Below are 56,977 nucleotides of genomic sequence, written 5' to 3'. Positions count from 1 at the left end.
GTCATCGCCGTGAGCTCGTAGAAAAAATCCATGTTGAGGCGCAGGAAAGCGCGCTGGTCGGGATTGAGTATATCGGAATCGCAGCGCGCGATGAGCGCCCGTATCCGGTCGAGGTCGTCCGCCGTGCGCGGGATCGGCGAAAGCTTGCCGACGAGGAGCGCCAGCTCCAGGCGCAGATGATAGACCTGCTGCAATTCCTCGATGTCGACGTCGGTGACGATCGTGCCGACGCCGTGGACGGATTGAACCAGACCCTCGGATTCAAGGCGCGCCAGCACGCGCCGGACCGGCGTGCGGCTGATCTCGAATTCCTGGGCAAGTTCTTCCTCGGAAAGGTGGCTTCCCGGCGCATAATCGAGCAGGCAGATGCGGTCGCGCAATATCCGGTAGATGCGCTCGAACCGCTCCCGCGCGGAGAGCGGGCGCGGCGGCGCGGCGGTCACCGTCGTGGGCGGCTTGGCCTCTGTCTCGATCGTCACCCAGCCTCCAGGACAGCGTGCAGGAATTGCCGTGTCCGCTCGTTCTTGGGAGCACCAAACAGTTCGCTTGGCGGCCCCTGCTCGCAGATCTTGCCTTGATAGAAGAAACAAACGCGGTCGGAAAACTCCTTGGCGAAGCCCATCTGGTGGGTGACCATAAGCATGGTTAGATCATGCTCGCGCCCGATTTGCCTTATCACCTGCAGCACTTCGCCGACAAGCTCCGGGTCGAGCGCCGACGTCACCTCGTCGAACAGCATGATCTTGGGCCGCATTGCCAGCGCCCTGGCGATGGCGACGCGCTGCTGTTGGCCACCAGAAAGCTGTGACGGATAGTGGTCCTTCTTCTGGGCCAGACCGACCAGCTCCAGCAGCTCGGCCGCTCGTGCCTCGGCGTCCGCCCGCTTCATTCCGAGCACCGTTATCGGCGCCTCGATGCAGTTCTGCATCGCTGTCATATGCGGAAACAGGTTGAACGACTGGAACACCATGCCGATCTTGGCGCGTATCTTGCGGATGTGGGCGAGATCGGCGGGAACAAGCTTGCCGTTCCTCTCCATATGGGTCAGCGGCTCGCCTTCGACCCAGATGACGCCGTCATTGATCGTCTCCAGCGTCATCAGCATGCGCAGCACCGTCGTCTTGCCCGAACCCGACGGACCGATGACCGAGACTTTTTCGCCGCGCGCTATTTCGAGATTGAGCCCGTCGAGAACGGTTAACGTGCCGTAGCGTTTCGATACATTGTCGAAGCGGACCATCGGTTGTTCAGTCATCGCGTGGTCCTCCGGTTGAGCAGCCCTTCGAGGGAGCGGATGAGCGCCGCCGAAACCAGGCTCATGGCAAGGAAAAACAGGCCGACCAGCGTGATCGGCTCGGTGTAGCGGAACGTTTCGGAGCCTATGATCTTGGCGGTCTGCATCAGTTCCATCACGGCGATTGCGGAAAGCAACGGCGTTTCCTTGAACAAGGCCACCAGATAATTGCCGAGCGCCGGAACGATCGGCGGGATCGCCTGCGGAATGATGATGTCGCGGAACGTCGTCCAGGACGAGAGATTGAGCGCGATCGAAGCTTCCCACTGGCCGCGATGGATGTTGTCGAAACCGGCGCGATAGACCTCGGAGCAATAGGCGGCGTAGTGGATGCCGATGGCCAGCACCCCGGCGGTGAAAGCGTCGAGCACGACACCGAATTTCGGAAAGACGAAATAGAGAAAGAATATCTGGATGAGCAGCGGGGTCGAGCGGATCAGCTCGACCAGCACCGAAATCGTCCAGCTGGTCCATGGCACGGCAATGCGGACAACGGCCAGCACCAGGCCGAGCGAGGCGGCAAGCGCAAAGCCGATCAGCGTCGCTTCGATGGAAATGACAGCGGCGCGGGCAAGCACCGGCAGGATTTCCAGGGCAAATCCCCAATCCCAGATCATGCCGCCTTCCCCCGCGCCAGTCCGAGCGACGCCCGCCTTTCGAGAAGCCGCATGCCGATGGTCACAACCAGCGACATTGCCAGGTACATCAGAAGGACGAGGGTGAAGATCGGAATGGTCTTGAACGTGTTCTGGTTCATTTGCTGCGCCTTGAAGGCGAGGTCCGAAAGCGTGATCAGCGAGACCAGCGCTGTCGATTTCAGAAGCTCGATGAACAGATTACCCCAGGGCGGGATCATCGCGACAAAGGCCTGCGGCAGGATGATCCGGCGCAGCATCTGCGGGCGGCTCATGTTCAATGCCGTACACGCTTCCCACTGGCCGCGGGCAACGGACTGGATCGCGCCGCGCACGCACTCCGATCCGTAAGCGCCGACATTCAGGCCGAGCGCGAGCACCGCCACCACGAACGCGTTGATCGTGACGCCGAATTGCGGGAGCACGAAAAACAGCCAGAACAATTGCACCAGTGCCGACGTTCCGCGGAAGATCTCGACGTAAACCGTGGCCAGCCATCTGAGCGGCGTCGGGCCGTACATCCTTGCAAGTGCTGCAAGCACGCCCATGATAATTGCGAGCAGGCTGCCGAGGACGGCGATCTCGACCGTCAGGACCGCGCCTTGCAGCAGGCCCGGCATGAACACTCTATAGCTTTCCTGTGTTGCCAACGCGCCGATCACGACGAGCGCGATGACCAGCATGGCAATGAGCGTACGGATTCCCATGCGATTCCCCCGGGAAAAAAGGGCGGCGCTTTCGCGCCGCCAGCAGTTGGGAACCTATTTGCCAGCGCAGAGCTCTGCGGTGGTCTTGTTGGGCAGATAATCCTTGCCGAAGCCGAGTGGCTCGACCAGCGCGATATGCTCCGGCGAACCGAGGAACTTCTTCAGCTCGGCATTGAACGCCTGCTGCAGGTCGGTGTCTTCCTTGCGGAAGCCGAAGCCGCCATGACCTTTCACCGATTTGCCGGCGACCTCGCCGAAGGGCTTGGTCGATTCGACGCCGTCGGCTTTCTTGGCCATATCGGCGATCGAAAGAGCGGTCAGCGCGGCTGCATCGGCGCGGCCCGACTGGACAGCGGCGACCAGGCTTGACTGGTCGGGCAAGGAGACGATCTGCCCGCCGGCAACGCCCGCGTCCTTGGCGAAGCCGCCTTCGACAGCGCCGGCCATCACGGCAAGCTTGAGATCCGGATTGTCCTTGATGCTGGAAAAATCCTTGATGCCTTTCGGATTGCCTTTTGCCACCAGCATAGCCTCGCCGATGCCGTAGGACGGCTCGGAGTAGTTGATCTCGGCGCAGCGCTTCGGAGTGATGAACATGCCGGCGGCGATGATGTCGAAGCGGCCGGCCTTGAGACCTGGAATGAGCGAGCCGAATTCGGTCAAAACACCGTCGACCTGCGGTATGCCCATCTTGGCGAGCACCGCCTTGGCGACTTCAGGGGCCTCGCCGGTCAGCTTGCCGTCTGGCGTGGCGTAACCGAACGGCGCCTCGTTGGCGAAACCGACGCGGATGTAGCCGTCCTTCTTGGCCCGTTCGAGGGTGGTTTCCGCGTGAGCGGACAACGACGTCAATGACGTCGCGGCGAGCGCGATGCAGGCAGCTGCTTTCACGACCATGCGGCGCGATATCGATGAATTGAACATGCTTTTCTCCCATTGGACAACTGTGGATGGTTCCCAGGGCGCGGCCTTCTTCGAGGTCGACGCCTGCTTGATCAGACGTATACAACTGCCCTAGACATTTCGCAAGCAGAGATATAGAAACCATGGAAATTCGGCGATAATTCGCAGTTAGCCAACAAATTGACGTCGAGTTGTGCACAATTTGGGCCTGCTTGCCCATATTTTATCAAAGGGCAAGCGGCGTACCTGGAAGGCAGGATTTCGGTGGCGACCGCGAAGGGCTTCGGGACATTCACGCAAGCGGAGTATCGGCAGCGCCTCGCCGGCGTGAAGACACGCATGCAACAAGCCGGCTTCGATCTCATCGTCTGTCAGGATCCAGCCAACATGTGCTGGCTGACCGGCTATGACGGATGGTCGTTCTACGTTCCGCAGTGCGTGCTCGTCCATCTGGAGGAGGACCGGCCGATCTGGTTCGGCAGGGCGCAGGATGCCAAGAGCGCACGCCTGACCACCGGCCTGCCCGAGACAAACATCGTGCCGTTCTCGGAACGGCTGGTGCAGCAGCCCGTCGAACACCCTTATGACGAACTCGCCCAACTGATCCGGTCGCGTGGTTGGGGAAAAGCCCGCATCGGCGTCGAGATGGACGCGCATTATTATACGGCGCGCTGCCACGCCCATCTGGTCCAAGGGCTGCCCGACGCGCACTTCGCCAACAACCACGATCTCGTGAACTGGGCGCGGCTGGTCAAATCCGAGGCCGAGCTGGTGCTGATCCGCGAGGCGGGTGCGATCTGCACGCATGCCATGAACCGCGCCATCGAGAAAATGCGGCCCGGTGTGCCTCAGAACCATGTCATTGCGGAAATCTATCACGCACAGATCATAGGCGTGCCCGGAGCGGGCGGCGACTATGCCGCGATCTGTCCGCTGATGCCCGTTGGCGAGGGCACGAGCACGCCGCATCTGACGTGGTCCGACGCGCCGCTGCCGAATAGCGGCCCCGCCATTCTGGAGATTGCCGGCGTGCGGCGCCGCTATCACGCGGCGCTGACGCGGACCGTACATTTCGGCAAGCCGCCGCTAGCCATCCTCGACATGGCCAAGGCAATCGTCGAGGGTGTCGACGCTGGCCTCGAGAAGGCGCGCCCCGGCTACACCGCCGAGGAGGTGGAAGCCGCCTGGCAGGCAGTGTTGAGGAAGAACGGGCTGAAGAAGGAAAGCCGGGTCGGCTATCCGGTCGGGCTCGCCTACCCGCCCGATTGGGGTGAACGCACCGCAAGCCTTCGTCCCGGCGATACTACCGAGATGCAGTCCGGGATGTGCTTCCATTTCATGGCCGGCGTCTGGCTCGACGATTTCGGCATCGCCATCTCGGAATCGTTCGTCGTCACGGAACGCGGCGGCGAACGCCTCTGCGACGTGGCGCGCGAACTCATCGTCATCGACTGACATGGCGGCCGGGAAACCGGCTGCCGAAAAGAACCATGCCCGCCAGCAAGCCGGCAACAAGCACGAGGACGCCCGATGGACCGCAATCCGTTTTCCGAAGCCGAAATCGCCGGCCGCCTGGCAAAGGTCCGTACTGCACTGGTTGAGCGCGAGCTCGACGCGGCGGTCTTCGCCTCGCCGGAGAACGTCTTCTATCTCACCGGGCTCGATCACTGGGGGTATTTTGCCCCTCACCTGCTGATCGTCCCGCTCCGGGGAAAACCTGTTCTGGTCACCCGCTCGATGGAGAAGGTGACGATCGAGAAGCAGGTGAAGGCAGCGGAATTCCGTGGCCATTCCGACAGCGAAACGGCGGCCGACCTTGCCGCGCGGGTACTTATGGAGCTCGGCCTGTCCGGCAAGCGGATCGGCCTCGAATACTGGACGGCTGGCCTCAGCCATGGGCTTGCCGTTGCGCTCCAGACGCAGACGGACGCCAAATGGAGCGATGTCTCCGGTCTGATCGACAAGATGCGGCGGGTGAAGAGCGCCGACGAACAAGTGCTGATGCGGCGCGCCGCCAAGGTGACGGACGCCGCCGCCGGTGCCGCGATCGCCGCGATCTCGGATGGCGCTTCCGAACAGGAGGTCGCCGCCCAATGTGTTGCGGCAATGATCCGCGCCGGCGGTCATGCGCCGGGCTTCGGACCGTTCATCCGCCCGGCCGCGCGCCTGGGTGAAGAACACACGACCTGGGGCGACGGGATCTACCGCAAGGGTGAGCCGGTCTTCGTCGAATTGTCCGGGTGCATCTCACGCTACCACGCCCCGCTCGGCCGGCTCGTTCGCATCGGCCACATCAGCGACGAAGACGCTGCAATGGCGGAAGTGACCGCCAAGGCGTTCAACGCTGTCGTCGAGGCGCTGCGGCCCGGCGCCAAGGCGCGCGATGTCTACGCCGCCTGGCAGGCTGTCGCCGACGCGGCCGGTCTTTCCCACTATCGCCGCCATCACTGCGGCTACCTTGTCGGTGCCGGCCAGCCACCATCATGGACCGGCGGCAATTCGGTGACGGGCTTGAGGCACGATTCCGACCTCGAGATCGAGACCGGGATGAGCTTCCACATCCTGTCGTGGCTGATGGGCACCGGTCGCGGCGATGACTTCGTTTCCAACACGGTGCTGTTGACCGATGCGGGCGCCGAAGTGCTTACCCGCACGCCGGCCGGCCCGATCGTTCGATAGGCCTGCACACATGGCGCGCTACTCGGCATTTTCGATCTTACGCAACGCGCTGTCCGGCCAGAAGAATTGGCAGCGCGCCTGGCGTGCGGCGGAGCCAAAACCGTCCTATGATGTGATCGTCATCGGCGGCGGCGGACACGGCCTCGCCACCGCCTTCTACCTCGCCGAGAACCACGGCATCCGTAACGTCGCCGTGCTCGAAAAGGGCTATGTCGGCGGCGGCAATGTCGGCCGCAACACCACCGTCATCCGCTCCAACTACCTGCTCGACGGCAACACCCAGTTCTACGAATTCTCGATGAAGCTCTGGGAGGGCATGTCGCGGGCGCTGAACTTCAACGTCATGTTCTCGCAGCGCGGCCAGCTCGTCACGGCGCATTCGGCCGATCAGCTCGACGGCTTCAGCCACCGCGCCAATGTCATGCGGCTGAATGGCATTGATGCCGATATCCTCGACCGCGACGAGGTGCGCCGTCTCGTGCCCTATCTCGATTTTTCCGACACCGCCCGCTTTCCGATCCATGGCGCTATCTTCCAGGGCCGGGCGGGCACGGCGCGCCACGACGCCGTCGCCTGGGGCTATGCGCGCGCCGCCGACGGCCATGGCGTCGACATCATCCAGAACTGCGAAGTGACCGGCTTCCTCCGCGACCGCGACAGTATCGTCGGCGTCGAAACGACGAAAGGCCGGATCGGCGCCGGCAAGGTCGGCCTCGCTGTTGCCGGTCACACATCCGTGCTCGGTGCCAAGGCCGGCCTTGAACTGCCGATCGAAAGCCACGTCCTGCAAGCCTTTGTCACCGAACCGCTGAAGCCGCTGGTAGATCACGTCGTCGCTTACGGCGCCGACCATTTCTACGTCAGCCAGTCCGACAAGGGCGGGTTGGTCTTCGGCGGCAATCTCGACGGCTACAATTCATACGCCCAGCGCGGCAATCTCGGCGTCGTTCGCGAGGTGGCGGAGGCGGCGATTGCATTGATGCCGTGTATTTCGCGCGTCCGCCTGCTGCGCCACTGGGGCGGCGTCATGGACATGACTCCCGATGCCAGCCCGATCATCTGCCCGACGCCGATCGACGGCCTCTATCTCAATGGCGGCTGGTGCTATGGGGGCTTCAAGGCGACGCCGGCTTCCGGCTGGTGCTTCGCCCACACGATCGCCACCGGCAAGCCGCATCCCTTGATCGCGGCCTACGGGCTCGATCGTTTCCGCACCGGCCACACGCTCGATGAGGCCGGTGTCGGCCCTTCCGCCTGGCTGCAATAGGAGGCGGGACAAAATGCTGCGCATCGAATGCCCCTGCTGCGGCCCGTGCGACCATGACGAGTTCCGCTACGGCGGCGATGCCTCGGTCACGCGTCCGGCCCATGACGATCCCGATCCAGAGGCCTGGTATCGTTACGTCTATATCAGGACAAACCCGGCCGGCCAGCACCGCGAATTCTGGCAGCACGTGACCGGCTGCCGCCAATGGATGGTGGTCGAACGCGACACACGCAACCACGCAATCGCATCCGTCGACTTCGCCAGGAAATCGACTGTCAGGAAACAACCGGCATGAGTTCGAACCGCAAACGCCTGCCAGTGGGTGGCCGCATCAGTCGCGAGGTGCCGGTAGATTTCACCTTCGACGGCCGCAAGCTGATTGGGTATCGCGGCGACACGCTTGCCTCGGCGCTGCTCGCCAACGGCGTTACCCTGGTCGGTCGCAGCTTCAAATATCATCGTCCACGCGGCATCTTTTCAGCCGGACCCGAGGAGCCGAATGCGCTGGTTACGCTCGGGAGCGCCGGCAGGCGCGAGCCGAACCTGCCGGCGGCGACACTGGAACTCGCCGACGGCATGGTCGTGGAGAGTCAGAACCGCTGGCCATCGCTTGCCTTCGACGTGCAAAGCGTCAACGGGCTGTTGGCACCGCTTCTGTCCGCCGGCTTCTACTACAAGACCTTCATGGGCCCGACGCGCCGCGCCTGGATGTTCTACGAACATTTCATCCGCAAGGCGGCCGGCCTGGGTAGAGCCGGCACCGGCCCGGATCCCGACCGCTATGAGGTTCGTCATGCCTTCGCCGATGTCGCCATTGTCGGCGGCGGCCCGGCGGGATTGTCGGCGGCGCGGGCAGCGGCCGCGGCCGGCGCGCGGGTCGCGCTGATCGAGCAAGATTTTCTGCTTGGCGGCCAGCTTTTGGCGGAACCGTCCGACAGCGCAGCGGCCGCATGGCTGAGGCAGGCCGAGGCCGAGTTGGAGGACTTCGAAACCGTCGCGCTGATGAAGCGGACGACCGCTTTCGGCAGCTATGACGGCAATGTCCTTGGACTGGTCAAACAGCGCGATCCAACCGATCAGAAGCCGAATGGCGAGGCCCGGCAAACGGTCACTATGCTGCGCGCCCGCTCGATTGTTTTCGCCACCGGCGCCATCGAGCGGCCGATGGTGTTCTCGAACAATGACCGGCCCGGCGTGATGCTTGCCTCGGCCGCCCGGACCTATCTCAACCGTTTCGCCGTCCTGCCGGGCAAGAAAATCATTGTCGCCACCACCAATGACGGTGCCTGGCGCACCGCCTTCGACTATGCCGCAGCCGGCGCGGAGGTGACGGTTGCCGATCTGCGCGCCGTCCCGCCCGCAGCACTTGCCGCGGAAGCCGCACGGCTCGGCGTGGTGGTACGGGCCGCAACGCGCATCGTCGACCTTAACGGCGGCCATGCTGTCAGACGTGTAACGCTCAACGGGCCGGAGGGACAATCCTCGGCCGCCTGTGACCTGGTCTGCATCTCCGGCGGCTGGTCGCCAACCGTGCATCTCACCTCACACCTCGGTGTCAGACCTGTGTATCGCGACGACATTGACGGCTTCGTGCCGGGCGCCTTTTCAGCCAGCCAGTTCGGCGCCGGCGCAATGATAGGAGCCTATGCGACCGCCGCCGCCGCCGAGGACGGCCATCGCGCCGGCATCGAAGCGGCAGCCTCCTGCGGCAAGTCGGCGCCGGTGCCCGCTCCGTCCAAACTCGATCTCGGCGAGACCGCTACGACGCTACTTCGCCAAGCCCCTTCGGTCGGACGTGGAAAAGCCTTCGTCGATTTCCAGATGGACGTGACGACCGGGGATATCGAGCTCGCCCATCGTGAGGGCTATGAATCGGTCGAGCACCTGAAGCGCTACACCACGCTCGGCATGGGCACCGATCAGGGCAAGACCAGCAATTTTCCCGCACTTGCCGCCATGGCAGCGCTGCGCAAGGCAACGATTCCCGAGACCGGCACCACGACCTTCCGCCCGCCCTATACGCCGGTGGCGATCGGCGCGCTTGCCGGACGCGCCGTCGGCCATCATTTCAAGCCGATCCGCCGCACGCCGATGCACGACGGGCACATGGCGAACGGCGCCGAGATGCTCGAGGTCGGGCTCTGGATGCGGCCCTATTTCTACCGGCAGTCGGGCCGCGACGTGAACGAGGCCTATGTTGCCGAAATGCGTACCGTGCGTCAGGCCGCGGGGCTGATGGACATCTCCACGCTCGGCAAGATCGATGTCCAGGGCCCGGATGCGGCAATCTTCCTCGACCGCGTCTATGCCAACGGCTTTGCCAAACTGGCGATAGGCCGCGCCCGCTACGGCGTCATGCTGCGCGACGACGGCATCGTCTTCGACGACGGCACCACGACGCGGCTAGCGGAAAACCGGTTCTTCATGACCACTTCGACCGCCAAGGCCGCCGATGTGCTGTCGCGTCTCGAATTCCTGCTCGACACGGCCTGGCCGGATTTGCGCGTGGCCGTTACCTCGGTCAGCGACGAGTGGGCGGCGATGTCGGTTGCCGGGCCTAACAGCCGCGCGATTCTGAATGCAGCGTTTCCCGCTCTCGACGTTTCCGAGGAGGCGCTTTCGCATATGGGACTACTCGAAAGCGAATGGGAGGGCCGTGCGCTCCGCATCCTGCGTCTCAGTTATTCCGGCGAGCGCGCTTACGAAGTCTATGTCGGCGCCACTGCCGGTGAACAGCTCTGGAGCCGCTTGCTCGAAGCCGGCAGACCCTTCGACCTGAAGCCTTACGGTGTCGAGGCGCTTGGCGCGCTGCGGGTCGAAAAGGGCCATGTCGCCGGACCGGAGATCGATGGGCGCACGACGCTCGACGATCTCGGCCTCGGCCGCATGGCCGGCAAGCGCAGCGGCTTCGTCGGCGACGTCCTGCGACGGCGCCCTGCCCTCCGGGCGCCCAACCGGCAGCGTCTGGTCGGGCTGGAATGCATCGAAGAGGGAAAACGCCTGCGCGGCGGCGCCATCCTGTTCCTGCCGGATGAGAAACCCCATGGCCATGGGCGCGGTCGTGTCACCTCCGTCACTTTCAGCCCCGAACGCGGCCATTATGTCGGGCTGGCCCTGCTTGCCGGTGATGTCGCGGCAGAAGGAAGCGAGGTCGTGGCGGTCTATCCGATGAAGGCCGAAACGGTTCGCGCCCGCGTTGTCTCGCCGGTATTCATCGATCCGCAGGGAGAACGGCTGCATGGCTAGCTTGACCTCTTCTCGGGATTTCAGCCTGTCCGTGGCGGATTGTCCGCTTATCCAGATCGAGGGCTGGGACGCGACACTGAGACAATTCGAAAAGAGCGTCTCGGCGTCGCTCAACACGAAACTTCCCGCTTCGGTCGGAGAGACGGTTCGCCACAAGGGCTTTTTAACCATCCGCGTTGCACCTCGCCGCCTTTGGCTAGCTCTCGACGAAGGCACAGAAGCGCCAGCCCTTGTCGTCGACCCCGATCTCGGCTGTTCCGTGCCCCTCGGGGAAGGTCGTGTTCGTTTGAAAATGGCCGGCCCTGGTATCGCAAGGCTTCTGTCCGGCTGCATTGCCGTCGACTGGCACGCGCCGACCGCCGCTCCGGGCCGCGCCGTGCAAACATCCTTCCATCACGTGCCCGTGCTCTTCCTGCGCACCGGCGAGACCGCGTGCGAACTCATCGTGCCGCGAAGTTTTGCCCGCAGCCTCTCGGATTGGATTGCCGGCGGCTAGCCAATACCGGTTCCTCGGGCAAGGGCCGGCTTTAGCGGCGATCCAAGCCGCCATCACGAAGCCATCTACTCTCTTGCCGGCCAGTCCTGCAGAAGCGTAATCCCAAACTTCGGCGCGGCTACTTTGAGCCGCTCGATATCGGCAGGCGTCGGCGACCCGACCACCTCTCCCTTGCTGCGTTCATGGCCACCTTCGGCGAGAAACTGCTCGAACACACTTGGCGTGTCTATCAGGATATAGCGAACGAGCTGATTGCCGGGATTCATAAGCTGGTGCGGGATGCCCCGCTTCAAAAACATGCTCCCGCCGGGCGAGAGCGTTCGGACCACACCGTCCACAATTGCGGTCAAGTGCCCTTCGATGACGTAGACCGTCTCGTCGTCATTCGCATGAACATGGATTGGCGTTTTCGTGTGCCCGTCGCTTCTGTTTTCGAAGAGACTCAACAGGCCTCCCGTCTGTTCGCCGGAGACCAGTCGCTTCATGACGATGCCTGCGAGCACGAATTCTTTTGGTTCAACATCCGTCATTGATCCAATCCTGCCAGGCACATTTGGTGGGCCATCAAGCAGACGAGCTGCGCAGCGACATCCGGCAAACGTCGAACGGGCTCACGGGTTCCCGGTCGCCGGAGTTCCCTCTTCCCAAGCTCCGTTTGGACGAAAAGCTGGCTTCGTTGTCACCGGACATGCTGGCCGACATTCGCCAATTCGAGGGCGCCGCCGGAGTCCGCCTAGCTGACGGCGAAGCTGCAACGGGCTGCCAGGGCCTCGCCAGGCCCAAGCACCGACAGTCCATTCCATTTGTCGATCGAACCACGATTGGGAGCATCGACAGCATGACTGACCGGTTCAAAACAGAAGAAGTCGCTCTCGTCCGATGGCGAATAGACCAGGTAGAAATTCAAGGGCGATGAAGCTTCAATCCGCAGGCTGCAACTGTGCTCCGGCCACGATATGTTGGCGACGCCGTTCCAACCGGCAAACAGATTGTTTATCCATCCACTCGGCAATACGACTGGGGCGCCGAAATTCCAATCGGGACGGGTTTTGACATCCACAAACCGTTCAGGGAGGTGGTTGGCCAGTTCGAGACAAACCTGCGAGGCCGGCGCATGAAGCGCGGTTCGTGCCGTTCTCGGGAACCATGGATGGATGCCAAGCCCGAACGGCAATCTCATCGAGGCCCGATTGACGACGCGAAGGTTCAGCTCGAGCCCCTGTCCGGCCAGCGCGTAGCTCACCTCGGCGCGATATCGGTATGGGCCGGGCCCGTTGCTGATGAGCGACAGCTTTGCGTTGTCCTGCGTTACGCTGTCGACGTCCCACTCGCTCGAAAATCCATTGCCATGAATGGGAAATGGCTCGCCTGCAACATTGGCAGGCAGTTCGTGGAATTTGGAGTCGAATGTGAACCCGCCGCCCGAGATGCGATTTGACCATGGCAAAAGCAGGTTGCAGGCAAGGTCGAACGGGTTGCTGCTCCCGCCGTTTGGCCAAGGCCTGAAGAGCGGCACGCGTCCATGGTCCAGTCTCGCAAGACCTGCCCCAAGCGATGGGACGATTTCAGCAGACAGGTCTCCGCTTCTGATCTTGATCGTCCCGACCATCCGCTTCAGGCGGTATCGGCCTTGGCAGCGGCGATCGGCTGTTGATGGCGGCCTTTGCGAGCCACTGCAAGAAGGTCGTTCGACGCGATCCCGATGAGCGCCTTCATCTGATCGTGTGCATCGTCGGCCCTGCGCATCCTGATTGCCTCCAGCACGTCGCCATGCGCGCTCAGCGTCTGCTGGTAATTAGCGGTGGCCGATGTGGTCAAGCGGAAGGAGAAGCTGAGGGCGGCCGCAAGCATATTGCCGAGATTGGCGAACACCGGGTTGCGGCTGGCACGCAGGATGGCGGTATGAAACCTGACGTCGGCATCGAGACACGCAGCGAGATCGTCCTGCGGAGCAATGCGCATGGCTTCATAGGCCGCTTCGATGACTGCGAGATCGCCTGACGTCGCCATCTTGGCCGCAAGTTGGGCGGCAGCGGGTTCAATGACCAGCCGCGCCTCGATCAATCCGCGGACGAAATCGAGATCGGGCTCGATATCGCGCATCCATTCCAGAACCTGTGCATCCAGCCTGTTCCATTCGCTCGACACGCGCACACGCGTCCCGGCCCGCTTGCGTGCCTCGATCAATCCTTTCGCCGAAAGCGTCAGAAGAGCATCGCGAAGCGCGGTGCGGCTCGCCCCGTAGATAACGCAAAGTTCGGCTTCCGTCGGCAGGACGGAGTGCTGGGCGTAGGAGCCGGCGAGGATGCGCTGTCCGAGATCGCGGGCGATGCGATCCTTGAGCGATGACGTGGTGCCATCTGCGGCAGGAATGTCCTGCTTGCCTTGGCCAGTCGAAGCGATCGCCGCGTCCATCGTCATGTCCTGTTCAAGTGGTACTCGGCAATTACCACAGCAAGTATCAGCAGCGAGCCCTTGGCAAGCAACTGATAGAAGGTTGGCACGGACGTCAGTATCATTCCGTTGTTGAGGACGCCAATGATGGCGACGCCCAGCAGTGCGCCGACGATCGTGCCCTTGCCGCCCTGCAAGGCGCAGCCACCAAGAACGGCCGCTGTGATGGCCTCGAGTTCCAGGCCTTGGGATCCGGATACGGGCTGCCCGGAGCCGGTACGGGCAGCAACAGAATCCCGGCCAATCCGGCCGCCACTCCACTCATGATGTAGATGCCGACGCGGTAGCGGTTGATGTTGATGCCGGAGAAGCGTGCGACAACGGGATTGCCGCCCAGGGCATAGATGTTGCGGCCAACGATCGAGCGGGCAAGGAAGAGATGGAACACGATCGCGGTCAGCAAGAGAATCCAGATCAGCAGAGGCAGGCCGAGGATTCGTCCGATCCCGATGAAGCGGAAAGTGTCGCTGAAAATCGCGATCGATTGCCCATCGGACATGATGAACGCGATGCCGCGGAAGATCGCCATCGTACCGAGAGTCGCGATGACAGCGTTGACCCGCCCATAGGTGATGATGATGCCGTTCACGAGGCCGGCAAGACCGCCCAGGACCAGGCCGGCAAGAATGCCCGCGGCAGGTGATCCGGTGGCCTGGATGGCCATTGCCGTCGATACTGTGGTCAAACCGACAATTGCGCCGACGGCAATATCGAGCCCTCCGGCGACAATAACCACGGTCTGGCTCATCGCCAGAACGCCCAGGATGGTAATGCCTAGACCGATGTTCAGCAGGTTTCGGCTGGAGAAGAACACGTCGCCTCTCAGGGTGCCGAAAATGAGCACGAGAATGGCGAGAGCAATAAGAAGGCTTATGTTGTGAATGCCGATGCGCTCTGCGATGCGCAAGGAAGCGCGCCTTTTGCCGGTTTGCGTTGTTGCTGTCCTGAGCTCAAGGCTGTTCACTGAATTTGTCCTCCAAGCGATGCTGCAGATTGAGGCATGGCATGTCTCAGGATCGTGGCCTCGTCGATGTCAGGGCGGGAAAGTTCGGCCGTGATCCGGCCTCCAGCCATAACAAGCACCCTGTCGGCCAGCCCGATCAGTTCCGGCATTTCCGAGGAAATCAGGATTATGCCGATGCCGCTGGCGGCGAGTTCGTCGATCAGGCGATAGATTTCCGCCTTGGCGCCGATGTCGATGCCGCGGGTCGGCTCGTCGAGGATGAGAAGCATCGGCTGCCGGGCAAGCCAGCGCGCGAGAACGACCTTCTGTTGGTTGCCACCCGATAATTTCGAAACCTGTTCGTCTAGGTTAGGCGCCTTGATCGACATCTTTGCTGCAAGCGGTGAGACGATCTCCAGTGCCTTGCGCCGGTTGAAGAAGCCGAAGGTCGACGTTCTGTCGGGCACGCAAAGCGAGGCGTTATCAAGAATGCTTCGGAACAACAGCAGCGCCTCGTGCTTGCGGTCTTCCGGGGCAAAGCCGATGCCCGCCACGATCGCTGCATGCGGGCTGTTAGGGCCAACGGGCACACCATTCATCGTTATGGTTCCGTCGACGCGCCTATCATAGCCGACAATCGCCTTTGCCAGTTCGGATCGACCCGCACCCATAAGGCCGGCAATGCCGAGCACCTCGCCACGGCGGACCTTGAGGCTCACATCGGTGACGTGGTCGGTGGTCAGGCCCGTCACCTCCAGCAACGGTTGCCCCGATTGCCACGTCTCGCGCGTAAACAGATCGGCTATGTCGCGGCCCACCATGAGCTTGGCTATGGTCTGCTCGCTGGCACCGGCAGCGGGGGAATCATCGACCAGCCGGCCGTCCCGCAAGACGACAATGCGATCCGCAAGGTCGATGACCTCATTCAGCCTGTGAGAGATGTAGACGATCGAAGTGCCCTCGCCGCGCAGCCGGCGAATTACTGAAAACAGACGGCGCGCTTCGTCGTCGGTCAGTGACGAGGTCGGCTCATCGAATGCGATCAGCCGGCCGCCAGCACGTATGGCGCGCATGATTTCGATCATCTGGCGCTGTGCCGGACCGAGTGTGCTGCAGAGTTGACGCGGCAGCATATCCTGCTGCATGCCGAAGGTCGCAAGCACCTTATCGGTCTGGTCCTCGAGCCTGTGCCAGTCGAGCAGGACGCCTGCCAGCCGCGGCAGTTCGCCGACGAAAATGTTCTCGGCCACGGTCAGGTTCGGAACGATCTCCGGCTCCTGATGGATGACGCGTATTCCGGCTCTGTGGCTGTCGCGCGGTTCGCTGAAAACGATCGGCGTGGAGCCATGCAGCACGGTGCCGGTGTCCGGTGCGAACACGCCCTCGAGAATTCGCATCATTGTCGACTTGCCGGCGCCATTCTCGCCAACCAGGGCAAGCACCTCTCCTGGCCGAAAGGCAATCGAGACATTGTCGAGCGCCTGCACGACGCCGAAGCGCTTCGATATCCTGTCGAGCGAGAAGAAATCCGATTGCATCAAAAGCTCACTCCCGAGGATCGATCCCGTGTGCCCGCCGACGAACTGCCGGCGAGCGTCATGCGCACTGCGGCGCATGACGCATATCTGGTTCAGTGGCAGAGCTTGGCTTTGTAGTCCGACGCAAAATTGTCGGCGGTGATGTATTCCGGGTCGGTGAAGGATTGAACGGGAAGCTTCGTTCCGTCCTTGATGGAGGCCAAGAGAATCTTCACCGCCAGCGCGCCATGATTTTCCGAATTGAGCCACATCGTACCACGGAACGCCGAGGGCTTTCCGGATCCGAAGGCATCGCAGGCGCGGCTCCCGTCGATGCCGATCCCCATGCCCTGGTCTGCGGAATAGCCGGCATTCTCCAGTGCTCGCGCACCACCCAGCACGCCGTCATCGTTGCATGAATAGAATATCCAGTTCGTGACGCTGGGATTGGCCGTCAATGTGGTGGTCATCACATCGATGGCGTTGACCATCGTATTGTCGTAGGGGACGCGAACGATGCTGCCCGGCTTGAAATCGGGCACCGCCTTCAGGAACGCTTCTTCCGCGCCCTTGTTGCGCTGCATGCAGGTATCGGCCTTGCGGTCCTCGATCGAGGCGATGCGCACCTCTTTGCCCGCCCAGCCTTCAGCCTTGTAGAGCTTGGCAAGCTCTTCGCCCACCCGCGCACCGATATTGTAAGCATTCATGCCGACATAGGGGACCTGGGTGCCATCCTGGTAGTAGATGTCGTCGTCCACCGCCACCAAGGGAATTTTTGCGGCCTTTGCTTTCTCGGCAATGACTGGTCCCAGCGCCTTGTCGGGGACAACGATGGCGATGCCTTTCACGCCATCGCCGACCATCGTATCGAAGGTCGTGATCGTCAAATTGGCGTCGAACTGAACGTCCTGCGACACGAACGCGGCCCCTGCCGCCTCAGCCGCTTTCTTGGCGCCGCCGACTTCGGCGACGAACCATGGGTGGTCTCCCATCTTGTTGATGTAGCCGATCTTGATGTCGTCTGCGCTTGCTGTGCCACTCATCAGTCCGGCAGCCAATACCGCAAATGTCGCCAAAGCCTTTGTTGTGGTTTTCATGAATATCCTCCCTGAGAGCTCTATGGTGGTTGCTAGTCGTGGTAGAGAACCGAGCGCCCACCATCGATGGTGATCGTCTCGGCATTTATGAACGGCGCTTCGTCCGAAGCGAGGAAAACCGCCGTCATTGCAACCTCGTCCGGCCGGCCAATTCGCTTGGGCGGATGGAGGTCGTAGGCTCGCCGCTTCTCCTCGGCGGGGTTCGGGAATGTGTTCCAGTAGGCTTCCGCGATTGGCGTCTCGATATAGCCGGGGGCGATCGCGTTCACCCGGATACCGCGTGCGGCATATTCGATCGCCAGCGAACGGGTCAGGCCCAAAAGTGCATGCTTGGCGACCGGATACGGAAACGTATGGGGAATGATCTGGAAGGCGTGACAGCTCGCTATGTTGACGATGGACCCCGAGCCCTTCGCCAGCATCGTCGGCAAAACCGCCTTGGCGCAGAACCACGCGGCCTGGAGGTCGAGCTTGAGGCAGCGCTCCCATTCCTCATCCGGCATCATCAATGGTTCGTAGAAGACGTTGGCACCGGCATTGTTGACCAGAATGTCGACGCCGCCATAGGCCGTGATCGTCCGCGCGATCATGTCCGCGACTGCGGATGCGTCGGTGACGTCCGTCTCGATGAACAGGGCGTCCGCGCCCTGGGCACGCAATTCGTCGGCGACCGCTTTCCCGCTTGCCGCATTCAGTTCAGCAATGACGGTCTTTGCCCTATGTGTTGCAAAGGCGCGGGCGGTGGCGGCACCGATACCTTGGCCGGCGCCCGTGACGATTGCGATCTTTCCTTGCAGCCGGCCTGCCATTGCATTCACCAGTCAACCACGGTGCCGTCCGGCATGACGGCATTGCGGGCATGCAGCACTTCCTGCTTAAAGGGGTGACGCGCGATGACGTCCTCATTGACGGTGACGCCAAGGCCCGGCAGTTCGGGCAGGTCCCAGCGGCCTGGTTTACGCTGAATTGGCCAGGTGACGACGTCGTCGTACCAGGCGACGGCACCGGACATCTCCTCCTGAATGACGACGTTTGGCGTCGATATGCCGAAATGAAGAGCAGCCACACCGGCGATCGGACCAAGCGGGTTGTGCGGCGCAAGGCCGATACCTGCCGTTTCCGCCATGGCCGCGATCTTCTTTGTCTCGAGCAGACCGCCAGTGTGGCAGATATCAGGCTGGGCAATGTTGAAGGCGCGGGCTGCGATCGAGTGCGTGAATTCGCGGCGCCCGATCAGCCGTTCGCCAGACGCGATCGGCACGGCCGATCGCGCCGCAATATGCGCCAGTCCGGCAATATCTTCGGGTGGAACGGGCTCTTCCGCGAACATGATGCGGGCCGGCTCGATTGCCTTGAGGTAATCCATCGCTGCGTTAACGGATGCAGGGCGTCCGTGGAAATCGACCATGATGTCGATATCCGGGCCTACCGCCTCGCGAAGTGAGCCAACCATATTGGCAACGGAGTCGACTGCCTTGGCGGGCGATACGTAGTGGGTGTAGGGAATGCAGACGACCTTGACCGCATCGTAGCCTGCCTGCGTCACGATGCGTCCGCGTTCCACGATGGCATCCGCGGATCCGGTCTCATAGACCGCTTTCATGTCCCCGAGGCCGAGATGCGTATAGGTGCGCAGATAGTCGCGGACCTGACCGCCCAAAAGGCGCCAGACGGGGACGCCCAATGACTTGCCCAGGATGTCCCAGAGCGCGATCTCGATGCCGCTGACGGCGGACATTCCCTCGACGCCGAGACGCCAAAATCCGTGGCGCGTAAGTATCTGGTAGCACTGCTCCACGTTGCGCGGATCTTGCCCGATGAGCAGGGCCTCAAGGTCCTGAAGCGCCCCAACGACGGCTCTGGTCTTCCATTCCAGCGTTGCCTCACCCCAGCCAAACAGGCCTGGCTCGTCGGTTTCGACCCGGACGAAGACCCAGTTGCGCATTTCCGCATTGCAGACGCGCGCCTTGATGGCCGTGATTTTCATTGGTCCTCCCAGACCTGCCGTCTTTTTTCATGGCAATATGTATGATTTATTATAGGAAATGTGGACAAGTCAAGCGCAACGTCAATGTGGACCAGCGCCGTCAGCGGAACTGGCCCCTTGGAGCGTCGCGCCGATCCCGGGGCATTTTTCGACCAATCCTTGCCAACCAAAGGAAGGGTTCTCAGCCGCCGATCCGCCAACATCGAGACAAACGCGCGGCTAAATCACCGCGCAGACCGTTTTCGTCTCGAGATAGTTCCCCAGGCCCGGTGCGCCGTTCTCATAGCCCCAACCGGATTGCTTGTGGCCGCCCTTCGGCAATTCCGGCGAGAAGTAGGAATGGCAATTGATCCAGACGGTGCCCGACCGCATACGTGCGGCAAGGCGATGCGCAGTGGAAAGGTCGCGGGTCCAGACGCTTGCGGCGAGGCCGTAGGGCGAGTCGTTCGCAAGGTTTATCGCCTCCGCGACATCGTCGAACGGTGTCACGGCAACGACCGGGCCGAAGATTTCCTCGCGCATCATGCGCATGTCCGGGCGCACGCCGGTAACCACGGTCGGCTCGAAGAAGTTATCGAAGCGCCGGCCGCCGGCGATGATCTCGGCGCCGCTGGAAGCACCATCGCCGACGTAGAAGGCGACGCGCGCAGCCTGGGTTCCGTTGACCAGCGGACCAAGGTCGGTATCCGGGTCAAGCCCGTGTCCGAGACGCAGCTTTCGCGCCTCCCCTGCCAGGCCCTCCACCAGACGGTCGTAGATCGAGCGATGCGCATAGACACGCGAGCCGGCGACACAGACCTGGCCCGCATTGGCGAAGATCCCCCGCGCCACTCCGGGGATTGCGAGCCCCATGTCCGCATCGGGCATGATGATGGCCGGCGACTTGCCGCCCAGCTCGAGCGTCAGCTTCTTCAGATTGCCGCGCGCTGCGGAGACGATCATCTTTCCGACTTCCGTCGAGCCGGTGAAGGCGACCTTATCGACATCGGGATCTGCAGCCAATGCTGCGCCCACGGTTTCACCGAGACCGGTCACGATGTTGACGACGCCGTCCGGCAAGCCGGCTTCGATCATCAGTTCACCAAGCCGCAGCGCGCTGAGCGACGTTTCCTCAGCCGGCTTGAGCACGATCGCACAGCCGGCCGCAAGCGCCGGGGCGAGCTTCATCGAGGCCATGAGCAGCGGCGAATTCCATGGCGTTATGGCCGCCACAACACCGATCGGCTCGCGCACCGTATAGGCGAAAATCTTCCTGCCTGCCGGCTGATGGCCGATGGAGGTGGGAATTGTCGTACCGAGGATTTTCGTGGCAAAACCGGCAAAATAGCGGAACTGCTCAGCCGAAGCCGGAACCTCCGCGAAGCGCGAAGTCTTCAGCGACTTTCCCTGGTCGAGCGTCTCGATCTCCGCAAGCTCATCGGCATGGCGCTCGATCAGGTCGGCGATGCGCCATAGCAGCTTGCCGCGTGCCGACGGTGTCATGTCGCGCCAGCTCGCGCCTTCGAAAGCAGCACGCGCCGCAGCAACGGCGCGCCCGGCGTCATCGGCTGTGCCTTGCGCCAGCAGCGCGAGCGTGTCGCCATTCGCAGGATCGGTCGCGGGCAAGGTTGCGCCATCGCTGGCGTCGCACCAGCCGCCGCCGATCAGGTGCCGCATTCTGGGTTTGGCCAGGAACGCCTTGACGCCTGCATGCCTGGCTGCACCGTTTCGAATGATGACCGTCATGTCCGTACCCCGCAAGCGAGCGCCTCGACCGCCGCGAGAGCACCGCGGATGATGGAATGATAGCCGGTACAGCGGCAGATATTGCCTTCGAGCGCGGCGCGGATCTGAGACTCGTCTGGAGCCGGATTCTCCAGCAGCAGAGCGGTCAGCGCAACAGTGATGCCGGGTGCGCAGTAGCCGCACTGGAAGGCGTTTTCCGTCGCCAGAGCCTCGCGCAGGACAATGGCTTCGGGAAGGTCGTCGAAACCTTCCGGCGTGATGATGGTGGCCCCGTCGAGCTGCCACGACATGAGCAGACAACTATTGACCGCGCGATCGTCCATCAGCACGAAACAAGCGCCGCAGCGGCCGATGCCGCAAGCCATCTTGGCGGCAGTCATGCCGAAATGGTCGCGCAGCAGGTCGATCAGGCGTAACTCGGAAGGCACGGCCAGCGCCCGGCGGCAGCCGTTGAGGTTAAAGGTAATCTCGATCTCGGCACTCACGCTGCACTCCTCCGCAGGGCGTCGAGTACCCATTCAGGATCGACCGGGATGCGCTCGGGCCAAGCTCCTGTGGCGTCCGCAATCGCGTTGACGATGGCTGGCGTCACGGCGCCAATGCCAAGCTCACCAACTCCGCGCGGACCGAACGGGTCGTCCTCGTCCAGATCCTCCAACGCGAAGGTCGCGAGGCTTTCCGGCGTGTCGGCAATGCCTGGCAGCATGTAGAAATCGAGGTTGCCGGCAAGATACCGGCCATCCCGCATCGCCGCGTCCTCAGTGAGGGTGAAGCCCAGCCCCTGGACGCCGCCGCCTTCGATCTGGCCGAGATAGGCGGCGGCATCGAGCATCGGTCCGGCCGCGGTGTGCTGATGGAGGTCGAGCACACGTACCTGCCCAGTGATGCGGCTCACGGCAACGCGCGCCAGTGTCGCGCCGAAGGCGAAGATCAGGCGTGCATTGCCTTCCAGATAGTCCGATTTCGGAAACTCGAAGCTGACGGCAGCAGCTGGCAGCCGGTCGGGAGGCAACGCCTCGGCAAGCTCGGCGAAACTCATGAGCAGTGAGCCGCTGTTGGAATGTCGCTCGACGATACCGCCGGGTGCCAGCGCCAGCGTCCCGGCTTCGCGGCAAAGCAGCTGGCCCGCTGCTGCCAGCAGGTCGCGCGTAAAAGGTGGTGCGGCGACTGCCGCGACCCGCCAAACCACGTGAGTGCCGCGCGAGGCGGTAGAGGAACCGGATTCGGGCGTCGCCGCCGTATCACCGGTGACCGGCCGGACATCGTCGCGGCCGCAGCCGAGCGCTCCGGCGACCGCGGCCTTCACCGAGGTGAGCAGGCCTTGTCCCATCTCGTCCAGGCCATAGAGCGCTTCGATCATGCCATCCGGAGCCAGGCGCAACGCGCCTCCGGCCGGGTCCGGCGGCAGCGTGCCTAGTCCGTTGCCTTGATAGTTCATCGCCATGCCGACGCCGATCGTCTCATAGCCGTCGAACGACGGACCACGCGGCTTGGCCCAGATCGGGTCAGCAGCGGCGGCTTGCAGCATCTCGGCCAGACGTTCGGACGGCGCGACCTGCTGGCCGAGATGGCCTCGCGTGCCAGGCTCGCGCAAATTGCGGCGCCGTATCTCGATAATGTCGATGCCGGCGGCTTCGGCCAGCCGGTCCAGCTGGCACTCTACCGCGAAGGCCATCTGGTTGGCACCGAAGCCACGAAACGCGCCGCGGACGCCGTTATTGGTGTAGGCGAGCCTGCCCGAGCTGAGGACGTTGGGAACGACATATGGCCCGCAGGCGTGTTCGAGCGCCGTCTCAAGCACGCCCGGACCGAGCGACGCGTAGGCGCCGGCATCCGCGATCACATCCACCTGCTGGGCGAGCAGTCGACCCTCGGCGTCGCAGGCGGTGCGCATATGGATGTGCATGGCATTGCGCTTGGTACCCGCGATGACGGATTCCGCCCGGTCGAGATGCAGCCGCACGGCGCGTCCGGTCTTCAGCGCCAGCAGGGCCAGGGCCGGCTGCACGGTCAGCTCGTCCTTGCCGCCGAAAGCGCCGCCAGCCGGGCTGGTGACCACCCGTATCTGCTCTTGCGGCATACCGAGGATGCGCGAGAGCTGCATGCGGTCGCGGCGGCCATGTTGCCCACCGGCAAAGACGTTCAGGGTACCATCCGTACCGACGAAAGCGTAGCCGCCCTCCGTCTCCATAAAGCCGTGCATCTGGCTCGGCGTTTCGTAGACAGCCTCGACGATATGAGCTGCCTTGGCAAAAGTCGCGGCGGCATCGCCGCGCGTGAACTCGAAGCTGCACTGCAGATTGCCGGAGGCGTGGACCAGCTCCGCTCCAGCAGCGAGCGCCTGTAGGGGATCGCTCACAATTGGCAGCGGCTCGTATTCGACGCTGACGAGAGCAAGCGCGCGTTCGGCCATCTTCATGTCAACAGCGGCAACGGCAGCAACAGCGTCGCCGAAATAGCGGACCTTGTCGAAGCACAGTGCAGGCTGATCCTGCACGACAATGCCGAAGGCATTGCTGCCGGCAATGTCGCGGTGCGTGACAACCGCCGCGACGCCTGGCAGCGCCTCGGCCGCGCTCGTATCGATGGAAACGATCCTTGCATGGGGAATGCCAGCGCGCCGAATGCGCCCGACCAGCATACCGGGCTCGCGATGGTCGGTCAGGTATTCGAGCCGGCCGGCGATTTTCGGCGCGCCGTCCGGCCGCTGGTACCAGCGCGAGCCGGTTTGCGACCGGGACACAAGAACCTCGGCAGGCGGCTTTCCGGACGGCACGGTCCGCCGGCGCGGCGAATGTGCTCCTTGGGACAACTTGCCGCCGAGCCCGAAGACCAGCGCATTCGCCGCGACACTGCGCCGATAACGGCCGGACCGCCACGAATCGTCGATCGCCGGCGCCCCTTCGAGAATTGCGGCGTGCAGCTCGGCCCAATCGATCTCTTGGAGGCGCCGGCCGATGAGCAGCGCTTCGGCGTGGCCGAGACGGGCTGCTTCCCCGCCGCCGCTGGCCGCGAGCCGCGCGATCGTGACACGATCGTCCGCCGTTTCGATCAACCCGGCGACACCGGCCACGCTTGGGGTGAAGGCGGCGCGCAGGCCGACTTTGCGATGGGTCCAGCGAGCGGCGGTTGGCTGCTGTGGAACAATGACCGTCTCAATGAGGCCCGCTGACGATGCGTCGGCCAACCATTGCGCGAGCGGCACGACGGCGCGCCCAGCCGGTGAGACGATCTCCAGCTTCGCGTCGATCGCGAGCAGGGCCGGCAGAAGGCAACCCGTGCGCCCCGCGACGTTGCCGCCCAGCGTTCCGAGATTGCGGACGGCGGGTCCCGCCGTGGCGCGGACGGCGGCTGCGAGCAGCGGCAAAGTCTCGCCTATCGCCCGGTCACGCTCCAAGGCACCCAGGGACGTCAGTGCGCCGATGCGGAAGCCGTCGCCGGCCGGCTGGATGCCCTTCAGGCCAGCGATACGGCCGATACTGACAAGGCGCCGCGGCTTTGGCAGGCCCTTCGCCCAGCCGAGTTGCAGCGCCGTGCCCCCGGCGACCAGTTGCGACGCGCCCTCGCCTGCCAATGACAGCGCCTCGGCAACGGAGATCGGGCGAAGCACCTGGAGACCCGGCTCGGTCATGTGGCTCCGGCGGCCGTGCCGAAACGGATGCCCCTTTCCTTCAGCCAGCGGCGGTAGGCGATGGAGGACCCGTCGGCGCGGGTCGGGATTTCCATCCGCGGCTCGAGCGGAAGGCGCAGCGGCCGCTGGTTCTCCACGATGATCCGGTCCTGCAGGAAGATGACCTGTTCGAAGTTGAGCAGCGCCGTCTGCGTCGAAGCGGAGTCGACCAGATACATGACCGGCTGGGCGCGGCAGAGGTCTTCCTCGATGGGCTGAATGAACAGCGCGATCGCGTCGAGCCGGTCCGGCGCCATGGGGCACACGCGATAGAGCATCACCACGAATGGGCTCGGCACGCGAAAGGTCAGATGCACGAACGCGCCGGAGCTTTCCGTGGCGGCGATGCGCGGCTGGAAGAACGTGCAGTTGGTCGCCCAGACCTCGTCCACGTCGCGACGGATCTCGCTCAGATAGGCCGGCACCTCCGTGTGCGGCTCCGAGCCGAGAATGTCGGTATGCACGAAGGGGAAATGCGCCATGTCGAGGAAGTTCTCCACGACACGCAAACCCGAAGCCCGCATCATCACCCAGCCGCAGGGCACGTAGCGCCGGTCGGGCTCCGATGCCTCGGCGATCTCGAAGATTTCCTTCCCGGGCTCGCCCAGCGTGGTCCAGACGCAGCCGTAGCGCTGCCGGACGGGCAGCGCGGGGCCGCGGCCGCCGTCGTCCAGGACCTCCCGGACGGTAATTGCGCCCGCGGCGTCACGGACCAGTTCGATGTCCTGTCCGAGCAGCCGCGTGCGGCTTGGCGCGCCACCTAGATCGGCCGCCGTCTCCACCGCGTACCAGTCGTCCAGTGCCGCCTTGTCCGTCGTCTTCATGACCGGGGCTCGCCTTATTGGGTCCACTGCAGGCTGCCGCCGGAATTCTCGGCGAGGAAGGCGGCGCGCCGGGCGAACAGGCCAGGTGCGACGCGATGGATTTCGGCAATGATCTCGCGCAGGTCGCCGGTGCGCAGCACGCCGTGCTCGACGAGGATCTCGCCATCGACCATCGTCAGGGACACGTCGCTGCCGCGCACGGCGTGGACGAGATTGTGGTGGAGATTGAAATAGGGTCCGTCGCGGAAGACCGGCGTCATGCGCGGCGTATCGGTGCGGACCGCGATGATGTCGGCACGCTTGCCGACCTCGATCGAGCCGATCTCATGATCGAGGCCGATCGCCTTTGCACCAAGGATCGTGGCCATGCGCAGAACCTGCCAGCTATCCATTGCGGCGGCGTCGAGGTCCTTCAGCTTGCCTAGCAACGAAGCCACCTTCATCTCTTCGAACATGTCGAAATTGTTGTTCTCCTTCTCGCCGTCCGTGCCGATGCCAACCGACACGCCGGCCTTCAGCATCTCGGCCACCAGCGCGATGCCGCTCGCCAGCTTCATGTTGGAAACGGGGTTGTGGGCGACCGAGACGCGGCGCTTCGAAATAAGCTCGATCTCGTCCCGGTCGAGCCAGACGGCGTGGGCGATCATGGCGCGCGGGGTTTCGAAGAAGCCAAGGTCATCCAGCGCGAACATCGGGCGTTTGCCGTAACGCCGCTCAAATTCCGCGATCTCGATCTCAGCCTCGCTGCAATGGGTGTGGAAGCCGGTCTCGTATTTCCTTGCGAGGTCGATCGCCCGGCGCTGGCCGGCCTCGTCCGCATAGAACAGATGCTCCAGCCCGACCCACACATTGATGCGCCCGCCCGCCTTGCGGTGCCAGCCTTCGATCATCGCCTCGTTCATGTCGAGCGTGTCAAAGTAGTCGTAGTCCGGATGCTCGCCGACATAAGGCACGGCGATGAGGCGGTTGCCGATCGCCTCGGCCGCCCTGGCGCTGCCCTCCATGAAACGCCACATGTCGACGACGGTCGTCGTGCCCCCGAGCACGGATTCCGCATAGCAGAGCCGTGACGCCGCCTCGGCCTCGTGCGGCTGCAGCACGCGATGCATCGGATTGATGTGGAGCGTCAGCCAGTCCCACACCGGCAGATGCTCCGCCGTGCCGCGCAGGAAACCGGAATGTGCATGCGCATTGACCAGCCCGGGCATGAGCACGGCATCGTCGAGCTTCTTCACGGCCACGGCCGGATGCGCCGCACGCAGTGCAGCGAGCGCACTGACCGCGGCGATACGGCCATCCTCGACCAGCACGGCGCCGTCAGGCAACACATGGTTATTTTCATCCATAGTGAGCAGCGTGTCGGCCGCAAGGATGAGGCTTCGTGTCATCGCCAGTGATCCGTGTGCGTTCTGTCGTTCATGACATCCTCAAGCTGCCGCGAGCAGGAAATCGGCGGCGCGCTCGCCGATCATAGTGGCGGGCGCGTGGGTGTTGCAGGTCGGGATCGTCGGGATCACCGAAGCGTCGGCGATATGCAGCCCATCAAGGCCGTGCACGGCGAGGCGGCTGTCGACAACAGCCATCGCGTCCTCGCCCATCTTGGCGGTTCCGCAGACGTGGAAGAAGGTCGAGCACGCATCGCGGATGAAGGCGATGGTCTCGGTGCGGGTCAGTCGGCGATCGGGTGCGGCAAAGCTGCTGAAGAGATCGGCGTTCGCCTTTGCAGCCGCCATCTCCATCACCATCTCGACCGCGGCGACCATGGCGTCGAGGTCTTCCGGTTCCGCCAGAAAGTTCGGCTGGATTTCGAGCGGCCCGCCGGGCTTGCCATTGAGCAACTTCAGGTGCCCGACGCTCTTCGAGCGCATGAGACCCGCACCGAAGGAAAAGACATCGCCGGATACATCGTAGCGCGCGCGTATCGCAGGTTCGGCGCTGTTGCCCTGGACCGGGAAGGCGTGGAGGTCGGACTGCGGCAGATCCAGCCGCGACTTCCAGTTGACCATCGAGCCGCCGCCATTGCCCACCATTGGTCCGATCGGTCGTTTCGCGCGGAAGACGCAGGCCTGCGCCAGCGGATGGTCCTGAAGGTTCCGGCCGACGCCCGGCAGAGCGCAAACGACTGCGATGCCAAGACGCTTCAGCTCGACCGGATCGCCGATGCCCGACAGCATCAGCATGCGCGGAGTGTCGATGGCCCCGGCCGCGAGCACCACGCTCTCGCGAGCGCGTGTTTCGCGGATTTCGCCACCGACGAGGTGCTTGACCGCGACGCATCGGCTGCCTTCGACCGTCAGGCCGATGGCCGCGGAACCGGTCAGCACCGTCAGCGTCGGGTGATCGAGGATCGGCACGAGATAGCCCGTCGCCGAACTCCAGCGCTTACCGTCGCAGATGTTGAAATTCGCGACAGCAGCCCCCTCGTTGCTGGCGCCATTAGGGTCGTCGATCGCCCGGATGCCGATCTCGCCCGCGCCGTCGATCAGCGCCTGAGCGACCGGGTGCAGCCTTTCCGGACGCTCGATTCGGAGCGGACCGCCCGCCCCGCGGAATTCAGTCGCGCCGTCCCGCCAGTCCTCGCAGCGCCGGAAATAGGGCAGCACGTCGGCAAAGCTCCAGCCCTTCGCGCCGCCGGCTTCCCAGGCATCGTAGTCATTCGGATGGCCGCGATACCACATCATCGCGTTGATGGCGCTTGAGCCGCCCAGAACGCGGCCGCGCGGGATGCCGATGGTACGGCCGTTCACGCGCGTGGTCGGAGCGTAGTTGTAGCCCCAGTCATAGGCGCCGCGGCCGAGCGGCACCCATTGGCCGGGATCATCGATCTCGGCCATCCCGAGGCCCGCCGGACCGGCCTCGATCAGCAGGACGTCCGCACCGGCGTCGACCAGCCGTCGCGTCACCGCGCAACCGCCGGAACCCGAGCCGACCACGATATAGTCGTAGCCGGGTTTGAGCGCGCGTCGGGGGATGACGGATCGGATGGCGCCCATGGTTTCGTCAGTTGTGCTCGCTCGGGCCCATGATGACGATACCTTCGGTCGCCTCGACGTGGCGGACGAAGATATACTTGTCCTCGCGGCCGTCGCTGTGCTTGCGCTTGATGCCCGGCTGGACCGTTCCCGAGACCTTGGCTATCACGATATACGGCGCATCTACGGCGAGCCCCCTTGCGCAATGCGCGTCGAACTCCTCCACCGTGCGCACCGTATGGGCGTTCTCGACGCCGGCGCCGCGCGCGATCGCGGCAAGGTCGACACGGCCCAGCGCCGTATGGGTCGGCGGACCACCGATCGACTGGTAGCACTCATTGTCCCATACCACCACGAAGAGGTTCTTCGGCTGCTCGTTTCCGAGCGTGGCCAGGATGCCCAGATTGAAGAGCAGGCCGCCATCCGTATCGAGCGAAACGACGCGGCGGTGCGGCAGGCCGGCGGCGAGCCCGAAGGCCTGCGGCGTGACGCAGCCGAGCTGCTGCTGGAACAGGCTCGCCTCGCGCATATGCGGCGCGGCGTTGTACCACTCGTCAACGCTGCCGCCGAGCGAAAGGATCACCAGCTCATCCTTCAGCCGCGCGGCAAGAGCCTTCATGCAGTCGAAGCGTTTCATCGCACCACCTCGCCGCCGAGCGCCACGGCCGAATGGTAGTAGGACGCATAAGACCAGGAATAGGCGTCGACGATGGCGCGCTCGATCTTCGCCTCCTCGGTGACGATCCGGTACGGCACGCGCAGCGCGTTCAGCACCGGCTCCATGGTGATGCCGTGCGGGATTGCCCACCAATTGTTCTCGCCGAGCTCGCCGCGGTAGCTCATCAGCATCACGACCGGGATGCCCGCCCCGAGGCCCATGCGGGCCAGCGGCTCGACCGAGGCGCGCAAGCCGGAGTTTTCCATGACCAGTGCCGCGCGCTTGCCGGACAGGAAGACCCCGCCGCAGATCGCGGCGCCCTCGCCTTCGTTGGTGACGCGGATCGTTCGGATATCCGGATCGGCATCGAGAGCCGGATAGAGCTCCTTGAACAGCGAATCGGGCAGGTAGCAGACGATGCTCACTCCCGCCCGCTTGAGCCCCCGAATGACCGCGTCGACCGCACTCTGCTTCATGACATCCCCTTAGGTCGGGAAGTCTCGCAAAGCACAGTTGTTCGAGATAGAGACAAATTTCTCGCTTTATCGATGCGCAAAGTGCAACAACTAATCATGCAGTGCCTCGACCATGTGGGCCAGTAGCGCCGCGAATGCGGAGGCCGCATCCGACATTTCGCGTTCAAGTCGGGCGAGCAGCATCAGTCGGTGCGGGTTCATGCGCGAATCGCGCAACGGCACGAAAACGAGCGATCCGTCAGCCACTTCCGGTTCGATGCCGAGCTTGGTGCAAAGCACCACGCCGAGGTTGAGGCGCACCATCTCGGTCATCAGTCCGATCGAGTTGGTCCGCGACCGTCGCGTGATGTCGATCATGGAGCGCCCGATCGCATCGTCGATCGAAATGCCCAAAGCAAGGCTGTTGTCCGAGACGATGACCTGTTCGCCGGCAAGATCGAACAGCTTCACTTCCTTGCGGCCGGCAAGGCGGCTGTCCGGATGAGCGACGACGCCCAGCGGCAGAGGCGTGCTCGCGATCTTGCGCACGTTGCGCGGCACGCGCACGTCGAAAGCAAGCGCCAGATCGCATTCGCCGTCGGCAACCGCATCGCAGGCGCGCTGCGACCCGGCGACATGCACATCGACCGATATCCGCGGATGGCGCTTCCAGAATTCCTTCAGCGCGTTCGGCACCAGCCCGCGCGCCGCGCTCTCCACGATTGCCACGGACAACGAGCCGCGGTTGAGGCCACTGAGATCGTTGATCTCGGACGAGGCGCGGGCCAACTCGGTGATGCTCTGACGCGCGTGGTAGAGCAGAAGCTCGCCTGCGCTGGTCAGTTTCAGTCGCTGGCGCACGCGTTCGAAGAGCGGCGTGCCCAGTTCGTCCTCCAGGCTCTTGATGACGCGGCTGATAGAGGATGGCGCCACGTTGAGCGCCTGCGCGGTCTGGCGCACCGAGCCCAGCCGCGCGACCATTTGGAAATAATGGATGCGCGGTGAGACCAGGCCAAGCCGGAAGGGATCCACTCAGGCGGCCTCGAAGGCGGGGACGATCTCCATTTCCGGCACCAGCACGAGACCTTTGTCGGTGATACGGATTTCGGGGATGACCGAGAGCGGGATGAGGTTGAAGCCCATATAGGGAATGCAGCAGCCGGCCGCCTCCCATTCCCGTTTGAGTATCTTCACCTCCTCCGCGACCTCAGTGACGCGCTTGTCGGACAAAAGGCCGGCGATCGGCAGTTCAACCATGGCAGTCACTTTGCCGTCGACGACGACACAGACGCCGCCTTGCGTTTCCTCGATCGCCCGCAGCGCCACCTGCATGTCGGCCTCGTTGAGGCCGGCGATGATGATGTTGTGGCTGTCGTGACCAACAGACGATGCGACGGCGCCGCGTCGCAGCGTGAAATTGCTGAGCAGCCCGTAAGCGACGTTGCCGTCCGACTTGCCATAGCGCTCGACCACAGTGACGAAGCACAGGCCGTGGCGGTCGAAATGGTTCTGCCAGTCGTTGGCCGGATCGAGCGTGATCTTCTGGTGGCCGAGCGTGATCCCCGGCAGTTCGGTGCGGATGGTATGCGCCACCACCTTGCCGGTTGGCAGGTCCGGCGTTAGCTTGATCTGCTTCGGCAGCTTCACTGTGTGGTAGGCCGTGTCCGGATAGCGGTAGCGGGTCGAGAGGGCCTGGTCGAGCAGCGGCGTGATCTTGCCGTCATCGACGACGAGTTCGCCGCCATACCACGTGCTGACGGGATCGAAGCCGTCGTCGAGCAGCACCAGGTCGGCACGGCGGCCACCACCGAGGCCTCCGATTTCGCCTTCCATTGCAAAGCGCGTCGCGCCATGCAGCGAGCCCATCGACCAGGCCTGCTCCGGCGTCATGCCGGCCTTCATCGCCTCGCGCGTCACCCAGTCCAGGCCGAAGAGCATCAGGTCGTCAGCATCGCGGTCGTCGGTGCAGACCGCGATGCGCTTGTGCGAGGCTCCGAGTTCTGTAATCGTCTTGATCGCTGCGGGCAGGCTGTGCCACGGTGTCGTCGGCGGGCCGCCACGCAGGAACAGCCAGATGCCGGCTTCGAGCATGTCGTCGGCGATCTCGCGGTCGATCGCCTCATGGGTGTCGGTGACGCCGGACGCGGCATAGGCCGACACGAACTCGCGTCCATAGACGTGTCCCGATACCGGGCGGCCGCGTTTCAGCGCCGCAGCGAGGATGGCATGGCTGCGTTCATCGCCCATAGCCACTGGCACGAAATCCATCTTCTCGCCGAGCGCCACGGCTTCCGGCCATTTGTCGAACAATGCGCCGATCTTCTCGGCTGTCAGGTCGCCACCGGCCGTTTCCAGCAACGGCGAAGTTGCCGGGACGGTGCTCGGAACCGTCAGGAAAATGGACAACGGCGCCAGGCGCGCGTCCTCCAGCATCGCCTCGATGCCAGCAACGTCCATGACGTTGCCGATCTCGTGGCTGTCGCAGAAGAGGGTCGTGGTGCCGTTGAGCAGCGCCGCCTCGGCATAGGCGCAGGCCGTCACCATCGAGGATTCGATGTGGATGTGCGGATCGACCAGGCCGGGCGCGACGATGCCGCCCCTGGCGTCATATATCCGGGCGCTGCCGCCCTTGTAGGTGCCGGCCGGCTTCACGGCGGCGATCCGTCCTCCCGATAGCCAGATCTCGCGGCCTGGAAGAATGCGCTCCGAATAGGTCGACAATACGCGTGCGCCGGCAATGACCAGATCTGGATCGGCTCGCCCGGAAGCGACACCGGCCAGTCGCCGGGTCATGGACGAGAGCGGCTGGACGGAAAAGCGCGTGAGAGAGGTCATTCTGTTGCTAGCCTCGTCCTCGTTGGATGTTGGGCGTCAATGGTAGTCGGGAATGCCCGGCATGGTCATGAAGCCGGGAAGCGCGCGGAAGCGACGCGCCCAGCGGCGCAGCGGCGGATATTCGTCATGGTCGACGCCGAAATCGCGGCTCAGCGCAAAGGCCGGAAAAAGCGCGATGTCGGCGATGGTCGGGCGGTCCGCAGCGAACCATTCTTTCTTCTCGAAACCCCGCGCGGTCATGTGGTCGTCCATGGCGCGGAGCGCTTGCGCGGCACCGGCACGCAACGCAGCCTCGTCGCCGGCGGCACCGAACATGGCATGGCGGCGCGCGGCGCCGGCAACGCCGAGATCGCCGGCAGCAAAGAAAAGCCACTGCATCACCTTGGCGAAATCCGCACCATCCGCCGGCAGCCATGCACCCGTTGAATCGTGGCTGCGCGCCAGATGGGCGATGATGGACTCGGCGCCGAACATCGTCATCTCGTCGTCGCGGAGAATGGGCAGGCTGCCCGCCGGGTTTATGGCCAGGAATGGCGGCGTCTTCTGCTCCGCCCCCGGAAATGCATCGACTGCGACGGTCTGCCATTCCAGGCCAAGCATGGAAAGCGCCAGCCGCACCTTGTAGCAGCTTTCGTCCAGCTCGTAGTTGTAGAGCGTGATCCTCGCCATCATGCGGCCCGCGTCGTCGAGGTCGCGCCGGCACGCCCGGTCTCGAGGTGGTGGCGCAGTTCACTCGTCCAAGCGAAGAAATGCTCCTGTCCCTTGCCGGCATATTTTGCCGCCGGTCCGTCAATCACGACATGCAGGGCCGATCGTTTGCCGGTCAGCTCCTGCAGGCCAAGAAGCAGCGTCTCTTCGCCGACCTTCAGGCTGAACAGCGTCCCGCTCAGCGCCTTCAGATCAGCGAGGCCGGATCCGCCGGAGGAAGATGTGGGCGGCATGGCCTGCACGACATTGATCACCATCCCGGCGGAACAGTCGAGATACAGGCTGCGGACCGGCACCACCTCCTCTGGCAAGGCAGGCAGTTCAGGCAATGCTGCTGCCGGGTCCAGCGTCGTCCAGATCATGCCAGCCGCCTCGACCGATCTGTGGGCAGACACGGTAATGGACGCCGGCACCCTGAGATCGGGGTGGGCTGGAATGTATCGGCACTGGCCGGCCGCATCGTACTGCCAGCCGTGATAAAGACAGGCAATATGATCGCCGCGGACAAAACCGAAGCTCAGCTTCATACCGCGATGCGGGCAGCGATCCTCCCACACATGCGCTGCGCCGCTGTTGTCCCGCCACACCACCAGTTCGTTTCCGCCAAGGCGGATCCCGGCCGAACTGCCCGGCTCGATCGATCCCGACAGCGCCACTGGGTGCCATCCAGCCTGTATCGTCATCCTGCGTCTTCCTCTCTGGAATATCCCCGAATTTCGGCCCGTTCGCAGTCCATCACCAGACAGTCGATTGGTCCCAGGCTACATGCCATCTCGAAGGCATCGATGAGATCGGGCTGGCCCGAAACCTGGACGACAAAAAAATCCTCCGCGGCTTCGTACACCAGCAGATCGAGATTGAGCCGAGCGGCACGCCTGTCGGCGAACTCGCTAAAGCTCGACGACACCAGTTGGCCGACGAAGCGCAGGCGCGTTGTTTGAGGCGGAGGCGCAAGGTTCTGCGCTTCCAGTAGGTGCTTCATGCCTATATTTCTCCCGGCCTGCACATTTTTTAGGCAGTTTTAGAATGTGTCTAGTTAGGCATCATTTTTTGGCTTGTGCAAGCCCCGTTTCCCTGACATCTGTTGCGTATCAGGTGATCGGACAGTTGGAAAAAGCCGCGATTATCGAACAACTCGGCAGCCGTCCGTCGCCCAAGAAAACCAGGTGCGGCTTGGGATTGCCGGTCCGGGCGGGTGAGCGTCGATGTCGTTGTCAAGTTTCATTCAGCTTATACCCAAGGTCGAGTTGCACTTGCACCTCGAGGGTGCCGTCTCCACAGAGACATTCGCCGAGCTGGCGGCGCTGAACGCGGTGCCGCTGCCGGACGGCAGACCGACATCGGAGCTCTACAGCTACGGCAACCTGCTGGATTTCCTGAAGATTTACGATCTGGTTTGCGCCTCGATCAGGACTGCGGACGATTTCTCTCGCATCACCTTCGAGGCCCTGGAGCGCTGCGCGAAGGCCGGTGCGCGCTACGTCGAACTGTTCTTCAGCCCGCATGCGCATCTGGCTCATGGCGTGGCCTATTCGACGATGCTCGAAGGCATCCTCGATGGCTTTCACTGCGCGAAGGAGCGCTATGGGCTTATAGCAAAGCTGATACCGGCGCATGCGAAGCCGCTCGGCGCGGCAGGTGGCGAGCGCTTCCTGGACATGGTTCTGGCCGAGCGCCCGGCTGAGGTGATCGGCATCGGCTTCGATTACGACGAACGTCCGAACCCGCCGCCGATGTTTGCGCGCATCGTCGAGCGAGCGCGGGCTGCCGGGCTCAATGTCACCAACCATGCGGGCGAGGATGGCCCGGCGGACTATGTCCGCGACACCATCGACATTCTCGGCCTGAGACGGGTCGACCACGGCTACCATGTCGTCGACGACCCGGCGCTGATGGAGCAGTGCAGGGAGATGGGCATCGTCTTCACCTGCTGTCCGAGCACGACGCTGGCCACCACCGTCTGGCGTGACCTTTCCGCGCCCGACCACGCGATCCGCCGCATGATCGAGGCCGGGCTTACCGTGACGATCCACTCCGACGATCCGCCCATGTTCGCCACGACACTCGACCGCGAATACGCGCTGATCGCCGAAAATTTTGCGCTCGGGCCGCCGGCACTGAAGCGGATCGCGCTGGCTGGCCTGTCCGCAGCATGGCTCGACGACGACATCAAGCAGGCATGGCTGGCCGACTGGTCGGCAGAAATCGACCGCCTCATGGAAACCGAACTGTCTCTCCCGAACTGAACACGACACGGAACAAAGGACCGAAGCATGATCGACCTGCGCAATCTCTCCCGCCGAGGCTTCCTCAACATGGGCGCCGCGGCCGGCGCCTCGCTGCTCCTGCCGAAATCCGGCCTCATAACGCCCGCCCATGCACAGACGCCGCTCGCCGCCGTCGCCGAGGAAAACGCGGTCATCGCCTTCGGCCACACCGGTCCGGTGACGGATGAAGGCTGGACCTGGAGCCACGACCAGGGGATGAAGGCCGTGCAGGAAGCGTTCCCGAAGCTGAAGACGCTGTTCGTCGAAAGCATCCCCTATTCGGCCGACGCGACCCGCACCTTCCGCCAGTTCGTCTCGGAAGGTGCCAACATGGTGTTTGCCACCTCCAACTATGGCGACTTCCTCTACGACGTGGCCAAGCGTTCGCCGGACGTCGCCTTCTATGAATGCGATGGCCGCAACCCGCTCGAAAATCTCTCGACCTACTATCTCGCCCACTGGTACCCGACCTACGTCACCGGTGTCGCCGCGGGCCTGATGAGCAAGAGCGGCAAGCTCGGCTACGTCGCCTCCTTCCCTGTTCCGTCGGTCTTTTCCGGCACCAATGCCTTCCTGATGGGCGCCCGTTCGGTCAATCCCAACGCCACGATGCAGACCATCGTCATCAATTCGTGGTTCGATCCGCAGGCTGCCACCCAGGCCGGCACCGCACTCATCGACAACGGCGCCGACCTTCTGTTCGGCATCATGGACGAAGCAGGCTATCTGCAGGTGGCCGAGCAGCGCGGCGCGAAGGCCGTGATGTGGAATACCGACATCCGCCGCTACGGGCCGAAGGCCTATGTCTCCTCGATCGCCATCGACTTCAAGAAATTCTATGTTGACCAGGTGCGCCTGCGCCTCGAAGGCAAGTGGACACCCTCGCAGACCATCCTGCCGATGGGCGGCGGTATCGACCGCGATGCCTGGGGCGAGACGGTGCCCCACGAGGTCGCAAAGCAGGCCGATGCCGTGCGCGACAAGATTCTCGGCGGCTGGAGCCCGTTCGAGGGCGAGATCAAGGACACCAAGGGCAACGTCAAGGTGGCTGCCGGCCATCGCATGACCGAAGAGGAACTCTACAACTGGGATTGGTCGATCGAAGGCGTCAGCGGCCTCCAAGCGTGATCCCGAAAGATTGCAGAGTTTTCGGATAGACTATGCGGGCAGAAGGCAAAGAGCTACGCGGGATGAATGATTTTGTTCCAGTTCATCATGCTTCGAGCGAGCACCGCTACGGCGGCATGGAGGTGCCGTCCACCTCCCCGGGGCGTTACGAGCCTGGCTCCGGCGCGCCGCCGCTCGTGCTGCTCAAGGGCATCAGCAAATATTTCCCCGGCGTCGTTGCCAACCAGGATGTCGACCTGGACGTGATGCCGGGGGAGATCCACGCCTTGCTCGGCGAGAATGGCGCCGGCAAATCGACCTTGATGAACATCCTCACCGGCATCTATCAGCCGGATGCCGGTGAGATCGTCGTCGACGGCTATGCCAAACGTTTCGCGTCACCAGTCGATGCGATCTTCGCCGGTATTGGCATGGTCCACCAGCATTTCAAGCTGGTGACCGCCTTCACGGTCGCCGAGAATATTCATCTCGGCTGGTCCGAAACGCCCAAGCGTATTGGCTCGTCGGTGCTCGAGGCGCGGACTGCCGCACTGGCCGACAAGCTGAACCTCGCGGTACGGCCATCCGCGCGCGTCGCCGATCTTTCGACCGGCGAGCAGCAGCGCGTGGAAATCCTACGCGTGCTCGCGCGCAATGCCCGTGTTCTGATCCTCGACGAGCCGACTGCAGTGCTTACTCCGGCGGAAGCGCGCGAGCTCTTCAAGGCGCTCAAGCAGTTCGTGTCCCGGGGCAATGCGGTGATCTTCATCAGCCACAAGCTCGACGAGGTCCTGGAAATATCAGACCGCATCACCGTGCTGCGCGGCGGCCGCAAGGTGGCCACCGAAAATACCGCGGACTGCGGCGAGAAGATGCTGGCGCGCCTGATGGTTGGCCGTGAGATCGTGCTCAGCAATCTGCGTGCCAGGCAGCCAGGCGCGGCCGGCATCTCCGCCGAGCCGGTGCTCAGCCTCAAATCCGTCGTCGCGCGTGACGACGTGGGCGGCATCCTTCTCGACGAGGTTTCGCTCGACATCCATGCCGGCGAGATTCTCGGCATCGCCGGTGTGGCCGGCAACGGCCAGAAGGAGCTGACCCAGGTCGTCACCGGCTTACGGCCGATCCACTCGGGCCAGATACTGCTCGGCGGAAAGGACGTCACGACCGCCGGCGCGGTCGATTACGCCAAGTTCGGCGTCGGCCACATTCCCGAAGACCGGCTGCACAGCGGCCTGGCGCCGGCGCTTTCAATCACCGACAACGCCATAATCCGCGAATATGCGTCGGCGCCTGTTTCAAAGGGCTTCGCGTTCCGACCGCGCCTTGCGGCAGCTCTCGCGCGCACGATCGCCGAAGCGGCATCCGTTGCGGTGCCCGATTTCGGCATGCCCATGCGCAACCTTTCCGGCGGCAACCAGCAGCGCCTCGTCGCACGCCGCGAGATGCGCATCGCAAGCAAGGTTCTGATCGCCGCCTATCCGAGCCGTGGCCTCAATGTCGGAGCGATCAACACGATGATGCACTATCTCGTCGAATTGCGCGATGCCGGCGTCGGCGTGCTCTTCATTTCCGAGGAGCTGGAAGAGCTGTTCAATCTATCGGATCGCATCGCCGTGATGTTCCATGGCAGGATCATGGGCGTGGTGGAGACTGCCTCCACGGACATCGAGGAAATCGGCCTGATGATGGGCGGGCAGATGCGGTCCAGTGCTGGCGCCCAGGCCGCTGCCAGGAAGCACTGACCTTGGCGATCAAGCTCCAGCGCGTTCCATCCGCGCAGCCCTCCGTTGCCTTTGCGGCACGTGCCCTGGCGATCGTGCTGGCGCTGGGAGTCGCCGGCCTGGTTCTGGCCGCTCGCGGCAATGCTCCCGTCGAACTCGCCTGGGAGGTGCTCAACTCGACTTTTGGCTCGAGCTTCGGGCTGGAAGACGTCGGACTTCTGGTCACTCCCCTGATCCTGACCGGCCTGTCGGTCTGGGTAGCGCTGAGAATCGGCGCCTGGAACATCGGCGCGGAGGGCCAATTCTATGCCGGCGCCTTCAGCGCCACGGCGGTCGCGCTGTTCATTCCCGGCCCGACCTGGCTGATCCTGCCTGTTATGTTCATCGCTGGCGCGCTCGGCGGGCTGCTCTGGATACTGGTGCCGACGCTGGCGCGCGCCTACGCCGATGTCAGCGAACTCATCACCACCCTGCTTCTGAATTTCGTGGCGACGCTGATGGTCTATTACGTCGCCACCGGACCATGGCTCGACCCGAGCGGCCATGCGCTCGCGACCACCGCACGTCTGCCGCATGACGTGCCTGAATTCTGGGGTATCGTGCACTACGGTTTCCCGCTGGCGATCCTGCTCACTTTTGTCATCGCAGGACTGCTCAACTACACGCGCTGGGGCTACGAGGTGCGGGTCGCTGGGTCGAACCCGAGCGCGGCGCTTTATGCGGGCATGCCGTTCCGCCGCCGCCTGATCGTCGTCCTGCTGATGTCGGGAGCGATCGCCGGCATCGCCGGTATGCTGGAAGTAGCTGGCACGGTGCATCGCCTGCAGGGCGGCATCTCCAACAATTTCGGCTATCTCGGCATCATGGTCGCGGTGCTGGCGCGCGGTTCCTCACTTGGCGTGCTCGCAGGCGCGGCTTTGATGGGCGTCATCCTGAATTCGGGCATCATCCTGCAGACGCAAGGCATCACCGTCTCGGCCGTGCTCGCCATCACCGGACTGATCCTGTTCTTCACGGCGATCGGCAACGAACTCGCTCACTACCGCATCACGCGGACCGAACCGGCCGCGAGCTGAGGAAACACCGATGGACATGATCGCCGGACTGATACAGACCTCCATTCTCGCCGGCGGCGTGCTGGCGCTGGCGGCGCTGGGCGAGACGCTCTCCGAGCGCGCCGGCGTCGTCAATCTCGGCGTCGAAGGGCTTATGGCGCTCGGTGCAATCACTGGCATCGCGGTCGTCGTCGCCACGCCGCACCCTATGCTCGGCTTCGTCCTTGCACTTGCCGTCGGTTTCCTCGTTGGCTGCGTCTTCGCTCTTGGCACCGTCGTCGTCAAAGCGAACCAGGTGTTGTGCGGCCTGGCGCTGACGCTGATGGGCACCGGCATGGCCGCAACGATCGGTCGCGCCTATTCCGGCATGCCGGCGCCGGCGACCTTCGCGCCGATCGCTATTCCCTATCTTAGCGACATCCCGCTGCTCGGTCGCGCGATCTTCACGCAGAACATCCTTGTCTACCTGATCTACATCGTCCTGCCGGTTGTGCTGCACTACATCATGTTCCGCACGCGCCACGGGCTGAACATGCGCGCGGTGGGCGAAAACCCCGCGGCAGCCGACGCCGCCGGCATTTCGGTGCAAAGCATCCGCTTCTGGTATGTCGCCGCGGGCTCGGCGCTGGCGGCCGGCGCCGGCGCTTACCTCACGCTTGCCTTCGTGCCCTCCTGGTCGGAAGGCGTCGTGGCCGGCCGCGGCTGGATTGCCGTCTCTCTCGTCATCTTCGCAGGCTACCGGCCCCTCAACGCCGTGCTGGCCGCTCTGCTGTTCGGTCTCATCACCTCTCTCGGCTTCGTCGGCCAAGCACGCAACTGGCCGATCGCGGCGCCGATCCTGTCGATGCTGCCCTATCTCGGCACGATCGCCCTGATCATCGTGCCGGTGCTTGCCTGGCAGCGCATGCGCCGGGTAATGGCCGCGCCGGCTGCTCTCGGCGAACCCTATTTCCGCGACATGCGTTGAGACCATCATGCCCCGCCTGCTTGTCAAGAACATCGATCTGCTCGCCACCTTCGATGGTACGCGCCGCGAGATTTCCGACGGCGCCTTGTTGATCGACGACAACGTCATCGAAGCGGTCGGCACCACCGCGGAACTCAGTGCCTCCAGTGCCGACGAGGTGCTCGACCTATCGGGCCATGTGGTCATGCCGGGCATGGTGAACACGCATCATCATATGTACCAGAATCTCACCCGTGTGATGGCTCAGAACGACGAGCTGCTTGTCTGGCTGAAGACGCTCTATCCGATCTGGGCCGAGCTCGACGACGATGCGATAGGCGTCTCGGCGCGCGTAGCGATGGCCGAGCTCATCCATTCGGGCTGCACGACCAGCTCCGATCACCTCTACATCTTGCCCAACAACTGCACGCTCGACGCGACGATCGGTGCGGCCCGCGATATCGGTCTGCGTTTCCACGCTGCGCGTGGAGCCATGTCGCGCGGCGAAAGCCAGGGCGGCTTGCCGCCGGATCGCTGCGTCGAAAAGGAAGAGGATATCCTGAAGGATGCCGAACGGCTGATCGGCGGCTATCACGACGCGTCGCGGCATTCGATGAGCCGAATCATCCTGGCTCCTTGCTCGCCGTTCTCGGTGACTCCGGCGTTGATGCGCGATGCGGCATCGCTGGCGCGCAGCCACAAGGGCGTGAACCTGCATTCGCACCTTGCCGAAGAGCTTTTCGAGGAGAAGTACTGCCTCGAAATCTATGGCAAGCGGCCGGTCGAGTTCGCCGAATCCGTCGGCTGGCTCGGTGACGACGTCTGGTTCGCCCACTCGATTTTCATGACCGGCGACGAGATCGACCGCTTCGCCGAAACCGGCACCGGGGTCGCCCATTGCCCGTCGGCTAACATGCGCTGCGGCCAGGGCATCGCGAAGATCCGCGAGATGCTCGACAAGGGCGTGAAGGTCGGCCTTGGCGTCGACGGCTCGGCCTCGAACGACACGTCGAACCTGTTCATGGAAGCGCGGCTGGCGCTGATGCTTCAGCGTGTCGCGCCGCACCACTACCTCTCCGAAAAGCCCGGCGGCCGCGGCGGTTTCGGCGGCACGCCGACGGCGCTGTCCGCGCGCGAGGCCCTCGAAATGGCGACGCGCGGCGGCGCTGCCCTGCTCGGTCGCAATGACATCGGCCATCTCGCGCCCGGCATGTGCGCCGACTTCATCGCGGTCAAACGCAGCCAACTCGGCCTTTCCGGCACCGAGCGCGACCCGCTCGCCGCGCTGGTGCTTTGCGGACCCTTCAAGGTCGACTATTCCTACATCAACGGCCGGCAGATTATCGCGAGAGGCGACTTCGCCTCTTTCGATGTCGAGGCGGCGATGGCCGAACACCGGGCCGTGATGGACCGCATCTATCGGCAGTGAGATAGCACAGGAAGGACGCAACAATGACCATTAAGCGAGCTGCGGAGCAGGCGGCCCTCGACCAATGGTATTGCATTGACGCGCTGAACGAGATTCCGGTCGGCACGATGCCGAACCGGCTTCTGGGCATCGATCTGTTGGTAGCCCGCGATACGGCAGGCCCGGTCAATGTGTCGCGTGCCGGCGACGGCAGCCAAGTCCCGGCCAGGGAACGCTACGGCTATCTATGGATCACGCTCGGCATGCCGGCCGGCGATGTGCTGTCGATCCCGGAGGCCTATGAGGACGACCGCCGGCCTGTCGTTTGCGGAGCGATCGCGGTAAAGGCGTCCGGCCTGCGCATCGTCGAGAATTTCCTCGACATGGCGCATTTCCCCTTCGTCCATACCGACATATTGGGCGCCGAGCCGCACACGGAAGTGCGGCATTACACAACCGAAATCCGCCGCGACGTGGATGAGGTGTGGGCGACCAACTGCGAATTCTTCCAGCCGCAGGCGGCACTCTCGGCGACCGATGGCATCATGACCCAATACATGTACCGGGTCGCCAATCCTTTCGCGGTGATGCTCTACAAGACCTGCCCCAACTCGGCTACCCGGTGGGACGTGATCTGTCTGTTCGTGCAGCCCCTCGATCCGGACCGCTGCCGCGCGCACCCCGTCATGTTCCTGATCGACGACGTATCGACCACGACCGAACTGGTGCAGTTCCAGCAGCTCATCTTCCTGCAGGACCGCATCATCCTGGAGAACCAGCGGCCACTTCTTTTGCCGCTCGAGCCGCGCGCGGAAATCCCGACGCGGGCCGACGGCTCGTCGATCGCCTATCGCCGCTGGCTGAAGGAGAAGGGCATCACCTACGGCACGACGGCGCAAGCCGCATGAGCGGCTGCCCTTCCGATATTGTCATCGGCATCGACGGACGGGCAATCGCGCTCTGGCGCTTCGCGACGGCAGTGCGTAGCTGTTCTTCGGCGGAGGACAGGTGAGCGACCTGAGCGGCAAGACGCTTCTGGCCAGCGGCTTTCACGCTCCGGAGCGCGGGCTCGTGGAAGAGTTGCGCCATGCCCTGATCGCAATCGATCAATCAGGCATCATCGCCTCGGTGCTGCATCCGCATGGTGCTGGCTATGACGAGGCGCTGGAGGCCGCGCGCCGGACCGGTTCGCTGGCGACCTTGCCGGCGCAGAGTTATCTGCTGCCCGGCTTCGTCGATCTTCACGTGCACGCGCCGCAATATCCGCAGCTCGGCCGGGCGCTGGACGTGCCGCTCGAGGCCTGGCTCCACAAACACACGTTTCCCCTGGAGGCGCGCTACGCCGATCTCGCCTTCGCGCGGCGCAGCTACGGCCTGCTGGTCGACGACCTGATCGCTAACGGCACGACCACAGCGCTCTACTTCGCAACTATCCACCAGGACGCGACAAGGCTGCTCGTCGACATTTGCCTCGAACGCGGGCAACGTGCGCTGGTCGGCAAAGTGGCGATGGACAATCCCGACGAGTGCCCGGCCTATTATCGCGATACCTCGGCGGACGCGGCCATCGATGGCACGCGCGCTCTGATCGGCTACGTGCATGGGCATCCGGACAATGCCACGGGACGGGTAAAGCCGGTCATTACGCCGCGCTTCATCCCCTCCTGTACCGACGCCGCCCTCGAAGGGCTCGGCACGCTTGCGCAGGAATACGGCTGCCATGTGCAGACGCATTGCTCGGAGAGCGACTGGGCGCATGGCTACGTGCTGCAGCGCCACGGGATCAGCGACACGTCGAGCCTTGATCGCTTTGGCCTGCTGCGCGCCGGCAGCGTGCTCGCGCACGCCAATTTCATTACGCTTGCCGACATGGAGACGATCAGCGTGCGCAAGGCGGCCGTGGCGCACTGCGCCGTCTCCAACGCCTACTTCGCAGGCGCCGTGTTCCCGTTGAGGGCGGCCCTCGAGAAGGGTGTCAAGGTCGGGCTCGGCACCGACATTTCCGGGGGACCGAGCGCCTCGATGTTCGATGCGATGCGCGCGACGGTCATGTCGTCGCGCATGCTGGAAACCGGCACCGACCCGGCGCTAGCGGCCGAGACGCGCGGCACGGCCGGAACAGCACGCGTCGACTTTCGCGAGTCCTTCCACCTGGCGACGGCAGGCGGTGGCGCGGCACTCGGCTTGCCTGTGGGGCGATTCTCGCCTGGCTACCATTTCGATGCGATCCTGGTCGACACCGCCGCGCCCAGAGGCACAATTCACCTGTGGGACGAACTCGACGACGGCGACGGCATCCTTCAGAAGATCGTCTACTCCGCTTCCAGGGCCAACATCGCGTCGGTCTGGGTCGGCGGGAGAGCTGTTCTCGCCTAAGCGGACGGGAGGCTGTGCCGAGAACCAGGAATCTTCCCGTGTTATTCCTTACGGTCGGGGCACGTCATGGATTTTGATCAGTATTCGCCGACGTCGATGACAGACTGGGCAAAGGCTTCGGGGCTTCTTGAGGCAAGTTGTGGCCGATACCGCCGGTGATGATCCGGTGCGTGTATCTGCCCGAGAATTTCTTGGCGTAGGAACTGCTGTCGGGATGGGGTGCACCATTGGCATCACCCTCAAGGGTAATGGTCGGCACTGTGATCACGGGAGCTTGGGCCAGCCGGTTTTCCAGAACGTCATATTCCGGCTCGCCCTGTGCCAGGCCGAGCCTCCAGCGGTAATTGTGAATGACGATGCTGACGTGATCCGGGTTGTCCAGTGCTGCGGCGCTGCGCTGGAAGATGTCATCGTCGAAATTCCACTGCGGCGAAGCGAGTTGCCAGATGAGTTTGGCGAAATCGCGCGTGTATTTCTCGTAGCCGGCACGGCCGCGATCCGTGGCGAAGTAATACTGATACCACCATTGAAGCTCCGCCTCCGGTGCCAGCGGCACCATGCCGACCCGCTGATTTCCGATGAGATAGCCGCTCACCGAGACGATCGCCTTGCAACGCTCAGGCCAGAGCGCGGCAACGACATTGGCCGTTCGGGCGCCCCAGTCGCAGCCGGCGATCGTGGCCTTTTCGATCCCCAGCGCATCCATCAGGGCGATCGCATCCGCGGCGAGCGCCGACTGCTGGCCATTGCGCATCGTCTCGTCCGACAGGAATCGCGTAGTGCCGTAGCCGCGCAGGTAGGGCACAATCACGCGGTACCCCTTTGCGGCAAGCATAGGAGCGACGTCGGTGTAGGTGTGAATGTCATAGGGCCAGCCATGAAGCAGGATCACTGGAGCACCTTCGGCAGGCCCCAGCTCCGCATATCCGACGCTCAGTTTTCCGGCATTGACCTGTCTGAGCGAGCCGAATGATTCCGGCCTGGCTTGCGTCGCGGATGCCCTCGCCTCGACCATCCAAGTGGCTGCCGGCGCGCTCAAGCCGAGTTCGGTGGCGGCGAACGTCATTGCTGTCGCACCGACAATGCGCCGGCGGCGATGATCGACCGTGTCGGGAGCCTTACTCGCATTCATGATGAAGCCTCTATGATGACCAACAAGCGGGAACAACTAGACCGGCCGCCGCATCGGCCGACAGGAAATATTGCGCTTATTTCGACGGTGACTGCGGCGAATCCAGTATTGCAACCACTCGGCCAGGGGGCAGTGCGGCGAGCTCTGACGGAATGTCGGTCAGGTCAAGCGTTTCCTCGATTTCCCTCCTCAGAAATTCGAGACTTAGGCCGTCCCCGCGCTTGGAACCGGCTGGATGTAGCATCCGCAGGAACGGCAGCATGAGAATGACTCCTGATCTTCTGTTTGGGCGAGAGGACATGTTGCATCTGATCTTATGCTCGAAGTCGCCCTCGGCTTCAGACGAGGCCCTCGCGATCCATTGCGATGCGCACGGCCGGTCGGGCAGCCATTCGGACGCGAAGGGCTTGCAAAGGCGCGGGAAGAGGGACGTGGAAGCGGGCCGCCCAAAGCAGCATCACGAAAAGATAAAAATCCGCGACGCTGGGTTTGTCGCCGAACAGATAGTCGGTCTCGAGCCCGTCAGCGAAGAACTCGAGTTGGCTCGTAATCGTCGCGCTCGCCCTGGCCTTTTCGGCATCGCTGCTTTGGTGCCACATCGGCTTGAAGCTTCGGTGTATTTCAGTTGAGACGTAGGTCAGCGCTTCGAGAAGGCGGGTACGGCCCAACGGCCCCGCCACTCCCAGTGGCGGGTATTGCGACGCAATCCAGTCGAGGACGGCGATATTTTCCGTCAGCGTTTCGCCGCTATCCAGCACGAGGGCTGGAACATAGCCCTTGCGCGTGACGGTAGTGAAATCATCCCCGGAGCCTGTCCGTTTGGTCTTGAGGTTCACACTTTCGCGCTCGAAGGAAACACCGGCCTCTTCCAGAGCGATGTGGTCCGCCAGGCTGCAGGCGAGAGGGCTGTAGTAGAGTTTCACCGCTTTTCCCTTTTCTGAACCCGATTGAATCCCACAATTGGTCGTCGCCGAGCGGAAAACCTGCCCCGCGCCACGCGAGACAACCGCTCCAGAAACTCGCACTTGGCGGAGACGACGACTACGACACCGACAGCTAGACGTGCCTATGCCGAGGTATGGTCGGGGTGAAGTTCGGGATCGCCGTGCACAATGCCGGGACGTATGCCAGCTCAGCGGCCAACGGTTATCTGGAGGAATCCAGAACCTTCCATGATGGCATCATCGCCAGCCCGGCCAGTCCTTCGCTCAGGAAATCCTAAACGAAAGTATTGGACGCACGTGCCGTTGGCACGATGGCTCACACCCGGCCACGGCCGGCATATTTCCGCGCGGCACGAGCAGACTGGAAACGCGAAAGCCGTGGTCTGCTTTTGCTCGATTGCCACCAACGCGATGACGCAGCTTCCGACAATAGGAGTCGCCATCATGGCCGACCTTTCCGAAACCTCCACAGCCGAGCACACATTGCGCGTCGAGGCGCCCGCCGCGATCGAGGTCGACGTCTCCTCGCTGACGCCGGGAACGTCGCTGATCGTCGACTGGCACGGCAAGCCGGTTGTCGTGCGCAACCGCACCGAAAAAGAGAGGAAGGACGGCCAGGCAGTCAGTCTCGCCGAGCTCAAGGATCCAATTGCCCGCAACGCCAACCTGCCGGCCGATGCGCCGGCAACCGACGCCAATCGAACTATGCCGGGCAAGGAAGCCTGGGTGGTGATGATCCAGGTCTGCACCCATCTCGGCTGCATCCCGCATGGTCAGGAAGGCGATTTCGACGGCTGGTTCTGCCCCTGCCATGGTTCGCAATACGACACCGCCGGCCGCGTCCGGAAGGGGCCGGCGCCGGAGAACATGGCGGTGCCGGTGTTCCAGTTCATTGACGACACCAAGATCCGTATCGGCTGAGGCAGGGGGCATTTCGATGAGCGGCGACAAACACTCGACCTATACGCCCAAAACCAGAATCGAACGTTGGTTCGATGCCCGCCTGCCGCTGCCGCGGCTGGTCTATGACAGCTTCATCGTCTATCCGGTGCCGCGCAACCTGAACTACGCCTATACGTTCGGCGGTATTCTCACGATCATGCTGGTTTCACAGATCCTGACCGGCATCGTGCTGGCGATGCATTACGCCCCTGATACGGGGCTGGCCTTCAACTCGGTCGAGCAGATCATGCGCGACGTGAATTCGGGCTGGCTGCTGCGCTACCTCCATTCCAACGGCGCGTCGTTCTTCTTCATTGCCGTCTACCTCCACATCTGCCGCGGGCTCTACTATGGTTCGTACAAGGCGCCGCGTGAGCTGCTGTGGGTGCTCGGTTGCACCAACCTCCTGCTGATGATGGCGACGGCCTTCATGGGCTACGTGCTGCCTTGGGGACAGATGTCGTTCTGGGGCGCTACTGTCATCACCAACTTCTTCACCGCCGTCCCACTGATCGGCGACTGGCTCCAGCAGCTTTTGCTCGGCGGGTTCGCGGTCGACAATCCGACGCTGAACCGCTTCTTTGCGCTGCATTACCTGCTGCCATTTGTGCTTGCGGGCGTGGTGACCTTGCATATCTGGGCGCTTCACGTCGTCGGCCAGAACAATCCGACCGGCATCGAGGTCAAATCGAAAACTGATGTCGTGGACTTCACGCCCTATGCCACCGTCAAAGATGCCTTCGGCATCCTCGTGTTCCTGTTCTTCTTCGCCTATTTCGTTTTCTACCTGCCGAACTACCTCGGCCATCCCGACAATAGCAGCATCGCCAATCCGCTGAAGACGCCGGCCCACATCGTCCCGGAATGGTACTTCCTGCCGTTTTACGCGATCCTGCGGGCCATCACCTTCAATATCGGGCCCATCGATTCCAAGCTCGGCGGCGTGCTCGCGATGTTCGGCTCGATCGCGGTGCTGTTCCTGGTGCCGTGGCTCGACACCTCGAAGGTGCGCTCGGCGGTCTATCGGCCCTGGTACAGGGTGCTCTTCTGGCTGTTCGTTGCCAATGCCCTCTTTCTCGGCTGGCTCGGCTCCCGGCCGGCGGAAGGCGCATACGTCGTCATGTCCCAACTGGCGACGCTTTACTATTTTGCGTTCTTCATCATCGCCATGCCGGTGCTCGGGCTGATCGAAAAGCCGCGACGGCTGCCGAATTCGATCACCGAAGCAGTTCTCGAAAAAGACAAGGCCAGCGGCAGAGGCCCGATCGCCGGGCCGGAGACCAAACATTGAACTTGGCATCGCGGGGATCGTTCATGAGCTGGTGGAACTCTCCTCTGGTCTACATCGTGTTGCTCGGCCTCGCCGGGATCGTCGTTTGGTCCCTCATCCCCAGACGCTTCGCCAATGCGAAGCTGGTCGTCCAACTCGGCTTTTTCCTCGCGATGTCGGCCATGGTTCTCGACCTGCGCGTCGTGCCATACGAGACCGCAGGGGACAACGAGACAACCGGAGGAGCGATCCTCATCGGCTCGGTCAAGCTGCTCTGGTGGGTTCACCTTGCCTGGGCGCTAATCGGATTTGTCCGTATCTATCTCGTCTTCGAGCGAAAGCCGCGCGAGGCACGTCTCCTGCAGGACGTCGTGGTCGGTGTCGTCTACGCTGGAATGTTCCTGTCGATCCTGGCGTTTGTCTTTGCAGTGCCGGTCGGAACGCTCATTGCCACGTCGGGCGTCTTTGCCGTCATCCTGGGACTGGCGCTCCAGAATACGCTTGGTGACGTATTTTCGGCGATCGCGCTTAACCTCGGCCGCCCTTACGTGCTTGGAAACTGGATCATTCTGGGCGACGGAACCGAAGGCCGCGTTGTCGAGACCAATTGGCGGTCGACCCAACTTCTGACCTCGACACACAATGTCGTGGCGCTGCCAAACAGCCTTCTCGCCAAGATCGGGGTAACAAATCTAAGCGGTCCGGACGAGAGCCATGGACTTGCCGTAACCGTCAAGGTGGCGCCAACGAAGACGCCGGCGATCATCGTAGAGCTCATGCGCACTGTCTTGCTGAGCTGCAATTCAATCCTCCAGGAGCCTTCGCCTTCGGTCACCATCAGAAGCCTGGATGCCGCAGCTATCGAGATCGAGTTGTTTTTTCGCGTCGCAAGTATCGACCAGCGAAGTGCCGCTCGGAACGAAATCTTCGATCTCATTTATCGCCATTCAAAGTCGACCGGCATGCTGCTGGCGGAGCCATTTTCGGGCTCGATTGCCATGACCAACCGGCCGGGCCACGAGACGGCGGCCTCCCAAGGCTTCACCCCGATCGAACTCATCAATTCCATACCGGTATTCTCGGCGCTAACGGATACCGAGCAGGAGTCGCTCGCCAAAGCGGCCTCGGTGCGCACCTACCATAAGGGCGAAATCATCGCACGACAGGGAGAGATGCTGCCGTCGCTCATGATCGTTCGGAGGGGCGCCATCGTCCGGCAAATTGGCGAGGGCGATGATCAACTGCAGGAGATCGGCCGGCTTGCACCTGGCGATTTCTTCGGCGAGACCGGCTTGCTCGCCGGCATTGGCGAGATGTCGAGTTTGCGGGCAATGACCCCTGTCACTGTTTACGAGATAGACCAGGAAAGCTTTGCGCCGCTGCTGCACGACAGGCCCGAAATGGCCGAAGATCTTGCCGCGATCCTGTCGATGAGGGTGTCGGCTCTTAATGAAAGCGGCATCGCCGGACAGCGCCATGCGGGCTCCAAATTCGCGCTCCTCAAAGCCATTCAGACAGTCTTTCGCGCCGCTCCGTTCAAGCGAGTTCGAGCACCTGGCTGATAAGGCATGCAGAAGGACAGAGATCCATGACCATCCGCCAAAGCGATATCACAGGCATCGATACACTCATCCAGCCGGCTACGTGATTTTGGGAACGGACTGAAGATAAGGCGCGTATTGCCGTCCTCGAATCGCCTGATGATCGGACCCTTCATCCTGTTCGACCATTTCGGCCCCGCTATATTCGACGCAGGTCACGGTTTCGATATGGGACCGCATCCGCATATCGGCGTTGCGGCCGTGACCTACCTGATCGATGGCGAGATCGTCCATCGCGATAATTTGGGTAAAGTGCGGCCGGGTCGGGCATCGTCCATTCCGAGCGCACGCCACCGGAAGTCCGGGCGTCGGCAAGCAATCTCTTCGGCGCTCAGGCTTGGATCGCCCTCCCCTCCCGCGATGAAGAAATTGCCGCCGACGTCGCACATTTTGGCGCCCCCGAAATACCGAGGATCTGTGCCGACGGCGTCGAGTTTACGTTGATCGCCGGCGCGTCCGACGGGTTGGTCTCGCCGGTAAGGACGTTCTCCGACATGGTCTATGCCGAAATTGTGCTCACGAGCGGCGCGCGCTACCAGGTGAAACCCGAACACCGTGCGCGTGCGATCTACATCGTCGCCGGTGAGGTTGGAATTGTCGGCCAGCTCGGTACGTTTCATGAGGCCGAATTAGTAGCTCTGGCGCCCGGCGCTGAGATTGTGCTCCAGGCGCCTGCCTTCCATGCGGCGAGACTGATGCTGATAGGAGGTGAGCCCCTGGCCGAGCCACGTCATATCTATTGGAACTTCGTCTCCTCTTCAGCCGAACGGATCGAGCAGGCAAAGGCGGATTGACGCGAACGCCGCTTCCCCGGCGTGCCGGGAGAGCACGAGCTCATGCCTCTGCCAGATGGCAGCGTGTGAGGGATAAGGCAGCGGATGGTGACCTCAGCGCCGCGACAGCTTTACGCCGGGTGGCGTAGGCAGACCACTACGACATCAAGTAGAGATCGTTCATCGTTTCCTCATCGAGCAAACCGTCGAACCAGACGTCGAAGATTGTCTCGAGCAGCAACTCGTCGTTGCTTGCTTCGGAAAACAGCGTGAGGGACGCGTGCAACTTCTTCGCATCAACGTCACCGAAGACAGCGCGAGCGCTCAGGCCGGAGAGCCGCTGCAGGGTGCCAACGCATTCCCGATAACGGCCTCCAAGGATCGGAAATGAGAGATAGGCGCTGGCTTCGTCGAGCGATGTGATTGCATATGGCTCAGGCGCAGTACCGCTCCGCCTGGTGGCCAACCTTGGGAAGATGAACTCCATATAGGGAGTGCACATCATCCCTCGACGTAGAATGGCCAGCGCGTCGTCGTAGACCGGATCCTGTGCGCTGACGAACCTCTGCAAACCATACTCGTCAGGCATTTGGATAGTTCCTTGGGACACCCTCGACATTCGAGCCCTGACTAGCCGTCGACGACATCTGCATAGTCCGGGTGCTTGGCGAAAAAGCGGCTCATGAAGGGACATTTCAAGATCGCTTTACGGCCGGTTTTGCGGAGCAGTTCGAAGGTCCCTTGGGCCAATCGCGACGCGATCCCTTGTCCGGAAAATTCCGACGGGACTTCGGTGTGTATCAGCGCCACCTTCCCGCCCTCGAGCCCATAGTAGGCCGCCGCAAACATATCGCCGGCGATCGGCAGCTCGAAACGGTGCTGTTGGACGTCTTCAACGACTTGTGCATCCATCTCTATCTCTCGATTGTATGTCACGTCTGTCACCGGAGGGAGATTGGCCGGCCGCTATCGCACCGCAGGCAACCGCAGAGTGACGGTCGTGCCTGCCCCAAGTGTGCTCTGAATATCGATGCTTCCGCCTGACTGCTCGACAAAGCGCTTCACCATCGGCAGACCGACGCCGCCGAGGCCTTCGCTTTTGGTGGTGAAGAACGGATCGAAGGCGCAGACCATCGTCTCGCTGGTCATCCCGATACCGTTGTCCGCGACACGGATATCTACCTGACCGGCGGTAGAGCTCTCAGAGGCCAAGCCGGCATCGATCGAGATGAAACCGCCGTCAGGCATTGCATCGCGCGCGTTGAACAGAAGGTTCAGAACCGCATTTTGCAACCCAAAGCGATCGCATCTCACCAAAGGCAGGTCGGACCCAACCCGAAGCTCAAGACCGAAATTGGCATCCAAGGCGCTCCGCACGAGGGTTTCGATCTCAGCCAGGCAAGCATCTACGTTTGTGTATTCGATTTCCGCGTGGCTCTCTCGAGCCAGGCTGATGGTTTGCCGGACAAGGTCCCCAGCCCGTTCCAAAGCCGTTTTGGCGCCGGCAATTACAGGCCCAAGCGCCGGAGTCGCTTGGATGCTCGGATCGCGGGCCAGGTGGTTCAACGCCGACGAGGCGACCTGAATGAGATTGCCCAGGTCATGGACGATGCCGGCCGTCGACATTTGCACGGACATACCACTTCCAAGACCATCGGGCGGGCCGTCGAAGACATCTTCTTTTATGTCCGGACGAAACATTTCATAACCCCGTTGGCTCAGTCGACACCCATTTGCTTCAATACGCTATAATTTACGGCATTTATTGTCAATTATATCTAAGAAGCCTCCGATACATACTTCTGTATATCCAAACGATAGACCAAGCTCTATTGATAGCCGATCCCGCTGATGTAGTTGGCAAGCAGCCGTTCCTGCAGTTCCTCTTGTTTGAAAAGCGCCTTCATCGCATCACGGATATCGAGGACGCCTAGCGGTTTCGAGTCAGCCCCTAGCACCGGCACATTCTGAAGGCCTTGCGCGGCCATGGTCTGCCAGACTGAATGAAGGTCGTCATCGGGACCACAGGACACGATGGACGTGCTCATCAAAGCCGCAATCGGCGCTTCTGTTGGCCCTGAATTGGCCAGATGGCGGACAAGGTCGGACTTGCTCAGCACGCCTGCCGCCTCCCCACTGCCGTGGCACACCACGACCAGGCCTATTGCGGGCCTGGAAAGTGAGAGTGCCGCACTGCGGAGTGGAGCGTCGACATCGACCACCATGAGACGGGCCGATATTACTGGATGCAGACTGTCAATGCGCATGACGCCCTCCTGAGAGCGCCTCGCGGCCGCGGCCGGGAGGCTGAGATCGGTTCCAGTGTTGGTCGCCGAGCTCGGCGCCTTCGCCCGGCCGGTCAGAATGGCGCACAAACAAGCGCCATTCTGACCCATTCCAAAGATTAGCTCAGTGCTGCTTTGCTCAGGCCAAACTTCGCATCGCCCGAGCCCGGGACGGGTTTGAAGCCGATGTTCAGACGGTTCCAAGAGTTGACTGCCATGACAACGAAGGTCAGATCGGAGATTTCCTTCTCGGAAAGCTGCGACCTGACCCGATCGTAGATCTCGTCCGGGACACCCTGCTCGGGCAGCTTGGTCAAGACTTCCGTCCATGCCAAGGCTGCGCGCTCGCGAGGAACGAACAAGGTCGAATCCCGCCAGGCTGCCAGGTGGTAAAGGCGCAGTTCGCGCTCGCCATGGATCTTCGCCTGTTTGACGTGCATATCGAGGCAGAAGGTGCACCCGTTCAGCTGCGCGGCTCGGACTGCAACAAGGTCGCGGATCGGTTCTTCGATCGACCCCTCTCGCGTCGCACCAAGAAATTCAATAAATTTCTTCAGAAGTTCCGGCGACTGCTCGGCATAACTCGCGCGTTGGGCGACGGCTTTTCCCTTCGGAGCGACCGGTGACGCTGCAATATTCATTACTTATCTCCTTGAGGTGTTTGCAATCCATTGCAGCGTAAGGATGACCGGTGAGACGAGCTGTTGCTATCGTGCCGATGATATGTATTGCCACTCGATTTGGTTGGGGCGCCTAAACCGAAGTATAGGAGGTGGAAATTGGCACCTGACCGCTGCCCTCGGCAATTCGCTTTGGCGCAGGCATGCGACAGGCGCGCGGCGTTTGGGTCACTTGAAGGGCGAGGCTGAACCGACCGGTGTCGATAGAACCTGGATCGAAACTGCGTTCACTCTTCGAAGGGAGCGTTCATCACAAGATCAACTGCCGAAGTCGCCTTGTAGCCTGAAACAAAGCGCTCGCCGAAGTCCCGGGCAAAGTTGTCGTAGGTGGTTTCCGGCCTGACCTCGGCGATATGGCAAAAGCATCGCGTCATCCGTCGCTTCATTTGGAGGCGTGGAAACTCACCGATAATCTTTGCAATCTCGGCTGACGAAATGAGGCTGTATTGCAAGCCGACGACATCGAGACAGATACCGGCTGTGCAAAGCGCCACCTCAGCCTCCTTGTAGAGGCCGATTGACGGCGTCGAGTTGAGCGCGACGCTGTCCCAGATCAATTGGGCGCGCCGCTCGTCGAAGCCGCCCTCCCGAACGAAAGTGCGGGCAAGATCGGCGCCTTCCACTTCGAAACGGCGCGGCCCGGCGAAGTCCTCATTGAGCGTGACGTCATGCAACAGGGTTGCAACGGCAACAACCTCCGCGTCGTGCTGGATATTCTGAATCTGTCCGATCCGGGCCGCGAAAAGCCAGGATCGGACCACGTGGTTGAACAGGTAGGGTTCACATCGCTGGCGGGCATGTTCGATCGCTCGGCCAACAAGCGGAGTATCGGGGACCAAAATCCCCGCAAGTGTGCGGATGGCGATCGAATTCATGTCACTGACCGTCCCTTCGCGTACGCCCCGATGGTCCCGGGGGCTACGATTTCATTTCGCGTTCGTCGTAAGTTCCGTCTCGCTGGTGTCGACGACGAAAATAGCAAGCAGACGTGCGCCTTCCGTCTTGCTGGCGTTTTCGCTGACGGCATGACGGTCGCCAGGGAATTCCGAGAAACTCTCGCCGGCGCGATAAGTCTTCACCGGCCCGTCGTTGACCTGGCTTCGGATCGCCCCCTCCAGGACCGTGGCATAGATGAACGCGGATTTGGGATGGGTATGAGCCGGCGACGTACCCCCAGGCGCGTACTCGACGAGCACGGCTTTCATGCTCTTGCCGGGCACGTTTGGAAGAGCCTGGTCGTAGACAAGCTTCACGCTGGCGGCGTCATTGGCCATTGCTGCGGTGACGGAAGCGGAGGTGAGCGCGGCGCAGAGAAGTGTTTTGATCATGTCTGGTCTCCTTGTTGTGCGAATGGCGGGCCTATCCGATGATTACTTACTTCGGTGGTGTGTATCGGCTGAGCCAATCATCGAAACGCACGGCGCCGATGCGCGCGTTCTCGCCGGGCACCAGCGTTCGATCGTCGATTGCCACTTGGCCGTAGTAGAGCGCACCGGGATCCGGGACGACTTTGCGCGGGTCGTTGGTGGCCTTCAGGAAGCGCTCGACAAGTTCGCTCATGCGAACACGCTCCGGGCCGGCAATTTCGATCATGCCGTTCAACGGCGCGGCAAGCGCGACGTCCGCCATCGCATCGGCAACATTATCAGCCGCCATGGGTTGGAAGTAGGCCGGCGACATATGAATGGTATCCCCGACGGCGCCCGTGTTTGCGATGGCGGCGGTGAATTCGAAGAATTGAGTGGCGTGAACGATGGTGTAGGGAATTCCGGACTCCCTGATCAGCTTTTCCTGAAGCAACTTGCCGCGGAAATAGCCCATGCCCTGCAGCCGGTCGGTACCGACGACCGACAGCGCCACGTGATGACGGACGCCGGCGGCCGTTTCGGCGGCAAAAAGATTACGCCCGGATGCCTCGAAGAACTCCAGGGCAGCCTTTTCCTCGAACGACGGCGAGTTCGCGAGGTCGACGACGACCTGCGCACCGGCAAGCGCGGCCGCCAGACCCTCTCCCGTAACGGTGTTGACGCCCGAATTCGGCGACGCCGCAAGCACGTCGTGTCCTTTGTTTCGCAGTCTCTCCACGGTCTTTGAACCGATCAGCCCGGTTCCGCCGATGACGACGATCTTCATGTCTGGTCTCCTGGTGTTGCGTGTCTATTTTCGTTGCTCGATCGGATGCTGGGCGTTTCCGGCCTGCTACTGACTGACCGATGCAGCAGCATCCTCGATGAGTGACGTGACCTCGTCGGGATGCGAAACCATGAGCGCGTGGGACGCACCCTCGATGACGACGGTCTTTACCGCGTGCGCACGCTTGGCCATGAAGCTCATGACGGCTGCCGGGATGTTGCGGTCATCCGAGCCGTAGATCATGTAGGACGGCAGCGTCTTCCATGAGGCGACGCCCGAGGCTTCAGCCAGAGCCGCCTGCGCAACAGGGCGTTGAGTGGCAGCCATCAGCAAAGTCTGCTCTTGCGGAACGTCGGCGGCGAACTGGGCGCGGAACTTGGCCGGCTCGATGAAGAGGTCTTGTCCGCCGTCCGGCAACGCGACGGGAGCAAGCGCGCTCCCCAAGGTGCTGCCGGGAAACATGCTGGACAACGTAAGGCTCGATTCGCCGGTATCCGGCGCGAAACCCGCCACGTAGACCAATGCCTTCACATTGGGATTGCCATTGGCGGCCTCGGTGATGACAGGCCCGCCGTAGGAATGCCCCACCAGCACGACCGGCCCGGAAACCGACCGGACGATGGCTGAGACTGCTGTCGCATCGCTGGCAACGCCGCGGAGCGGATTAGCTGCGGCTATCGCTACATAACCGTCTTTGCTGAGCTTGGTGATGACTGCATCCCAGCTCGACGATTCCGCGAAGGCGCCGTGCACCAGCACGATCGTCGGCTTGGGCTGAGAATTCGCGGCCTGCGCCATCCCGCCGCCCGACGCGGCAAGCGCTGCGGTGAGGGCCAGGACTCGAGTTATGTTTCGCATTTGCTTTCTCCCGTGTGGCCTGTGGTGACCAATGCTCAGGAGAATGCGCCGACGCGGCCCGCCAACCTATTGTGCGGAAGGGTCTGTCATACAATGCCAAGGTGCAGGGTAGGTCACCAGGGAGATCAGGTGCCCTGCAGCATGATTGAGCTATCTATGCGGGTGTGCATTGTCGGCGGTAGCCGGAACAGACACTGAGGGCGCGCGGCCAGAGAGTTGTGTTTGCAAGACTTCGCTGCCGCCGTGGCGAGAACCTGGCGCGGTCGATCCGTTGAGCGCTGGTGAGCCGGCCGGATCGAACACGGGATAGTGTGCTGAAGGTTCTGCAAAAAGTTTTGGAGAGAGAACGGCGCCTGCTCTGAGGGGCGAGCGGCCATGGCACGGTGGTGACGTTGCGATCACCGATT

The 56,977-nt window shown here is 62.8% G+C and carries 54 protein-coding genes and 2 pseudogenes (1 of these 56 cut by a window edge); 19 read left to right on the top strand and 37 right to left on the bottom strand.

The annotated features are described in order from the left end of the window. The 5 genes in view from NKI29_RS29375 to ehuB are tightly spaced (at most 54 nt apart) and all read right to left on the bottom strand, a layout consistent with a single transcriptional unit that may run on beyond the window. Positions 1–479, bottom strand: partial view of a GntR family transcriptional regulator gene (locus NKI29_RS29375; protein ID WP_352798211.1) — the 5' portion only. 253 nt of this gene lie to the left of the window's left edge; the window shows 479 of its 732 coding nt (coding positions 1–479); the start codon lies at positions 477–479; its stop codon lies off the left edge, out of view. After that, positions 476–1,255, bottom strand: a complete 780-nt coding sequence (gene ehuA / locus NKI29_RS29370) for an ectoine/hydroxyectoine ABC transporter ATP-binding protein EhuA (protein ID WP_023717024.1) — start codon at positions 1,253–1,255, stop codon at positions 476–478. The genes NKI29_RS29375 and ehuA overlap by 4 nt, the downstream gene beginning before the upstream one ends. Further along, complete coding sequence (gene ehuD, locus NKI29_RS29365; protein WP_023674259.1) at positions 1,252–1,911, bottom strand: ectoine/hydroxyectoine ABC transporter permease subunit EhuD; 660 nt, start codon at positions 1,909–1,911, stop codon at positions 1,252–1,254. Before ehuD ends, ehuA begins: the two co-directional genes overlap by 4 nt. After that, on the bottom strand, positions 1,908–2,636 hold the full coding sequence (ehuC, locus tag NKI29_RS29360) for an ectoine/hydroxyectoine ABC transporter permease subunit EhuC (RefSeq protein ID WP_352470566.1): 729 nt from the start codon (positions 2,634–2,636) through the stop codon (positions 1,908–1,910). Before ehuC ends, ehuD begins: the two co-directional genes overlap by 4 nt. A gap of 54 nt (positions 2,637–2,690) precedes the next feature. Further along, the gene (gene ehuB, locus NKI29_RS29355) at positions 2,691–3,560 is read right to left on the bottom strand and encodes an ectoine/hydroxyectoine ABC transporter substrate-binding protein EhuB (protein ID WP_352798209.1); all 870 of its coding nucleotides are present in this window, start codon (positions 3,558–3,560) and stop codon (positions 2,691–2,693) included. Between the two features lie 243 nt (positions 3,561–3,803). Here ehuB and NKI29_RS29350 point away from each other — a divergent pair, with 243 nt between their 5' ends. The 6 genes from NKI29_RS29350 (at position 3,804) to NKI29_RS29325 (ending at position 11,227) form a co-directional block, all read left to right on the top strand. Further along, positions 3,804–4,994 (top strand): M24 family metallopeptidase, encoded by a 1,191-nt coding sequence (locus tag NKI29_RS29350; protein WP_352798207.1) that lies wholly within the window; start codon positions 3,804–3,806, stop codon positions 4,992–4,994. Between the two features lie 75 nt (positions 4,995–5,069). Next, positions 5,070–6,218, top strand: coding sequence for a M24 family metallopeptidase (locus NKI29_RS29345; protein WP_352798204.1), 1,149 nt, complete (start codon positions 5,070–5,072; stop codon positions 6,216–6,218). Between the two features lie 10 nt (positions 6,219–6,228). Continuing rightward, complete coding sequence (locus NKI29_RS29340) at positions 6,229–7,485, top strand: sarcosine oxidase subunit beta family protein (RefSeq protein WP_352798201.1); 1,257 nt, start codon at positions 6,229–6,231, stop codon at positions 7,483–7,485. A 13-nt stretch (positions 7,486–7,498) separates the two neighbouring features. Further along, entirely contained in the window at positions 7,499–7,780 is a 282-nt protein-coding gene (locus tag NKI29_RS29335) for a sarcosine oxidase subunit delta (protein WP_352798198.1), read from the top strand. Beyond that, positions 7,777–10,731: a sarcosine oxidase subunit alpha family protein gene (locus NKI29_RS29330; RefSeq protein ID WP_352798196.1), complete on the top strand. Its 2,955-nt coding sequence runs from the start codon at positions 7,777–7,779 to the stop codon at positions 10,729–10,731. The genes NKI29_RS29335 and NKI29_RS29330 overlap by 4 nt, the downstream gene beginning before the upstream one ends. After that, complete coding sequence (locus NKI29_RS29325) at positions 10,724–11,227, top strand: sarcosine oxidase subunit gamma family protein (protein ID WP_352798194.1); 504 nt, start codon at positions 10,724–10,726, stop codon at positions 11,225–11,227. The genes NKI29_RS29330 and NKI29_RS29325 overlap by 8 nt, the downstream gene beginning before the upstream one ends. A 65-nt stretch (positions 11,228–11,292) precedes the next feature. Here the strand turns inward: NKI29_RS29325 and NKI29_RS29320 are convergent, their stop codons facing one another. The 21 genes and pseudogenes from NKI29_RS29320 to NKI29_RS29220 form a co-directional block, all read right to left on the bottom strand. Beyond that, entirely contained in the window at positions 11,293–11,757 is a 465-nt protein-coding gene (locus tag NKI29_RS29320) for a cupin domain-containing protein (RefSeq protein WP_352756910.1), read from the bottom strand. Between the two features lie 203 nt (positions 11,758–11,960). Beyond that, the gene (locus tag NKI29_RS29315) at positions 11,961–12,836 is read right to left on the bottom strand and encodes an aldose 1-epimerase (RefSeq protein WP_352756908.1); all 876 of its coding nucleotides are present in this window, start codon (positions 12,834–12,836) and stop codon (positions 11,961–11,963) included. A gap of 5 nt (positions 12,837–12,841) precedes the next feature. Beyond that, positions 12,842–13,642, bottom strand: a complete 801-nt coding sequence (locus tag NKI29_RS29310; RefSeq protein WP_352571188.1) for a FadR/GntR family transcriptional regulator — start codon at positions 13,640–13,642, stop codon at positions 12,842–12,844. A 2-nt stretch (positions 13,643–13,644) separates the two neighbouring features. Continuing rightward, a pseudogene (locus tag NKI29_RS29305) lies at positions 13,645–14,429 on the bottom strand (ABC transporter permease). 212 nt (positions 14,430–14,641) lie between these two features. Then, positions 14,642–16,240 (bottom strand): sugar ABC transporter ATP-binding protein, encoded by a 1,599-nt coding sequence (locus NKI29_RS29300; protein ID WP_352798192.1) that lies wholly within the window; start codon positions 16,238–16,240, stop codon positions 14,642–14,644. 14 nt (positions 16,241–16,254) lie between these two features. Then, on the bottom strand, positions 16,255–17,238 hold the full coding sequence (locus NKI29_RS29295; protein WP_352571183.1) for a substrate-binding domain-containing protein: 984 nt from the start codon (positions 17,236–17,238) through the stop codon (positions 16,255–16,257). A 32-nt stretch (positions 17,239–17,270) separates the two neighbouring features. Beyond that, complete coding sequence (locus tag NKI29_RS29290; protein WP_352798189.1) at positions 17,271–18,047, bottom strand: SDR family oxidoreductase; 777 nt, start codon at positions 18,045–18,047, stop codon at positions 17,271–17,273. A 5-nt stretch (positions 18,048–18,052) separates the two neighbouring features. Further along, positions 18,053–19,225 (bottom strand): galactonate dehydratase, encoded by a 1,173-nt coding sequence (gene dgoD / locus NKI29_RS29285; RefSeq protein ID WP_352692141.1) that lies wholly within the window; start codon positions 19,223–19,225, stop codon positions 18,053–18,055. A 219-nt stretch (positions 19,226–19,444) separates the two neighbouring features. After that, complete coding sequence (locus NKI29_RS29280; protein ID WP_352798187.1) at positions 19,445–20,950, bottom strand: aldehyde dehydrogenase family protein; 1,506 nt, start codon at positions 20,948–20,950, stop codon at positions 19,445–19,447. Further along, a complete protein-coding gene (locus NKI29_RS29275; protein WP_352571175.1) occupies positions 20,947–21,435 on the bottom strand; it encodes a (2Fe-2S)-binding protein in 489 nt (162 codons plus the stop codon). Before NKI29_RS29275 ends, NKI29_RS29280 begins: the two co-directional genes overlap by 4 nt. Beyond that, positions 21,432–24,581: a molybdopterin cofactor-binding domain-containing protein gene (locus tag NKI29_RS29270; protein ID WP_352798184.1), complete on the bottom strand. Its 3,150-nt coding sequence runs from the start codon at positions 24,579–24,581 to the stop codon at positions 21,432–21,434. Before NKI29_RS29270 ends, NKI29_RS29275 begins: the two co-directional genes overlap by 4 nt. Continuing rightward, entirely contained in the window at positions 24,578–25,444 is an 867-nt protein-coding gene (locus NKI29_RS29265; protein WP_352798181.1) for an aromatic ring-hydroxylating dioxygenase subunit alpha, read from the bottom strand. Before NKI29_RS29265 ends, NKI29_RS29270 begins: the two co-directional genes overlap by 4 nt. A 14-nt stretch (positions 25,445–25,458) precedes the next feature. After that, complete coding sequence (locus NKI29_RS29260; RefSeq protein ID WP_352635256.1) at positions 25,459–26,832, bottom strand: amidohydrolase family protein; 1,374 nt, start codon at positions 26,830–26,832, stop codon at positions 25,459–25,461. Between the two features lie 39 nt (positions 26,833–26,871). Further along, a complete protein-coding gene (locus NKI29_RS29255; protein ID WP_352798178.1) occupies positions 26,872–28,437 on the bottom strand; it encodes a GMC family oxidoreductase in 1,566 nt (521 codons plus the stop codon). 7 nt (positions 28,438–28,444) lie between these two features. After that, positions 28,445–29,053, bottom strand: a complete 609-nt coding sequence (locus NKI29_RS29250) for a thiamine pyrophosphate-dependent enzyme (RefSeq protein ID WP_352798175.1) — start codon at positions 29,051–29,053, stop codon at positions 28,445–28,447. Next, positions 29,050–29,550, bottom strand: a complete 501-nt coding sequence (locus tag NKI29_RS29245; protein WP_023674235.1) for a thiamine pyrophosphate-binding protein — start codon at positions 29,548–29,550, stop codon at positions 29,050–29,052. Before NKI29_RS29245 ends, NKI29_RS29250 begins: the two co-directional genes overlap by 4 nt. 90 nt (positions 29,551–29,640) lie before the next feature. Further along, complete coding sequence (locus tag NKI29_RS29240; protein WP_352692149.1) at positions 29,641–30,561, bottom strand: LysR family transcriptional regulator; 921 nt, start codon at positions 30,559–30,561, stop codon at positions 29,641–29,643. Beyond that, a complete protein-coding gene (locus NKI29_RS29235) occupies positions 30,562–32,364 on the bottom strand; it encodes an adenine deaminase (protein WP_352798173.1) in 1,803 nt (600 codons plus the stop codon). Between the two features lie 36 nt (positions 32,365–32,400). Then, positions 32,401–33,036, bottom strand: coding sequence for a glutathione S-transferase family protein (locus NKI29_RS29230; RefSeq protein ID WP_352798170.1), 636 nt, complete (start codon positions 33,034–33,036; stop codon positions 32,401–32,403). Beyond that, positions 33,033–33,755 carry a Rieske 2Fe-2S domain-containing protein gene (locus tag NKI29_RS29225; protein ID WP_352798168.1) on the bottom strand — a complete coding sequence of 241 codons (723 nt, stop codon included), beginning with the start codon at positions 33,753–33,755 and terminating at the stop codon, positions 33,033–33,035. The genes NKI29_RS29230 and NKI29_RS29225 overlap by 4 nt, the downstream gene beginning before the upstream one ends. Then, on the bottom strand, positions 33,752–34,054 hold the full coding sequence (locus tag NKI29_RS29220) for a hypothetical protein (protein ID WP_352798165.1): 303 nt from the start codon (positions 34,052–34,054) through the stop codon (positions 33,752–33,754). Before NKI29_RS29220 ends, NKI29_RS29225 begins: the two co-directional genes overlap by 4 nt. Before the next feature lie 223 nt (positions 34,055–34,277). On the opposite strand from NKI29_RS29220, the gene add reads away from it, so the two are divergent. From add to guaD, 8 genes are all read left to right on the top strand, one after another. Beyond that, on the top strand, positions 34,278–35,318 hold the full coding sequence (add, locus tag NKI29_RS29215) for an adenosine deaminase (protein ID WP_352798162.1): 1,041 nt from the start codon (positions 34,278–34,280) through the stop codon (positions 35,316–35,318). Between the two features lie 27 nt (positions 35,319–35,345). Next, complete coding sequence (locus NKI29_RS29210) at positions 35,346–36,467, top strand: BMP family ABC transporter substrate-binding protein (RefSeq protein WP_352756361.1); 1,122 nt, start codon at positions 35,346–35,348, stop codon at positions 36,465–36,467. A gap of 116 nt (positions 36,468–36,583) precedes the next feature. Beyond that, the gene (locus NKI29_RS29205) at positions 36,584–38,188 is read left to right on the top strand and encodes an ABC transporter ATP-binding protein (RefSeq protein ID WP_352798227.1); all 1,605 of its coding nucleotides are present in this window, start codon (positions 36,584–36,586) and stop codon (positions 38,186–38,188) included. Between the two features lie 2 nt (positions 38,189–38,190). Next, on the top strand, positions 38,191–39,243 hold the full coding sequence (locus tag NKI29_RS29200) for an ABC transporter permease (protein ID WP_502896735.1): 1,053 nt from the start codon (positions 38,191–38,193) through the stop codon (positions 39,241–39,243). Between the two features lie 10 nt (positions 39,244–39,253). Beyond that, on the top strand, positions 39,254–40,189 hold the full coding sequence (locus NKI29_RS29195) for an ABC transporter permease (RefSeq protein ID WP_023674225.1): 936 nt from the start codon (positions 39,254–39,256) through the stop codon (positions 40,187–40,189). A gap of 7 nt (positions 40,190–40,196) precedes the next feature. Then, complete coding sequence (locus tag NKI29_RS29190; protein WP_352798160.1) at positions 40,197–41,597, top strand: 8-oxoguanine deaminase; 1,401 nt, start codon at positions 40,197–40,199, stop codon at positions 41,595–41,597. A 23-nt stretch (positions 41,598–41,620) separates the two neighbouring features. Further along, complete coding sequence (locus tag NKI29_RS29185) at positions 41,621–42,484, top strand: aromatic ring-hydroxylating dioxygenase subunit alpha (RefSeq protein WP_352724107.1); 864 nt, start codon at positions 41,621–41,623, stop codon at positions 42,482–42,484. Positions 42,485–42,584: 100 nt separating this feature from the next. Then, positions 42,585–43,952, top strand: coding sequence for a guanine deaminase (guaD, locus tag NKI29_RS29180; protein ID WP_352798157.1), 1,368 nt, complete (start codon positions 42,585–42,587; stop codon positions 43,950–43,952). A 77-nt stretch (positions 43,953–44,029) separates the two neighbouring features. On the opposite strand, the pseudogene NKI29_RS29175 reads toward guaD, so the two are convergent. Together NKI29_RS29175 and NKI29_RS29170 are read right to left on the bottom strand one after the other, a co-directional pair. Beyond that, a pseudogene (locus NKI29_RS29175) lies at positions 44,030–45,084 on the bottom strand (alpha/beta fold hydrolase). Between the two features lie 338 nt (positions 45,085–45,422). Beyond that, positions 45,423–46,007, bottom strand: coding sequence for a glutathione binding-like protein (locus NKI29_RS29170; protein ID WP_352798152.1), 585 nt, complete (start codon positions 46,005–46,007; stop codon positions 45,423–45,425). Positions 46,008–46,439: 432 nt separating this feature from the next. Between NKI29_RS29170 and petA the strand changes: the two genes are divergently transcribed. The 5 genes from petA (at position 46,440) to NKI29_RS29145 (ending at position 50,635) form a co-directional block, all read left to right on the top strand. Further along, on the top strand, positions 46,440–46,949 hold the full coding sequence (gene petA, locus NKI29_RS29165; protein WP_352798224.1) for a ubiquinol-cytochrome c reductase iron-sulfur subunit: 510 nt from the start codon (positions 46,440–46,442) through the stop codon (positions 46,947–46,949). Between the two features lie 16 nt (positions 46,950–46,965). Then, a complete protein-coding gene (locus tag NKI29_RS29160) occupies positions 46,966–48,261 on the top strand; it encodes a cytochrome b (RefSeq protein ID WP_352622865.1) in 1,296 nt (431 codons plus the stop codon). A 23-nt stretch (positions 48,262–48,284) separates the two neighbouring features. Next, positions 48,285–49,802, top strand: a complete 1,518-nt coding sequence (locus tag NKI29_RS29155) for a mechanosensitive ion channel family protein (protein WP_502896736.1) — start codon at positions 48,285–48,287, stop codon at positions 49,800–49,802. Positions 49,803–49,940: 138 nt separating this feature from the next. Continuing rightward, positions 49,941–50,285 carry a pirin family protein gene (locus NKI29_RS29150; RefSeq protein ID WP_352798147.1) on the top strand — a complete coding sequence of 115 codons (345 nt, stop codon included), beginning with the start codon at positions 49,941–49,943 and terminating at the stop codon, positions 50,283–50,285. A 50-nt stretch (positions 50,286–50,335) separates the two neighbouring features. After that, complete coding sequence (locus NKI29_RS29145; protein WP_352798145.1) at positions 50,336–50,635, top strand: pirin-like C-terminal cupin domain-containing protein; 300 nt, start codon at positions 50,336–50,338, stop codon at positions 50,633–50,635. Positions 50,636–50,771: 136 nt separating this feature from the next. On the opposite strand, the gene NKI29_RS29140 is transcribed toward NKI29_RS29145, so the two are convergent. The 9 genes from NKI29_RS29140 to NKI29_RS29100 all read right to left on the bottom strand — a co-directional run bounded on the left by NKI29_RS29140 (position 50,772) and on the right by NKI29_RS29100 (position 56,570). Beyond that, the gene (locus tag NKI29_RS29140) at positions 50,772–51,203 is read right to left on the bottom strand and encodes a DUF1810 domain-containing protein (protein WP_352798142.1); all 432 of its coding nucleotides are present in this window, start codon (positions 51,201–51,203) and stop codon (positions 50,772–50,774) included. A 41-nt stretch (positions 51,204–51,244) separates the two neighbouring features. Beyond that, positions 51,245–51,526: a GNAT family N-acetyltransferase gene (locus NKI29_RS29135; protein WP_352798139.1), complete on the bottom strand. Its 282-nt coding sequence runs from the start codon at positions 51,524–51,526 to the stop codon at positions 51,245–51,247. A 54-nt stretch (positions 51,527–51,580) separates the two neighbouring features. Then, positions 51,581–52,315 (bottom strand): sensor histidine kinase, encoded by a 735-nt coding sequence (locus tag NKI29_RS29130; protein WP_352798136.1) that lies wholly within the window; start codon positions 52,313–52,315, stop codon positions 51,581–51,583. Between the two features lie 128 nt (positions 52,316–52,443). Continuing rightward, positions 52,444–52,881 carry a CBS domain-containing protein gene (locus NKI29_RS29125; protein ID WP_352619266.1) on the bottom strand — a complete coding sequence of 146 codons (438 nt, stop codon included), beginning with the start codon at positions 52,879–52,881 and terminating at the stop codon, positions 52,444–52,446. A gap of 137 nt (positions 52,882–53,018) precedes the next feature. Further along, positions 53,019–53,540 carry a carboxymuconolactone decarboxylase family protein gene (locus NKI29_RS29120; RefSeq protein ID WP_023674208.1) on the bottom strand — a complete coding sequence of 174 codons (522 nt, stop codon included), beginning with the start codon at positions 53,538–53,540 and terminating at the stop codon, positions 53,019–53,021. 266 nt (positions 53,541–53,806) lie between these two features. Continuing rightward, positions 53,807–54,454 carry an HD domain-containing protein gene (locus NKI29_RS29115; protein WP_352455792.1) on the bottom strand — a complete coding sequence of 216 codons (648 nt, stop codon included), beginning with the start codon at positions 54,452–54,454 and terminating at the stop codon, positions 53,807–53,809. Positions 54,455–54,505: 51 nt separating this feature from the next. Continuing rightward, positions 54,506–54,907 (bottom strand): cupin domain-containing protein, encoded by a 402-nt coding sequence (locus NKI29_RS29110; RefSeq protein ID WP_352449836.1) that lies wholly within the window; start codon positions 54,905–54,907, stop codon positions 54,506–54,508. 46 nt (positions 54,908–54,953) lie between these two features. After that, positions 54,954–55,712, bottom strand: a complete 759-nt coding sequence (locus tag NKI29_RS29105; RefSeq protein ID WP_023674205.1) for an SDR family oxidoreductase — start codon at positions 55,710–55,712, stop codon at positions 54,954–54,956. A 66-nt stretch (positions 55,713–55,778) separates the two neighbouring features. Further along, entirely contained in the window at positions 55,779–56,570 is a 792-nt protein-coding gene (locus NKI29_RS29100) for an alpha/beta fold hydrolase (RefSeq protein WP_023674204.1), read from the bottom strand. Between the last annotated feature and the right edge of the window lie 407 nt (positions 56,571–56,977).

The sequence above is a fragment of the Mesorhizobium sp. M0678 genome (genome assembly GCF_040320505.1).
In the GTDB taxonomy this organism is placed as follows: Bacteria; Pseudomonadota; Alphaproteobacteria; order Rhizobiales; family Rhizobiaceae; genus Mesorhizobium.
This window is presented reverse-complemented; position numbering and strand designations above follow the sequence as displayed.

What these genes read in the sequence shown, in the direction of transcription:
- ehuA (WP_023717024.1), bottom strand. Translation starts at nt 1,255, where the DNA reads ATGACTGAACAACCGATGGTCCGCTTCGACAATGTATCGAAACGCTAC.
- ehuD (WP_023674259.1), bottom strand. Translation starts at nt 1,911, where the DNA reads ATGATCTGGGATTGGGGATTTGCCCTGGAAATCCTGCCGGTGCTTGCC.
- ehuC (WP_352470566.1), bottom strand. Translation starts at nt 2,636, where the DNA reads ATGGGAATCCGTACGCTCATTGCCATGCTGGTCATCGCGCTCGTCGTG.
- ehuB (WP_352798209.1), bottom strand. Translation starts at nt 3,560, where the DNA reads ATGTTCAATTCATCGATATCGCGCCGCATGGTCGTGAAAGCAGCTGCC.
- NKI29_RS29345 (WP_352798204.1), top strand. Translation starts at nt 5,070, where the DNA reads ATGGACCGCAATCCGTTTTCCGAAGCCGAAATCGCCGGCCGCCTGGCA.
- NKI29_RS29340 (WP_352798201.1), top strand. Translation starts at nt 6,229, where the DNA reads ATGGCGCGCTACTCGGCATTTTCGATCTTACGCAACGCGCTGTCCGGC.
- NKI29_RS29335 (WP_352798198.1), top strand. Translation starts at nt 7,499, where the DNA reads ATGCTGCGCATCGAATGCCCCTGCTGCGGCCCGTGCGACCATGACGAG.
- NKI29_RS29330 (WP_352798196.1), top strand. Translation starts at nt 7,777, where the DNA reads ATGAGTTCGAACCGCAAACGCCTGCCAGTGGGTGGCCGCATCAGTCGC.
- NKI29_RS29325 (WP_352798194.1), top strand. Translation starts at nt 10,724, where the DNA reads ATGGCTAGCTTGACCTCTTCTCGGGATTTCAGCCTGTCCGTGGCGGAT.
- NKI29_RS29320 (WP_352756910.1), bottom strand. Translation starts at nt 11,757, where the DNA reads ATGACGGATGTTGAACCAAAAGAATTCGTGCTCGCAGGCATCGTCATG.
- NKI29_RS29315 (WP_352756908.1), bottom strand. Translation starts at nt 12,836, where the DNA reads ATGGTCGGGACGATCAAGATCAGAAGCGGAGACCTGTCTGCTGAAATC.
- NKI29_RS29310 (WP_352571188.1), bottom strand. Translation starts at nt 13,642, where the DNA reads ATGGACGCGGCGATCGCTTCGACTGGCCAAGGCAAGCAGGACATTCCT.
- NKI29_RS29300 (WP_352798192.1), bottom strand. Translation starts at nt 16,240, where the DNA reads ATGCGCCGCAGTGCGCATGACGCTCGCCGGCAGTTCGTCGGCGGGCAC.
- NKI29_RS29295 (WP_352571183.1), bottom strand. Translation starts at nt 17,238, where the DNA reads ATGAAAACCACAACAAAGGCTTTGGCGACATTTGCGGTATTGGCTGCC.
- NKI29_RS29290 (WP_352798189.1), bottom strand. Translation starts at nt 18,047, where the DNA reads ATGGCAGGCCGGCTGCAAGGAAAGATCGCAATCGTCACGGGCGCCGGC.
- dgoD (WP_352692141.1), bottom strand. Translation starts at nt 19,225, where the DNA reads ATGAAAATCACGGCCATCAAGGCGCGCGTCTGCAATGCGGAAATGCGC.
- NKI29_RS29280 (WP_352798187.1), bottom strand. Translation starts at nt 20,950, where the DNA reads ATGACGGTCATCATTCGAAACGGTGCAGCCAGGCATGCAGGCGTCAAG.
- NKI29_RS29270 (WP_352798184.1), bottom strand. Translation starts at nt 24,581, where the DNA reads ATGACCGAGCCGGGTCTCCAGGTGCTTCGCCCGATCTCCGTTGCCGAG.
- NKI29_RS29265 (WP_352798181.1), bottom strand. Translation starts at nt 25,444, where the DNA reads ATGAAGACGACGGACAAGGCGGCACTGGACGACTGGTACGCGGTGGAG.
- NKI29_RS29260 (WP_352635256.1), bottom strand. Translation starts at nt 26,832, where the DNA reads ATGACACGAAGCCTCATCCTTGCGGCCGACACGCTGCTCACTATGGAT.
- NKI29_RS29255 (WP_352798178.1), bottom strand. Translation starts at nt 28,437, where the DNA reads ATGGGCGCCATCCGATCCGTCATCCCCCGACGCGCGCTCAAACCCGGC.
- NKI29_RS29250 (WP_352798175.1), bottom strand. Translation starts at nt 29,053, where the DNA reads ATGAAACGCTTCGACTGCATGAAGGCTCTTGCCGCGCGGCTGAAGGAT.
- NKI29_RS29245 (WP_023674235.1), bottom strand. Translation starts at nt 29,550, where the DNA reads ATGAAGCAGAGTGCGGTCGACGCGGTCATTCGGGGGCTCAAGCGGGCG.
- NKI29_RS29235 (WP_352798173.1), bottom strand. Translation starts at nt 32,364, where the DNA reads ATGACCTCTCTCACGCGCTTTTCCGTCCAGCCGCTCTCGTCCATGACC.
- NKI29_RS29230 (WP_352798170.1), bottom strand. Translation starts at nt 33,036, where the DNA reads ATGATGGCGAGGATCACGCTCTACAACTACGAGCTGGACGAAAGCTGC.
- NKI29_RS29225 (WP_352798168.1), bottom strand. Translation starts at nt 33,755, where the DNA reads ATGACGATACAGGCTGGATGGCACCCAGTGGCGCTGTCGGGATCGATC.
- NKI29_RS29220 (WP_352798165.1), bottom strand. Translation starts at nt 34,054, where the DNA reads ATGAAGCACCTACTGGAAGCGCAGAACCTTGCGCCTCCGCCTCAAACA.
- add (WP_352798162.1), top strand. Translation starts at nt 34,278, where the DNA reads ATGTCGTTGTCAAGTTTCATTCAGCTTATACCCAAGGTCGAGTTGCAC.
- NKI29_RS29210 (WP_352756361.1), top strand. Translation starts at nt 35,346, where the DNA reads ATGATCGACCTGCGCAATCTCTCCCGCCGAGGCTTCCTCAACATGGGC.
- NKI29_RS29205 (WP_352798227.1), top strand. Translation starts at nt 36,584, where the DNA reads ATGGAGGTGCCGTCCACCTCCCCGGGGCGTTACGAGCCTGGCTCCGGC.
- NKI29_RS29195 (WP_023674225.1), top strand. Translation starts at nt 39,254, where the DNA reads ATGGACATGATCGCCGGACTGATACAGACCTCCATTCTCGCCGGCGGC.
- NKI29_RS29190 (WP_352798160.1), top strand. Translation starts at nt 40,197, where the DNA reads ATGCCCCGCCTGCTTGTCAAGAACATCGATCTGCTCGCCACCTTCGAT.
- NKI29_RS29185 (WP_352724107.1), top strand. Translation starts at nt 41,621, where the DNA reads ATGACCATTAAGCGAGCTGCGGAGCAGGCGGCCCTCGACCAATGGTAT.
- petA (WP_352798224.1), top strand. Translation starts at nt 46,440, where the DNA reads ATGACGCAGCTTCCGACAATAGGAGTCGCCATCATGGCCGACCTTTCC.
- NKI29_RS29160 (WP_352622865.1), top strand. Translation starts at nt 46,966, where the DNA reads ATGAGCGGCGACAAACACTCGACCTATACGCCCAAAACCAGAATCGAA.
- NKI29_RS29155 (WP_502896736.1), top strand. Translation starts at nt 48,285, where the DNA reads ATGAGCTGGTGGAACTCTCCTCTGGTCTACATCGTGTTGCTCGGCCTC.
- NKI29_RS29150 (WP_352798147.1), top strand. Translation starts at nt 49,941, where the DNA reads ATGATCGGACCCTTCATCCTGTTCGACCATTTCGGCCCCGCTATATTC.
- NKI29_RS29145 (WP_352798145.1), top strand. Translation starts at nt 50,336, where the DNA reads ATGGTCTATGCCGAAATTGTGCTCACGAGCGGCGCGCGCTACCAGGTG.
- NKI29_RS29140 (WP_352798142.1), bottom strand. Translation starts at nt 51,203, where the DNA reads ATGCCTGACGAGTATGGTTTGCAGAGGTTCGTCAGCGCACAGGATCCG.
- NKI29_RS29135 (WP_352798139.1), bottom strand. Translation starts at nt 51,526, where the DNA reads ATGGATGCACAAGTCGTTGAAGACGTCCAACAGCACCGTTTCGAGCTG.
- NKI29_RS29130 (WP_352798136.1), bottom strand. Translation starts at nt 52,315, where the DNA reads ATGTTTCGTCCGGACATAAAAGAAGATGTCTTCGACGGCCCGCCCGAT.
- NKI29_RS29125 (WP_352619266.1), bottom strand. Translation starts at nt 52,881, where the DNA reads ATGCGCATTGACAGTCTGCATCCAGTAATATCGGCCCGTCTCATGGTG.
- NKI29_RS29120 (WP_023674208.1), bottom strand. Translation starts at nt 53,540, where the DNA reads ATGAATATTGCAGCGTCACCGGTCGCTCCGAAGGGAAAAGCCGTCGCC.
- NKI29_RS29115 (WP_352455792.1), bottom strand. Translation starts at nt 54,454, where the DNA reads ATGAATTCGATCGCCATCCGCACACTTGCGGGGATTTTGGTCCCCGAT.
- NKI29_RS29110 (WP_352449836.1), bottom strand. Translation starts at nt 54,907, where the DNA reads ATGATCAAAACACTTCTCTGCGCCGCGCTCACCTCCGCTTCCGTCACC.
- NKI29_RS29105 (WP_023674205.1), bottom strand. Translation starts at nt 55,712, where the DNA reads ATGAAGATCGTCGTCATCGGCGGAACCGGGCTGATCGGTTCAAAGACC.
- NKI29_RS29100 (WP_023674204.1), bottom strand. Translation starts at nt 56,570, where the DNA reads ATGCGAAACATAACTCGAGTCCTGGCCCTCACCGCAGCGCTTGCCGCG.